Annotated in this window: 46 protein-coding genes (1 of these 46 running past the window's edge); 24 read left to right on the top strand and 22 right to left on the bottom strand. The window is 66.9% G+C overall.

What is annotated here, in order from left to right:
* Nucleotides 1-1,686 carry the 3' portion of a PAS domain S-box protein gene (locus tag ENSA7_RS06830; protein ID WP_146157423.1) on the top strand. The gene continues 786 nt to the left of window position 1, outside the view, so 1,686 of the gene's 2,472 nt are visible here — the last part of the coding sequence; the start codon falls outside the window, past its left edge; it ends in the stop codon at nucleotides 1,684-1,686.
* 364 nt (nucleotides 1,687-2,050) lie between these two features.
* On the opposite strand, the gene ENSA7_RS06820 is transcribed toward ENSA7_RS06830, so the two are convergent.
* Complete coding sequence (locus ENSA7_RS06820; RefSeq protein ID WP_443655650.1) at nucleotides 2,051-2,923, bottom strand: NAD-dependent protein deacetylase; 873 nt, start codon at nucleotides 2,921-2,923, stop codon at nucleotides 2,051-2,053.
* Nucleotides 2,924-3,120: 197 nt separating this feature from the next.
* On the opposite strand from ENSA7_RS06820, the gene ENSA7_RS06815 reads away from it, so the two are divergent.
* Nucleotides 3,121-3,375 (top strand): hypothetical protein, encoded by a 255-nt coding sequence (locus ENSA7_RS06815; protein WP_106088393.1) that lies wholly within the window; start codon nucleotides 3,121-3,123, stop codon nucleotides 3,373-3,375.
* Here the strand turns inward: ENSA7_RS06815 and ENSA7_RS06810 are convergent.
* Nucleotides 3,354-4,988, bottom strand: coding sequence for a sigma-54-dependent Fis family transcriptional regulator (locus ENSA7_RS06810; protein ID WP_106088420.1), 1,635 nt, complete (start codon nucleotides 4,986-4,988; stop codon nucleotides 3,354-3,356). The genes ENSA7_RS06815 and ENSA7_RS06810 overlap by 22 nt on opposite strands.
* A 166-nt stretch (nucleotides 4,989-5,154) precedes the next feature.
* Between ENSA7_RS06810 and ENSA7_RS06805 the strand changes: the two genes are divergently transcribed.
* The 5 genes from ENSA7_RS06805 to ENSA7_RS06785 all read left to right on the top strand — a co-directional run bounded on the left by ENSA7_RS06805 (nucleotide 5,155) and on the right by ENSA7_RS06785 (nucleotide 9,110).
* Nucleotides 5,155-5,460, top strand: coding sequence for a hypothetical protein (locus ENSA7_RS06805; protein ID WP_106088392.1), 306 nt, complete (start codon nucleotides 5,155-5,157; stop codon nucleotides 5,458-5,460).
* An 85-nt stretch (nucleotides 5,461-5,545) separates the two neighbouring features.
* Nucleotides 5,546-5,704 (top strand): lmo0937 family membrane protein, encoded by a 159-nt coding sequence (locus tag ENSA7_RS06800; RefSeq protein ID WP_106088391.1) that lies wholly within the window; start codon nucleotides 5,546-5,548, stop codon nucleotides 5,702-5,704.
* Nucleotides 5,705-5,890: 186 nt separating this feature from the next.
* A complete protein-coding gene (locus ENSA7_RS06795; RefSeq protein WP_181233331.1) occupies nucleotides 5,891-6,973 on the top strand; it encodes a serine/threonine-protein kinase in 1,083 nt (360 codons plus the stop codon).
* Between the two features lie 77 nt (nucleotides 6,974-7,050).
* Nucleotides 7,051-8,058 (top strand): MXAN_6577-like cysteine-rich protein, encoded by a 1,008-nt coding sequence (locus tag ENSA7_RS44990; protein WP_106088389.1) that lies wholly within the window; start codon nucleotides 7,051-7,053, stop codon nucleotides 8,056-8,058.
* Between the two features lie 59 nt (nucleotides 8,059-8,117).
* On the top strand, nucleotides 8,118-9,110 hold the full coding sequence (locus ENSA7_RS06785) for a PEGA domain-containing protein (protein ID WP_181233329.1): 993 nt from the start codon (nucleotides 8,118-8,120) through the stop codon (nucleotides 9,108-9,110).
* Nucleotides 9,111-9,165: 55 nt separating this feature from the next.
* Here ENSA7_RS06785 and ENSA7_RS06780 read toward each other — a convergent pair whose 3' ends face one another.
* The 4 genes from ENSA7_RS06780 to ENSA7_RS46080 form a co-directional block, all read right to left on the bottom strand.
* The gene (locus ENSA7_RS06780; RefSeq protein ID WP_181233327.1) at nucleotides 9,166-11,241 is read right to left on the bottom strand and encodes a serine/threonine-protein kinase; all 2,076 of its coding nucleotides are present in this window, start codon (nucleotides 11,239-11,241) and stop codon (nucleotides 9,166-9,168) included.
* 315 nt (nucleotides 11,242-11,556) lie between these two features.
* Nucleotides 11,557-12,474: an OmpA family protein gene (locus tag ENSA7_RS06775; protein ID WP_106088386.1), complete on the bottom strand. Its 918-nt coding sequence runs from the start codon at nucleotides 12,472-12,474 to the stop codon at nucleotides 11,557-11,559.
* Nucleotides 12,471-12,872: a DUF4398 domain-containing protein gene (locus tag ENSA7_RS06770; RefSeq protein WP_181233325.1), complete on the bottom strand. Its 402-nt coding sequence runs from the start codon at nucleotides 12,870-12,872 to the stop codon at nucleotides 12,471-12,473. Before ENSA7_RS06770 ends, ENSA7_RS06775 begins: the two co-directional genes overlap by 4 nt.
* Before the next feature lie 124 nt (nucleotides 12,873-12,996).
* On the bottom strand, nucleotides 12,997-13,380 hold the full coding sequence (locus tag ENSA7_RS46080; RefSeq protein ID WP_372237554.1) for a S8 family serine peptidase: 384 nt from the start codon (nucleotides 13,378-13,380) through the stop codon (nucleotides 12,997-12,999).
* Between the two features lie 254 nt (nucleotides 13,381-13,634).
* On the opposite strand from ENSA7_RS46080, the gene ENSA7_RS06760 reads away from it, so the two are divergent.
* A complete protein-coding gene (locus tag ENSA7_RS06760; RefSeq protein ID WP_146157422.1) occupies nucleotides 13,635-14,717 on the top strand; it encodes a hypothetical protein in 1,083 nt (360 codons plus the stop codon).
* A gap of 57 nt (nucleotides 14,718-14,774) precedes the next feature.
* Here ENSA7_RS06760 and ENSA7_RS06755 read toward each other — a convergent pair whose 3' ends face one another.
* Nucleotides 14,775-17,483: a lytic transglycosylase domain-containing protein gene (locus tag ENSA7_RS06755; protein ID WP_106088382.1), complete on the bottom strand. Its 2,709-nt coding sequence runs from the start codon at nucleotides 17,481-17,483 to the stop codon at nucleotides 14,775-14,777.
* Between the two features lie 329 nt (nucleotides 17,484-17,812).
* Here ENSA7_RS06755 and ENSA7_RS06750 point away from each other — a divergent pair, with 329 nt between their 5' ends.
* The 4 genes from ENSA7_RS06750 to ENSA7_RS06735 all read left to right on the top strand — a co-directional run bounded on the left by ENSA7_RS06750 (nucleotide 17,813) and on the right by ENSA7_RS06735 (nucleotide 23,243).
* Complete coding sequence (locus tag ENSA7_RS06750) at nucleotides 17,813-20,227, top strand: 3-hydroxyacyl-CoA dehydrogenase/enoyl-CoA hydratase family protein (RefSeq protein WP_181233323.1); 2,415 nt, start codon at nucleotides 17,813-17,815, stop codon at nucleotides 20,225-20,227.
* A 40-nt stretch (nucleotides 20,228-20,267) separates the two neighbouring features.
* Nucleotides 20,268-21,413 (top strand): acetyl-CoA C-acyltransferase, encoded by a 1,146-nt coding sequence (locus ENSA7_RS06745; protein ID WP_106088419.1) that lies wholly within the window; start codon nucleotides 20,268-20,270, stop codon nucleotides 21,411-21,413.
* Between the two features lie 120 nt (nucleotides 21,414-21,533).
* Entirely contained in the window at nucleotides 21,534-22,055 is a 522-nt protein-coding gene (locus ENSA7_RS06740) for a hypothetical protein (protein ID WP_146157420.1), read from the top strand.
* A gap of 15 nt (nucleotides 22,056-22,070) precedes the next feature.
* Complete coding sequence (locus ENSA7_RS06735) at nucleotides 22,071-23,243, top strand: serine hydrolase domain-containing protein (RefSeq protein ID WP_181233320.1); 1,173 nt, start codon at nucleotides 22,071-22,073, stop codon at nucleotides 23,241-23,243.
* 34 nt (nucleotides 23,244-23,277) lie between these two features.
* Here ENSA7_RS06735 and ENSA7_RS06730 read toward each other — a convergent pair whose 3' ends face one another.
* The gene (locus tag ENSA7_RS06730; protein ID WP_106088378.1) at nucleotides 23,278-24,279 is read right to left on the bottom strand and encodes an Rpn family recombination-promoting nuclease/putative transposase; all 1,002 of its coding nucleotides are present in this window, start codon (nucleotides 24,277-24,279) and stop codon (nucleotides 23,278-23,280) included.
* Between the two features lie 154 nt (nucleotides 24,280-24,433).
* Nucleotides 24,434-25,123 carry a histidine phosphatase family protein gene (locus ENSA7_RS06725; RefSeq protein ID WP_181233319.1) on the bottom strand — a complete coding sequence of 230 codons (690 nt, stop codon included), beginning with the start codon at nucleotides 25,121-25,123 and terminating at the stop codon, nucleotides 24,434-24,436.
* Nucleotides 25,124-25,295: 172 nt separating this feature from the next.
* On the opposite strand from ENSA7_RS06725, the gene ENSA7_RS06720 reads away from it, so the two are divergent.
* On the top strand, nucleotides 25,296-25,772 hold the full coding sequence (locus tag ENSA7_RS06720) for a molecular chaperone DnaJ (RefSeq protein ID WP_106088376.1): 477 nt from the start codon (nucleotides 25,296-25,298) through the stop codon (nucleotides 25,770-25,772).
* 5 nt (nucleotides 25,773-25,777) lie between these two features.
* On the opposite strand, the gene ENSA7_RS06715 is transcribed toward ENSA7_RS06720, so the two are convergent.
* Together ENSA7_RS06715 and ENSA7_RS06710 are read right to left on the bottom strand one after the other, a co-directional pair.
* Nucleotides 25,778-26,890, bottom strand: a complete 1,113-nt coding sequence (locus ENSA7_RS06715; RefSeq protein WP_181233317.1) for a c-type cytochrome — start codon at nucleotides 26,888-26,890, stop codon at nucleotides 25,778-25,780.
* A 1-nt stretch (nucleotide 26,891) separates the two neighbouring features.
* Complete coding sequence (locus ENSA7_RS06710) at nucleotides 26,892-27,683, bottom strand: peroxiredoxin family protein (protein ID WP_106088374.1); 792 nt, start codon at nucleotides 27,681-27,683, stop codon at nucleotides 26,892-26,894.
* A 67-nt stretch (nucleotides 27,684-27,750) separates the two neighbouring features.
* Here ENSA7_RS06710 and ENSA7_RS06705 point away from each other — a divergent pair, with 67 nt between their 5' ends.
* From ENSA7_RS06705 to ENSA7_RS06690, 4 genes are all read left to right on the top strand, one after another.
* Nucleotides 27,751-28,914: a winged helix DNA-binding domain-containing protein gene (locus tag ENSA7_RS06705; RefSeq protein ID WP_106088373.1), complete on the top strand. Its 1,164-nt coding sequence runs from the start codon at nucleotides 27,751-27,753 to the stop codon at nucleotides 28,912-28,914.
* 201 nt (nucleotides 28,915-29,115) lie between these two features.
* Nucleotides 29,116-30,216, top strand: coding sequence for a type IV pilus twitching motility protein PilT (locus tag ENSA7_RS06700; RefSeq protein ID WP_106088418.1), 1,101 nt, complete (start codon nucleotides 29,116-29,118; stop codon nucleotides 30,214-30,216).
* On the top strand, nucleotides 30,216-31,421 hold the full coding sequence (locus ENSA7_RS06695) for a type II secretion system F family protein (RefSeq protein WP_181233315.1): 1,206 nt from the start codon (nucleotides 30,216-30,218) through the stop codon (nucleotides 31,419-31,421). The genes ENSA7_RS06700 and ENSA7_RS06695 overlap by 1 nt, the downstream gene beginning before the upstream one ends.
* A gap of 9 nt (nucleotides 31,422-31,430) precedes the next feature.
* Entirely contained in the window at nucleotides 31,431-33,170 is a 1,740-nt protein-coding gene (locus tag ENSA7_RS06690; protein ID WP_106088371.1) for a two-component system sensor histidine kinase NtrB, read from the top strand.
* Nucleotides 33,171-33,188: 18 nt separating this feature from the next.
* On the opposite strand, the gene ENSA7_RS06685 is transcribed toward ENSA7_RS06690, so the two are convergent.
* The 3 genes from ENSA7_RS06685 to ENSA7_RS06675 all read right to left on the bottom strand — a co-directional run bounded on the left by ENSA7_RS06685 (nucleotide 33,189) and on the right by ENSA7_RS06675 (nucleotide 39,495).
* On the bottom strand, nucleotides 33,189-34,217 hold the full coding sequence (locus tag ENSA7_RS06685) for a hypothetical protein (RefSeq protein WP_106088370.1): 1,029 nt from the start codon (nucleotides 34,215-34,217) through the stop codon (nucleotides 33,189-33,191).
* A gap of 46 nt (nucleotides 34,218-34,263) precedes the next feature.
* Nucleotides 34,264-38,283 (bottom strand): thrombospondin type 3 repeat-containing protein, encoded by a 4,020-nt coding sequence (locus ENSA7_RS06680; RefSeq protein WP_146157419.1) that lies wholly within the window; start codon nucleotides 38,281-38,283, stop codon nucleotides 34,264-34,266.
* 168 nt (nucleotides 38,284-38,451) lie between these two features.
* The gene (locus tag ENSA7_RS06675) at nucleotides 38,452-39,495 is read right to left on the bottom strand and encodes a hypothetical protein (protein ID WP_146157418.1); all 1,044 of its coding nucleotides are present in this window, start codon (nucleotides 39,493-39,495) and stop codon (nucleotides 38,452-38,454) included.
* A 367-nt stretch (nucleotides 39,496-39,862) separates the two neighbouring features.
* Between ENSA7_RS06675 and ENSA7_RS06670 the strand changes: the two genes are divergently transcribed.
* Both ENSA7_RS06670 and ENSA7_RS06665 read left to right on the top strand, forming a co-directional pair.
* Nucleotides 39,863-40,138, top strand: coding sequence for a hypothetical protein (locus ENSA7_RS06670; protein ID WP_106088368.1), 276 nt, complete (start codon nucleotides 39,863-39,865; stop codon nucleotides 40,136-40,138).
* A 95-nt stretch (nucleotides 40,139-40,233) separates the two neighbouring features.
* Nucleotides 40,234-40,500: a hypothetical protein gene (locus ENSA7_RS06665; protein ID WP_106088367.1), complete on the top strand. Its 267-nt coding sequence runs from the start codon at nucleotides 40,234-40,236 to the stop codon at nucleotides 40,498-40,500.
* An 11-nt stretch (nucleotides 40,501-40,511) separates the two neighbouring features.
* On the opposite strand, the gene ENSA7_RS06660 is transcribed toward ENSA7_RS06665, so the two are convergent.
* The 4 genes from ENSA7_RS06660 to ENSA7_RS43285 form a co-directional block, all read right to left on the bottom strand.
* Nucleotides 40,512-40,712 (bottom strand): hypothetical protein, encoded by a 201-nt coding sequence (locus ENSA7_RS06660; RefSeq protein ID WP_146157417.1) that lies wholly within the window; start codon nucleotides 40,710-40,712, stop codon nucleotides 40,512-40,514.
* Between the two features lie 82 nt (nucleotides 40,713-40,794).
* Nucleotides 40,795-42,048, bottom strand: coding sequence for a DUF4215 domain-containing protein (locus ENSA7_RS06655; protein WP_244923728.1), 1,254 nt, complete (start codon nucleotides 42,046-42,048; stop codon nucleotides 40,795-40,797).
* Nucleotides 42,049-42,061: 13 nt separating this feature from the next.
* Entirely contained in the window at nucleotides 42,062-43,291 is a 1,230-nt protein-coding gene (locus tag ENSA7_RS06650; protein WP_181233313.1) for a DUF4215 domain-containing protein, read from the bottom strand.
* 141 nt (nucleotides 43,292-43,432) lie between these two features.
* Complete coding sequence (locus ENSA7_RS43285) at nucleotides 43,433-43,609, bottom strand: hypothetical protein (protein ID WP_181233310.1); 177 nt, start codon at nucleotides 43,607-43,609, stop codon at nucleotides 43,433-43,435.
* 111 nt (nucleotides 43,610-43,720) lie between these two features.
* On the opposite strand from ENSA7_RS43285, the gene ENSA7_RS06635 reads away from it, so the two are divergent.
* The 4 genes from ENSA7_RS06635 to ENSA7_RS06615 all read left to right on the top strand — a co-directional run bounded on the left by ENSA7_RS06635 (nucleotide 43,721) and on the right by ENSA7_RS06615 (nucleotide 50,146).
* On the top strand, nucleotides 43,721-44,881 hold the full coding sequence (locus ENSA7_RS06635; protein ID WP_181233309.1) for a hypothetical protein: 1,161 nt from the start codon (nucleotides 43,721-43,723) through the stop codon (nucleotides 44,879-44,881).
* A 574-nt stretch (nucleotides 44,882-45,455) separates the two neighbouring features.
* Complete coding sequence (locus tag ENSA7_RS06630; RefSeq protein ID WP_106088362.1) at nucleotides 45,456-46,391, top strand: ferritin-like domain-containing protein; 936 nt, start codon at nucleotides 45,456-45,458, stop codon at nucleotides 46,389-46,391.
* Between the two features lie 1,373 nt (nucleotides 46,392-47,764).
* Nucleotides 47,765-49,288 carry a hypothetical protein gene (locus ENSA7_RS06620; RefSeq protein ID WP_106088360.1) on the top strand — a complete coding sequence of 508 codons (1,524 nt, stop codon included), beginning with the start codon at nucleotides 47,765-47,767 and terminating at the stop codon, nucleotides 49,286-49,288.
* Nucleotides 49,289-49,294: 6 nt separating this feature from the next.
* Nucleotides 49,295-50,146 (top strand): hypothetical protein, encoded by an 852-nt coding sequence (locus tag ENSA7_RS06615; RefSeq protein ID WP_146157415.1) that lies wholly within the window; start codon nucleotides 49,295-49,297, stop codon nucleotides 50,144-50,146.
* A 19-nt stretch (nucleotides 50,147-50,165) separates the two neighbouring features.
* On the opposite strand, the gene ENSA7_RS06610 is transcribed toward ENSA7_RS06615, so the two are convergent.
* Nucleotides 50,166-51,116 carry an AEC family transporter gene (locus ENSA7_RS06610; RefSeq protein WP_181233307.1) on the bottom strand — a complete coding sequence of 317 codons (951 nt, stop codon included), beginning with the start codon at nucleotides 51,114-51,116 and terminating at the stop codon, nucleotides 50,166-50,168.
* A 47-nt stretch (nucleotides 51,117-51,163) separates the two neighbouring features.
* On the opposite strand from ENSA7_RS06610, the gene ENSA7_RS06605 reads away from it, so the two are divergent.
* The gene (locus tag ENSA7_RS06605) at nucleotides 51,164-52,636 is read left to right on the top strand and encodes a hypothetical protein (protein WP_106088357.1); all 1,473 of its coding nucleotides are present in this window, start codon (nucleotides 51,164-51,166) and stop codon (nucleotides 52,634-52,636) included.
* A 51-nt stretch (nucleotides 52,637-52,687) separates the two neighbouring features.
* On the opposite strand, the gene tssD is transcribed toward ENSA7_RS06605, so the two are convergent.
* The 3 genes from tssD to tssA form a co-directional block, all read right to left on the bottom strand.
* The gene (tssD, locus tag ENSA7_RS06600) at nucleotides 52,688-53,182 is read right to left on the bottom strand and encodes a type VI secretion system tube protein TssD (protein ID WP_106088356.1); all 495 of its coding nucleotides are present in this window, start codon (nucleotides 53,180-53,182) and stop codon (nucleotides 52,688-52,690) included.
* 99 nt (nucleotides 53,183-53,281) lie between these two features.
* A complete protein-coding gene (locus tag ENSA7_RS06595; protein ID WP_106088355.1) occupies nucleotides 53,282-55,015 on the bottom strand; it encodes a type VI secretion system contractile sheath domain-containing protein in 1,734 nt (577 codons plus the stop codon).
* A 252-nt stretch (nucleotides 55,016-55,267) separates the two neighbouring features.
* On the bottom strand, nucleotides 55,268-57,671 hold a 2,404-nt coding region (gene tssA / locus ENSA7_RS06590; RefSeq protein WP_146157414.1), incomplete at its 5' end, for a type VI secretion system protein TssA.

The raw sequence follows: 57,671 nt of genomic DNA, 5'->3' as shown, positions 1-57,671 counted from the left end.
GCGCCGGAGGACACCGACCTCGACTACGTTCGGGCGATGGCGCGGCTGGCCGGCATCGCCATCTCTCGCAGGCTCGCCGAGGACGCCCTGAGCCAGAGCGAGGCCCGACTCCGCACCGTGATCGAGAACGCCCCAGAGGCGCTGGTCCTGATGGACGTGCACGCCGGGCGCTTCGTCGACGCCAACGAGAACGCCCTGCTGCTGTTCGGGTTGTCCATGGATGAGCTGCGGGCCAGCGACCTCGACGACTTGAGCCCGACCCTCCAACCCAGCGGCCGCCGGTCGGCCGAGGCCCTCGCCGAGCTCGTCGAACTCGCGGTACGCGGCGCAAAGCCGACCGTCGATTGGGTCTATCTGTACCGCAACAGCCGGGAGGTCTCATGCAAGATGCGCCTGGTTCGGCTGCCCTCGTCGGAGGGGCTGATCGTCCGGTTCAGCATCGTGGACCGCACCCAGGAGAACGAACTACAAGCGCAGCTCCGCCAGGCCCAAAAGATGGAGGCGATCGGTCAGCTCGCCGGCGGCGTCGCGCATGACTTCAACAACATCCTCGCGGGCATCATGGGCCACGCCGAGCTCTTGAGGATGTCACTGGAAGCCGACGGCGCCGATCAGCCTCATGATGATCATGAGGATGACGAGGATGACGTCGGCCTGATTGACCAGATCATCCAGGCATCCGAGCGGGCCGCTGACCTCACCAAGCAGCTGCTCGCGTTCTCGCGCAAGGGACGGATTCAATCGATCCCGGTCGATCTCCACGCGCTGATCGCCGAGGTCGTCTTGCTGCTGTCCCGAATTATCGACAAGCGCATCCAGATCACCACGGAGCTGCGCGCCGACGAGGCGACCGTGCTCGGCGATCCCTCGCAGCTGCATCACGCCCTGCTCAACCTCGGCCTCAACGCCCGCGACGCGATGCCCGATGGCGGTCAGATCATCATTCGCACCCGCAATCCGAGTCTGGACGACGTCTACCGCCGGGCCCACGCCCAGCAGGTCACGCCCGGACACCACGTCGAGCTCGAGGTGCTCGACACCGGCGTCGGCATGAGCCCCGAGATCCAACAACGCATCTTCGAGCCCTTCTTCTCGACCAAGGCCCCCGGCAAGGGCACGGGGCTGGGCCTCGCCGGGGTCTACGGCACGGTCCAGAGCCACAGGGGGCAGATCCTCGTCGACAGCGAGCCGGACAAGGGCACCAGCTTCACCATGCGGTTCCCCACGGTGTCACAGAGCGTCGTCCACCAGCCGCTCCCAGACCGCCCGCGGGTGATGGGGCACGGCCACATCCTGATCGTCGATGACGAGGAGATGGTGCTGGTGTTCGCCGCCAAGTTTTTACAGGGGCTCGGCTACGTGATCACCACCTGCTCGGACGGGGCCGCAGCGGTCGCGTTGTTCGAGCGACGCACGCAGGACTTTGATCTGGTCATTCTCGATCTGATCATGCCAAAGCTCAACGGCCTCGACACCTTCATCCGCCTCAAGCAGCTGTGCCCCGACGTGCGCGTGCTCGTGACCTCGGGCTATAGCTGTGACCACACCGTCGAGACAATGCTCCAACAGGGCGCGTTCGGCTTTCTCCCCAAGCCCTTCCTGTTGGAACAACTCGCAGCAGAGGTCGCCCGCGCGTGCGGGACCGCGCCGCCGCCAGCGATGCCCGCGTCGGCGACGGACGGTTGAAGCCGACCAGCTGCGCTCAGCTCGTGGGCGCCCGAGGTAAACGGCGTGGTGATATGAGCCCAAAGCACCGATCCTTTACATCTGTTTCAATGCTTCTCAGACAGCATTGGCTGTTCGTCAGCGCTGCCAGCGGCGGACGTGTTCAATCAGGGCGCGCAGTTTCGGAGCCACCGCCAAGGGCGCTGTTTCGGGCGCTGGCCGCCAGCCGATGCAACCGTCCGAGATCGCCCGGGCTGTGCGGCATGCGGGCCCCGGCTGAGAGCACGGATGTTTCGAAGGCCCAGTTCGGCCGCAAGAACGCGGGTGAAGGCCTCCACGCATGCGGACCGTCCACGGCCCAAAGCTTCTCGGCGACGTTCCCCCCTCAGCTAGGGCCGAGGGCATCCGCGAGTCGAGGCACCAACTCGCCGAGCCGGGCCTCGAGCTTGACGCTGGCGAGTGTGTCGCCGCGGGTTGGACCCGCGGTGACGATCGCTATTGGAATCGCCTGGGCCGCCGCGCGTCGGACAAACCGCAGCCCCGAGAAGACCGCGAGCGAAGATCCGAGGACCAACAAGAGCTCGGCAGCTTCAACCAGGGCATAGGCGCGCTCGACGGTCGCTGCGGGGACCTGCTCACCAAAAAACACGACATTGGGCTTGAGCGCACCTCCACACACGAGGCAATCGGCGACGCGAAAGCTGCCGCGATCCGGTTCGAAATCGGCGTCGCCGTCGGGGGCGAGCCGTGTGGCTTCGGCTCGCTCGAGCCAGCCTGGGTTGAGTGCGAGCAGACGAGCTTGAAGGTCACCGCGGTCTTCGAAGGTCCCACACTCGAGGCAGCGGACGTCCGCGAGCGCGCCGTGTAGCTCGATGACATCGCGGCTGCCCGCGGCATGGTGGAGGCGGTCGACGTTCTGTGTGATCAGCCCATGCAGCAGCCGGCCTTGCTCGAGCTTGGCGAGCGCACGGTGAACCGGATTGGGAGGAGCGCTCGAAAAACGCGGCCAACCGACGACCGCACGCGCCCAGTAGCGAGCCCGCGCGTCAGCGTCAGTGGCATAGGTGTCAAAACGGATCGGATCGCGGGCCCGGGCCCGCGTACCCTCGCCCCGGTAGTCGGGGATGCCCGACTCGGTGCTGCAGCCGGCGCCTGTCAGCGCGACCACTCGCCGCCCTCGAGCCAAAACGAGCAGCCGCTCGAAGGCCGCCGTTTCGGTATCGGGCAGCCGGGGCACGTAGTCGAAGGTCGCCTCCACCTCGCTCAGCTTGGCTCGATCGCAAAAAACCTTCAATCCACTCGCAGGGTCCAACCTCCGCATGCCGCCAGCTGTCCCGCCGCTCCGTACGGGCGCTGCGAGGGGAGTCGTTGGACACGGACGGCGAGCCGGCGGGCAGACTGGTCGTGGACACGTGTTCGTCCCGGGAATGGCCGCCGACGCGCCGACCGCCACGCATGCCCAAGAGCGAGCGTCGGCCCTTCACCCTCGAGCACGCTGGTGGCCTGTGGGTCGGCGGCGTCAAGCACGGCCCGAGCCTCGCGCCCAGCGAGCGCGACTGGGTCTGGTCGCTGACCTGGGCCGACGTCGCCGTCGCGCTCGAGGGGTCGAGCCGCTGCCGCCCTGCGAGGTCCCGTGTTTCGCTGGTGTCGCCGCGCGTCATGTACGACGCGGCTCGACCGGCCGGAGCTCAGCCATCCTTCAGGTTGTAGCGTTTTAGCTTGCGGTAGAGGGTGGCCGTCCCGATCCCGAGCTGCGCCGCCGTGTGTGTCTGATTGCCGCGATTGAGTTGGAGCGCCGACAAGATGTAGTCCTTCTCGATGTCCGCGAGCGGGCGCACCTGCTCCTGCGCAACCAAGGGCAGGGGCAGCACGACTCGCAGCTCTTCGGGCAAGTCCTCGATCTCCACGCGATTACCCTGGGCCAGCGCGGCGGCGCGCTCCATCGCGTTTTGTAGTTCGCGGACGTTGCCTGGCCACGGGTAGCGCAGCAGCTGATCCGCGACGGCCGGGGTCAGGCCTTCGAGCTCGCGCTTCATTCGCATCGCCGCGTCCGCGAGCAGCACCCGAGCGAGGGGCAGGATGTCGTCCCTGCGCTCGCGCAGCGGCGGCACGTGCAGCTCGATGACCTTGAGTCGATAGTAGAGGTCCTGCCGGAACACGCCGCTGGCCACGCTCTCGAGCAGATCCCGGTTGGTGGCCGCGATCACGCGGACATCGAACCTGCGGTTCTTGTTCTCACCGACTCGCCGGATCTCCCGCTCTTGCAGCGCGCGAAGCAGCTTGACCTGCATGGCCGCTGACACCTCGCCGACCTCGTCCAACAACAAGGAGCCGCCTTGAGCCGCCTCGAACAGTCCCGGTCGGTCTTGGCTCGCGCCAGTGAAGGCGCCGCGCGCGTGGCCAAACAGCTCGCTCTCGAGCAGGCTCTCTGCGATCGCTCCACAGTTGATCGCCACGAACGGTCCGGCCGCGCGGGTCGACTCGTCGTGCAACAGCCTAGCCACGCGCTCTTTGCCCGAGCCGCTCTCGCCGGTGATCAAGACCGTAGAGTCGACCTTGGCCACGCGTCGCGCGAGCTCGACGGAGGCCCGCATCGCGGGGCTCTTGGCGATCACCCCAAACGGCTCGTCAACCTCGCGGGCGACCCTCCTGAGCGCGCGCCGGTGCTCGGTCAGCTTATGCTCGGCGTCCTTGAGCGTGGCCATGACCCGATGCAGCGACACATCCAGACACTCTTCGAGGCGACGCGGCTCGAAGAAGGTCAGCTCATCAGCCCGATCGTCGCCCCACTCTTCGCGGGTGCGCGCGAACATGTGGCACGAGGCGTCGCCTTTGCACAGGCAGCGATTCTCGAGCACACAAATGTCCTTGCCGATGCTGCGGCTGAGGTAACCACTGATGAGCCCGCAGATCGTCCAACACACGGAGGTGTCCGCGCGGCCAAAGTGAAGCAGATGCTGCTCCGCCTCATACGACGCCAGGATCATCGCCCCCAGCTTGGAGAGTGGACCCTCGGGCCCTGCCTGAACCCGGAACAGCCCGACGAGCGCGTGGGGTCGGGCCCCCGCGCGGGCCCACTCGGCGCCGTTCTCCCACTCGAATTCGGCGTGAATCGCCTCGGCCATGCGCCATCCGTGGGCAAACCCGAATTGTGTCAGGACCGTGCGCGCCGCGTTGATGCCGAAATTCTCGACCAGATACTTGCGCAAGAGGCCCATCGCGACAGCGTCGAGCAGCAGCGCGCGCTGGCCCGCAAAGCGGATCACTCCCGACTCGGCATCTAACTCGAGCAATTCTCCGTGGTCTAGATCTTCGGCGCGCATCGTCACTCGGTCAATTTGAACGGACTCAAGTACTTCATAGTGATGGAGAGTCGAGGACGAATTTGACGAATATCGAGAATGCCGTTGAAATTCATCACTATTTTCGCATGGGCCCGGTCATGCATAGCTAGTCGGCCGCGGGAACCCGATTCTCGCGCCGATCGTCATGAAAAAAGAAAACACGCGCTCCACGTCCACCGCCGATGTCACCTCCACCCTCGAAGAGAAGGCCCACGAGGCCAGCCGCAAGGCGCAAGAGCTCGCGCATGACGCTGGCCGCCAGGTCAACGAGGCCGCGCATGACGCTGGCCGCCAGATCAACGAGGCCGCCCACGACGCTAGCCGGCGGGCGCACGAGATTGCTCACGACGCCGGTCATCGGGCCAAGGAGGTGATCGAGGACATCACCCATGGGGTCGAGCGGGTTGCAAAGGATGTCCGCCGGAAGGTTGACAAGCTGGGCAAGAGCTGAGCGGCCGGCGCTGCTCACATCACACACTCACCTCCTTCATTTCTCACGTTTCGTGCGGGCCTCGCCCGCGTAAGGAAGAACTCTCATGCTTTGGACAATCGCAGTCATACTCCTCGTGCTCTGGGCGCTCGGAATGGTCTCTTCTTACACGATGGGTGGTTTCATCCACGTCCTGCTGGTCATCGCGGTCATCACCGTGCTCATTCGCGTGATTCAAGGTCGCAAGATCCTCGATAGCAAGTAACCCCTCACAATCGACCAGCTCGGCCGGATTTCCGAACAATTGCCAATGACCACAGCACACAACAACCGAGCATCTTCTGACGCCCTTCGGGCGCTCCCAAAGGTGCGCGCACCGGTCCGTTCGCTCCCGCCGATGCTCTCGATCATTGCCCCCTTGGATGCAAAGCCCGGCGCGCAGACTGACGGCGTGCCGTTGAAGAGCGACCCGCACGCCGAGCGCACGTTGCCCCAACCTGCCGCGGGGGCCAGTGGCCCGACCCACGCGCAGCTGCGTGCGGTCGGGGAGGGCAGGTCGCCCCCGCTGATCCTCGCGGATCGCTACCGGGTCGAGCGGCGACTTGGGCGCGGCGGCATGGCCATGGTCTACGCCGGACGCCTGCTGTCGATCGATCGCACCGTAGCCATCAAGATCCTCAACGAAGATCACCGCTACCGCGACGACAGGCTCGCGCGCTTTGTGGCTGAGGCCCACATGACCTCGCACCTGCGGCACCCCAACATCGTCGATGTGCTCGACTTCGGATCCACGCAGGAGGGCGTCGTGTTCATGGTGATGGAGCTGCTCGAAGGCGAGGATCTGCGCGCGATGGTTCGGCGTGATGGGCCGCTGCCGTGGCCGCGCGTGCAGTCGCTGATGCGGGATATCTGTAGTGGACTGAGCGCGGCTCATCACGCCGGGCTGGTCCACCGCGATCTGAAACCCGCCAACTGTTTTTATGTGGATGACACGGTCAAGCTGCTCGACTTCGGGGTTGCGACCCACTCGAGCGTCAGCGCGGGGGAGCGCATGACCTCGGTCGAGGACGACCCGACACAGACGCTCGACCCTGGCTGGACGGATCAATTCACCGGCGATCGCCGGGTGATCGGCACGCCCGAATACATGTCGCCGGAGCAGGCCCAGGGCCACCCGGTCGACGCTCGGAGCGACATCTACGCGGCCGGAATCTTGCTCGGGGAGCTGTTGACGGGCCGGGTGCCGTTCGAATCCACGTGTGCTACGGGCGTGATCTCGGCGCAGATCTTCGATCCGCCGCCCACCTTGCAGGAGCTCGGTGGTGAGGAATTCGTGGTTGTCGAGGCGATTGAAGCGATCTATGCCCGGGCGTTGTCCAAAGCTCCAGACGATCGCTTTGCGACCATCGAGGCGTTCGCCGCCGCAATTGCAGCGGTCGTACCCGTGACCATGCACCCTCGCTGGTGGCGAAGGCCCGGGGTGATGGCGGCCGCGACGACGCTCGCCGGCCTGCTCGCGGTCATGAGCATATAGCCGTGTGGATCAGCCGGGTTGGGGTCGTTTGATTCCAATGGCTCGCTCTTCGGGGCTGTGGTACATGTCGACATTCGATGACACTCGCTCATAAATTATCGTGGATCGGCGTGGCCTGCGTCATGGCGGCGCTGGGCTGCCGCGAGCTCAACCCCAACTTCAACGCTTCAGCGGACACCGACGAGAGCTGCGATGACCGCAATCAAAGCTTCAGCCACAGCAATTGTGATGGGGCCTGCGTCGACACCGAGCTGAACATCGAACACTGCGGCGGCTGCGCTCAGCCTTGCTTCGACCACGAGGTCTGCAAGGCCGGGGTGTGTCTGGTCGATTGCCCAGGCGACCGGCGCTCGTGCGACGGCAGCTGCGTGGACACTCAAACCAGTCTCCAGCATTGTGGCGCTTGCGGGATCGCGTGCTCACTCGGAGAGTACTGTGTCAACGGAGCCTGCGACTCCGAGTGTCCTGCGCCCAGCCTGGTCTGCGAGCCTGTCTGCGTCGACACAGACAGCTCCGTGGATCACTGCGGCATGTGCAACACCGCCTGCAACGACGATCGCAGCTGCGTCATGGGCACCTGCGATCTGGTGTGTGATCCACCCCAGACCGCGTGCGCGGACGCGTGCGTCGACACCAACACCAACTCGATGCACTGTGGCGGCTGTGACCAGCCATGTGACGGGTTTTGTATGGAGGGCGCTTGCGTTCAGGAGTGCGCGGCCTCGCTGGTGAGCTGCGGCCAATCCTGCGTCGACCTCCAGACGGACCCGTTGCACTGTGGCGGCTGCAATCAATTGTGCAAGGCCAAAGAGCTCTGCGACGCCGGCCAGTGTGAGTGCGAGCCCGACCTCGACAGCTGCGGCGAGGCCTGCGTCGACCTCCGGACCGACAAGGTGAATTGTGGCTCGTGCGGCCACGCCTGCGCGGCGGCCCAGTCGTGCAAGGAGGGCGAGTGCGCGTGCAAGGGCGGCAAGACCGTGTGCGACGACGGCTGCTTCGACACAGACAAAGACGCCAGCCATTGTGGTGACTGCGACACGGCCTGCGCAATGGGCGAGTCGTGCGAACGCGGGGGTTGTGAATGACCGGACGGCTCGGACGGCTCGGACGGCTCGGACGGCTCGGACGGCTCGGACGGCTCGCCGTGAGCACCGCCGTGGGCGTCACGCTCTACATGTCGTCGTCGTCGGCAAGGGCCGGTGAGCCTGTCATCGTCGCGCCAGCGGTGATTCAAGGCGATCTCAACAAAGCGATCGCGCGCCAGCTCGAGGCGCGCCTGCGCGAGGTCGTACAAACCAGCGACCTCGAGATCATCGAGATCTCCGCCGCGTTCGCGCGCCGTGCCGCCGCCTGTGCTGACGACACATGCCGGGCCACCTTGATCGCCCAGACCAGCGCGAGGTTTCTGCTCGTCAGCGAGATCACCCTCGACAACGAAGACTACCACCTGCGCCTGACCCTCTATGCGGCGACCGGTGCCCTCACGGCGCGGATCGAGGACACGTGTGAGCTGTGTGGTCTCACCGAGGCGACCGGCCTCATGGGTGACCTCGGCGCTCGTATCGGTCGCAAGGTCGACGTGGCCACGCGCGCGGCGTTCTTCGAGATTCGCAGCCAACCGCCGGGCGCGAAGATCCTGATTGATGACAAGCTGGTCGGGATCTCACCGCTCGAATTGCCGATCGAGATCGGCATCCACGAGCTGCGCGTCGAGTTCGACGAATACATCGATATCGAGCGCGAGCTCGAGGTCGCGGCCGGGGAGTCGGCGGTGCTCGACTTCGAGTTGCAGCGGCTCCCGCCCAAGGCTGCGCTCGACCGCACCAAGCTGTATGTGGGCCTGGGGTGGGGTGCGCTCGCGGCTGGGGTCGGCGCGGTCGCTGGTGGCGCGGCCGTGATCACGCTGGACGGGCGACCGATCACCAGCGACTGCTCGGGTGCCAACGTCGACGTCGACGGGAACTGCCGATGGCGCCACGCGACCCTCGAGGGCGGGATCGGCCTCACGCTCGGAGGCGTCGTGATGATCGGAGCCGGTGTCGCGCTACTGGTCATGGCCGCCAAGGGTCAGCGAGCGAACTCGTCGAAGACCACGCGCCTCATGCCCGCCCCCGGCGGCATCGCGTGGTGGTTTTAGCAGCGCATGAAGCGACCAGACACGTCAGCGGCTGGACTTCAAACGGGTGGGCGCTCTAGCCGCCGCTGCGCTGATCGATTCGCGCGATGCGCCCCGCTGCTTTGCTGCTGCCGAGCGCTTTGGCGGTCTCGTACTGCTCGAGCGCCTGCTCATAGCGGAGCAACTTCGTATAGGTATCGCCAAGCGCAATTCGAAGCGTGGCGTCGCGACGCGATCGACGCACCGCCATTTCATAGTAGGTCGCGGCGTTGGCGTGGTTGGCTCGTTGAAAGTAGACGTGGCCGAGTCCGGCGAGCGCGTCGACGCGGCCGGCCTCGATGCGCAACGCTTTGTGATACAGCTTCTCGGCAACTTCTAGCCGGGCGCCCTCGCGCGCGGCGTCGGCCTTGGCGATGACCTTGTCGGCCGCGCGCTTACCCACCGTTGCCTGGCGTTGCGAGCTCGGGTCCTCATCGTCGTCAATGGCGATCTCACTTGGCGCGCTGACGGTGGGCGCTCCCGCGCCGTTGCGTGAGCCAGCGACGTTCGGCAACCGCAGACCAAACTCGTTCTCGATCAGCGCGTCGAGTTGGGCGGTCGTGCTCGCGGGACGCTGGTCGCTGCGCAGGAGCTTGAACTGCTCGAGCTTGTCCCGCTTGTCAGCCAAGTTCGGCTCGACCAAGGCCAGCAGCGGCTCGACGGCGATCAGCTCCGGCACGGTGAAGTCCCCAGTGCCAGCCTTGCGGTGCAGCACGAGCAGCTCGCCGGGCGAGATCGCGGCGCGGCTGCGAGCCGGCTCGATCAGCGGGGCGAACAACATCGCTTGCACGTAGAAGTCGAGGGCAAACGGCTCGCCGCCCGCCTTGTCCCAGGTCTCGTCGCCGAGCCGAACGAGCGTCGAGGCCAGCTCGAGACGGAGTTCACGCGCGGCGCGGAGGGCCTCCTCGCTATCGAGGCTCTCGAGCTCGATCAAGATCCTGTACGCGGTGTCGGCCCGAGGGTCGACGACAGGTGGATACACGTAGTAGGCCAGCGCGGCTGCCTCATGGGCGCGGTCGACCAGGTCGTCGGTCTGCGCAGATGCGGCCCCGCGCGACGAGCCAAGCACCGGTTCGGCCCTCAACATCGGCCAGGCGATCATGCCACCGGCGACGACACCAAACGCGAGCAAGACCGGCACCCACCAGCCCGATACGCCGCGCCTGGACGTGCGCGACGGCATCTGGGAGAGCAGCTTCGCGTGTCGCTCCGGCTCGATCGCAGGCAGCGCGAGGTCATCCCAGGTCGTGCGCAGCTGGCCGCCGATCTGCGCCTCGCACAAGGCGACCTCGAGCTCTTTCATGGAGGCGTAGCGGTCCGCCGGATCTTTGGCCAGGCACCGTCGGACAACCTCGATCAGCGCGTCCGGGACGCTCGCGTCGGTGGTGATCAGCGCGGGCACCGGGTCGTAGGCGTGCATCTGAAGCACGCGCTGGAGGTTGCGGTCGACGAAGGGCGGCACACCAACCAGCATCTCGTACATCACACAGCCGACCGAGTAGATGTCGTAGCGACCATCGATCGCGCCGTCCGCCATGCCCTCGGGGGGCATGTAGTAGGGCGTGCCCGCGTGCCGCAACGAACGCTCGCCCAAGATCGAGACGATGCCAAAGTCGACGAGCTTCACGGTATCCCGACGCCCGCCGATGTCGCCAACCATGATGTTCTCGGGCTTGACGTCGCGGTGGACGAGGCCGGCGTCGTGGGCAGCCTGCAGCCCCTTGCAGACCTGACGAAACAGGCCGATCAGTCGGCTCGGGGACAGGCAGCCCTCGTCGATGAGGATCTCGTGGAGGCTGCGCCCGGGGACGAACTCCATGGCCATCATCAAGCGGCCATCGTCGAGCACCGCGAAGTCGAACACGTCTGCTATGTTCGGAGACCCGATCTTGGCGCTCGCGCTGGCCTCGCTGCGGAAGTCCGCGATCGCAGCAGGATCCTCGGCCAGCGAGCTAGCGATGATCTTGATCGCGGCGCGTCGGTCGATCTCGACGTGGCGCGCCTCGTAGACCACGCCCATGTTGCCCTCGCCGAGCCACTGGGTGATGCGCCAGCTGGTGCCCGGAATTATCTGGCCCGGCATCAGCCGCAGCGGTCGTTGGTCGAGCGCCACGCTTGGGCACTGAGTCTCCAGAATATCCGAAATGCCCGGCTCGGTTGATCCCATATCCAGCGTGTGCAGCCCGATACCCCCTGAAACGGGCGGGTCCCGACGCCTCGACTGATGGGTGCCCGACGTAGCCAGGCGCAAAATTCGAGGGAGCAATTTTGTCATAGCAATTCAGACGCCGAATTGAAGATCAGAGCCCCCTCCCAGGGGGCCACACCTACCCCCCTGCCAACAATAGACCCCGAGGAGCGAAGCGACCAGACGCGCCAGCGGCTGCAGTCGGCGAAGTCCGAGGTCCATGTGGGGGTCATTGTCGAGCTAGCCGTTCGCTGGGCTCGACACGACGATCTCGACGCGACGATTGTTGGCCCGACCTTCGGCGCTGCCGTTGTCTGAGACCGTGCGGGTCTCGCCGTAGCCCTGCGCCGTGATCCGGTCGGCGGCGATGTCGTGCTGGACCAAGTAGTCGCGCACCGCGTTGGCCCGGTTGACGGACAGGGTCTGATTGGTCGCGGGCTTGCCTTGGGAGTCGGTGTGGCCCTCGACGACGAAGGTGGCCGCAGGGTCACCAGCGAGCAGCGCGTTGGCGACCTGGCTGAGCTTGGCCTGCGCGCCAGGCAGCAGCTCGTAGCGGTTGCTCGAGAACAAGACGCTGCCGCTCAAGGTGATCACGGTCCCGCGCGCGTCCTGCTTGACGGACGCGACTCGGGCCAGGTCGTCCCTCGCCTTTGCGGCGCGAGCCTCGGCCTCGAGCCGCAGTTGTTTCTCCGCCGCGAGCGCTTTGTTCTTCGCCACGCCCGCGGTCTTCTCGTCGTCCAACGCGTGATTGGCAGCATCCAACGCGCTGTTGGCATCCGTGAGCTCGGACTTGGTCTTGACTGCGTCCGCGTCCTCGAGCTCCTCTTCGCGCCACTGCGAGGTCTCGATGCTCTGGTCGTACATGATCGTCCGAGCCCCCGACTCCGCGCGCTCGGCCTTGCGCATGGCGATATAAGCCTGGTCGCGGACCAGCATCGGATCTTCTCGGTCTTTGAATGAGCGCTCCGCTAGCTCCATGGCGACCTGGGCGACGTGCAGCTCGGCGGGCGTGTACTTCTTCGACGGGCCTTCGGCTGCGCGATCATAGACGTCGCGCGCGTCGACGAGCTCGCTCGGCGGCGTATGTGCGCACGCCAGCAGCAGCACGACGGATCCAGACAGGAGGGTGAGGTGGGTGAATGGGCTCGGCGTGTTCATGGGGTCACCTCGGCTTCAGTTGCGTCGACACGCGATTTGGCGGCCTGGGCTGCGGTTCGCGCTGCGTCTTCGCGGACCAGCGCGATCGCCAGATCTGCGTCCTCGCTAGCGCGTCGCGCCTTGTAGTGGGCCTTCTCGTGCTCGCCTTCGGCCATCAGCGCTTGCGCGCGCTCGATCGCCTCGTGGGCGAGCTGAAGCTTCAGCGCGGCTTGAGGCACATCGGCGGCGCCGAGCTCCTCCGCACCGCGGACCGAAGCCAACGCGCTGGCCACATCGGCGGTCGGCTCTGGGAACGAGGCACACGCGGACACGAGCGCCAGACCAAGCAGCGACAGCGCCACGGGTCCGCGCACGCCAAGTCGGCGGCGAACGCCCGGGCGTTGGCTTGCTGGAGACACAATCAGGGAGTCGCAGATGGGTTGGCTTTGAATCATGGTGTTGCAAGGGGCTCTTGTGTCGCCCGTTGTCGAGCTCCATACGCAGGTTTGGGTCCACGATCCAAAAGACTGTCAAATCATATAGTTAGCCGGCAGAGCCGAGGTCCGGGCTCGCTGGCCTCATCAAGATGAATGACTGAGCTACATCATTTCGACCGAGTCCGGGTGCCATCGTGGTCCACCTCGAGCTCGTCGGCGCCAAGCATGTCGTCGCAGTTGTCATCTGCGCGATTGCTCCTGCTCCGACCATCGTTACATCGTGGCCAGGCGCGAGCACATCTGGCTCGATGCGGCCGTCGGCGGTGGGGCCCCGCGAAGAGAAGCCCGCGAGCCGCCCGCTGAGGTTCACGACGCCCAGCATGATCGCACCTGCCGCGTCGGCCGGGGCCCCGAGCGTGCTCGGCTCGGGCCCTGAGCCCCACACCGGGTGATCGTCACCACGCGATTGGCCGCGACACGAGACCCACAGCGGTCCAGCCCCACAAAACTGGCGAGTGAGCAGCCGCCGCGCGCTCGACCACGGTCGCCGAGGCTGGGTCGCGGCCCGGCTCGAAGATGGCGTCCCCGCTGCGGGCGAACTGCAGGACGCGAAAGCTAAATTGCATGGTCTACACGTCCACGGCCGCAGTCACCTGTAGAGACTGCTACCTCACCACTAGAGGGGTCTTCATGCGCATCGAAACCGCTTCGATTCTCAACCGGCCATGCACTACGATCCGAGCCGTGACCACTTCATCTTTTCTTCGAAGCGCGGCCTTGCGCCGAACCTTGCCCATGCTCGTGGCCCTCGGGTTGTTCGCTTGCAAGTCCGAGATTCCAGCGGAAGACGGCGAAACCGAGACCGGCGACGGCGACGGCGATCCCGGCGACGGTGACGGTGATCTGGAGACCGGCGACGGCGACGGCGATCCCGGTGATGGTGACGGCGATCCCGGCCCGGTGTGCGGCGACGGTGTCATCGATGACGGCGAAGAGTGTGACGGGGCCGCGCTCGGTGATCAGACCTGCGAAGACCTCGGCTGGTTCGGCGGCGAGCTGAGCTGCGGCGACGACTGCTCGTACGACGACTCGGCCTGTCAGATGACGGCGGTCTGCGGCGACGGCATGGCCCAGGGCGACGAGCTGTGCGATGGCGACGACTTCGCGGGCGAGGTGTGTGAGAACCTCGGCGACTTCATTGGTGGCAACCTGGCCTGCAGCGAGACCTGCGACAGCATCGGCACGCTCGGCTGTCTGTCGCCCGGCGAAGGTGGTGCATGCACCATGGACGACGAGTGTCCGATCGAGGCGCCCAGCTGCTTCGCAATGACCTGCTGGAACGGCAGCGAGACCGATCCATGTGAATTCAACTCAGACTGCGGTGAGCTGGCGCCCTCGTGCGTGCTCGGTGCCTGCTACGACGGCAGCGAGGACGACCCGTGCGAATTCAACGCGCAGTGCTCCCAGGACGCGCCGTTCTGCGCCGCCGGCACCTGCCACGACGGCAGCGCGGGTGACCCGTGCGACTTCAATGCCGAGTGCGCCGACGCCCCGTATTGCGTGAATGAGATCTGCTCCGAGGGCAACGAAGGTGACTTCTGCACCGGCAATGGCGACTGCTCTGTCAACGCGCCCAATTGTGTGCTCGACACCTGCTATGACGGCAGCGAAGGCGACGCGTGCGAGTTCAACGGTGACTGCAGCCCCGAAGCCCCGTATTGCTCGGACCTGACCAACGCCTGCCAGACGGGCGAGGCCGGCTCGCCGTGCCTGGTCAACATGGACTGCGTCAACAGCTGCGACATCCCGAACGAAGTCTGCCTATAGACGCTGGCGCTTCCAGCTGACAGCTCGCACTGACGAGGCGCACGAAGGTGTGTCTCGTCAGTAGTCGATGTTCAGCTCGAACTCGGGATCTACCAGGTTGGTCCAGCTCGGCAGCTCCCCTGCGTACATCAGCCGATACGCGGCATGCACCTCCATCACCCGCCGCGCATACCGGGACGACTCTTGAAACGGGATCTCCTCGAGGAACTCGTCGAGCTCGACCCCGCGCGGCGCCTGGCTCTTGGCCGCCAGCCAGCGCGCGACGTTGCTGGGCCCGCCGTTGTAGCTGGCGTACGCCATCGCGGCCTGGCCGTGGAATTTCTTCAGCAGCTCGCTGATGTAGTAGGTGGCCAGCCGACTGTTGTCCTCGATCGAGAACAAGATGTCGGGATCGAAGCGCGCCCCCACCTCGAGCTCGCCGAGATCCTGAACCAGCTGCCGCCCCGTCCACGGCATGATCTGCAGGGCACCCCGCGCACCCACGTACGAGACCACGTGCCGACGAAAGCGCGACTCCGTGTACATCAAGGCCCATAAATGATGCGGGTCGATCTCGCGGTCCCACGCGTTGCGCTCGATCGGCTCCCGGTAGGCCCGCAGGTGCCAGCGCGCGCAGTAGGGGTTCTCGTCGTAGTTGGCCAGCTTGCCGAACCGATAGGGCTCCTGCATCGCCCAGGTCAGCCGCGTGAAGTCCTGGGCCAGCCGCTCGCGGTAGTCAGCGTCGCGCAGGGCCTTGCGCGCGGCCTTGCTTGGACTGGCGACAGGGTGGCGCCACTCGGGCGCCCACGCGAGCCCAGCGACGAGCGCCTCGGTCCGGGTCCCCGGCATGTCGGAGCCCGAGTAGACGCTCTGGGCATTGATGAATTCGTCGGCGGCCACGCGGACCTCGCGGCTGGCCTCTTCAGCCCAGCCGGCCGCGAACAGCTGCTCCGCGCGGATCAATGAGCTGTACGACTCACCGTGATCGGCCGCCATCTGCGTGAGCAGAGCCAGGGTGTCGGCGCGGCCGAACCAGTGTGGCGCGGCGTCCTGCTCCCAGTCGAGCGGGCTGACCTGCGGCGGCGGGCCTGGATCTTCGCCAGCGTCGATCAGCCGCTGCCGGGCCATCAAGCCGTAGTAGAGCGGGTGACCGCCAATCACCCCATTGGCCTGCAGCCGCTCGTACGCGACCTCGACCAGCCCCCGCAGCCGCGCGACCCCTTGCGCGCGCAGATCTTTGTTGTCGCTGCGCAGCTCGAGCTTGCCCAAGAAGTAGGTGATGGTCCGCTCTTGCCCGCCCGTGCGGCCGGTGTCGAGCATCTCGGTGAACGCCTGGATCGCCTGGGCGTCGTCGCCAAGCCGCATCGGCAGCCACGCGTGCAACCACCGGCGCTCGCTGCCGTGGCCCTTGAACCGGGTCTCGAACTCTGTGAGCAGCTCGTTGGCCTTGGCGTACTTACCGGCGTTGACGGCCAGATCGATCGCGTTCCACAGCGCCGTCGACCCAAGCGCGCCCTTGTTGCCGTCGTACACGCCGACCCACAGCGCGATCAGTTCGTCGTAGCGCCCCGCTCGCTCGAGGCAGCGCGCCAGATCGTTGCGCGTGGTCAGGCTGGGGACGTCTGCGTAGAGCTCGGTGAGCACGTCGGCGCAGCGGCTGAACTCGCGGGCCTTGTAGTAGGTCCAGCCGAGTGAGTGGCCGGCCTCGCGGTGGCGGTGCTTGGGTTGCTCGGGGTCGTTCCAGACGGCCTCGAGCAGCTGCTGGGATCGCTCGATCCGCCGGAGCACCCGGGCGGCCTGGCCGGCGGCCAGCTGCTCTTCGGTGGTGAGCGGCGCCGCGGTGATCTTGTCATGTTCGGCGGCGAGACGCTCGAGCTCGGACCAAGCACGGGTCGCCTCGGGCTCGCCCGCGCGATCGATGGCGACCCGCCGCAGGGCCGCGGCCGACTCCTTGACCAGACCCGCGCGCTGCTTGGCCAGGGCCCGCTGCAGCATCCAGTCGCCGACATCGGCGTGGTTGGGGAAGCTGGTGATCAGCCGCTCGAGCGCCTTGTCGGCCTGCTTGGCCGCGGTCTTGGTCGCGCGCGGCGTGTCCCCGGCGATCGCGATCATCGCCTCGCCCTGAGCCACGCGCATCGCCGCTTGCATGCGGTCGGGCTTGAACGCCTTGAGCTTGCCGAGCTCGCTGACGGCCTTGCGCAGCTGGATGTCGGCGGCCGCGGGGTTGAGGTCACCCTTGGTCGCCCACGCGGTCCGGGCCCGGGCGAGCTCGTAGCCAACGATGTCGCGGGGCAGCAGCTCGCCGAACTGCTTGCTGGCCGCGAGCGGCTCGAGCGAGAGCACGGCCAGCTCCCACTGCTGGGTCTGCATGTACGCACGGCCGGCGATCGCCCCGGCCAAGAACCACTCGCGCGACTCGGGCTCGAGCGCCGCCTCACCAGGGAGCGTGTCGAGCTTGCCGACCGAAGCGAGCTGATCGAGCGCGGCCTGAGCCTGCCCGCGCGCGAGCAGCTGCGCGGCCCCATCGACCCCGGGAAGCAAGGGCTGCTCGGGCGGCGCCCACGGGGGCGGCCGCTCGGGCTCGGACGGCGCGGTGGTCTGCGCGACGCTTGCGACCTCGACGTCGACATCGGCCTCGACGTCTTCCTCGGAGTTGAGCGGAGCCGCGTCCACGACCTTGGAGGTCACGCAGCCCTCGGCGCTCCCGAACGCCAACCCGATCGTCAGGGCTGCCAGTCCAGCGCTGAGCGTGGCGTAGGTCCGACGTATGGTCGTGCGCGAGTCCAAGGGTGGTCCAATCGTAGCAACTCACTCGGGCGTGGCCATTTAGCTGCCAAGTTCGGGGTCCGACGCCGCCGGTGGCAGGCGTGCGCTCGGTTGCGCACGACGGGTGCGCGATGGGCCATTGCGGCTACGCGTCACGGTCTGCGTCCATTCGAGCCCCGGGTCCGACCTGACATGCGCATTACTCGCACAGCGGGGTCCCGTGCCGCCACCTGCAAACGCTGAGCATGCACGGCATTTTGGTTCGGACGGTCGCCGGAGCTGTCGGCGCCGCGGTAAATTCTGGCCCGGCTCTGTAGCCAAGCTTCGCGGCGGCGATTATCGTCCGCGGCGTGACGCTCAATCGACCTCCTCACCAGCTCGTGGCGACAGTGCTGGGTGCCGGGACGATGGGGGCAGGGATCGCTGCTCACCTGGCGAACGCCGGCATCCGCACCTACCTGCTCGACATCGTTCCAAGGGGGGTCGACGCCGACGCCCCCAAGGCCGCCCGTAACAAGCTCGCTCTCGGGGCGCTCAAGGCTCTGCCCAAGGCCAAGCCGCCTGCGCTCATGCACAAGGACTTCGTGGCCCGGATCACCCCCGGGAACTTCGAGGACGATCTCGCCAAGGCCGTGGGCCAGAGCGACATCGTGATCGAAGCGATCGTGGAGCGCCTGGACATCAAGCAGAGCGTGTTCAAGCAGGTCGCGGCCGCAGCCCAGGATCACACGATCCTGGCCACCAACACGTCGGGGATCCCGATCGGTGACATCGCGGAGGCGCTGCCCGAGGGGGCCCGCGAGCGGCTGCTGGGCCTGCACTTCTTCAACCCGCCCCGCTGGATGCACCTGCTCGAGGTGATCCCGTCCAAGTACACCGCGCAGCGCTACGTCGACGACGTCGCCCGGTTCTCGGACCGCGTGCTGGGCAAGGGCGTCGTGCTGTGCCGCGACACGCCCAACTTCATCGGCAACCGGATCGGCATCGGCGAGATGCTGCTGACCTTCGCGGCCACCGCGGAGGGCAAGTACACGATCGAGGAGGTCGACGCGCTCAACAGCAAGCCGATCGGCCGGCCCAAGACCGGCAGCTACCGGCTGGGCGACATGGTCGGGCTCGACGTCGCCGGCCACGTGATCCGCAACCTGCGTGACGCGCTGAGCGGGGAGCCGGCCGCCGACAACTACGATCCGCTCTACGACAAGATGCAGATCAGCCCGGCGCTGCAAACCTTGCTCGACAACAATTGGTTGGGCGACAAGTCCGGTCAGGGCTTCTACAAGAAGTCCAAGGACGAGCAGGGCAACCGGGTGATCCTGTCGTTCGACCTGCAGACCCGCGAGTACCGTCCGCGGATCGAGCCGGAGTTCCCCGAGCTCAAGGGTGTGCGCGGCTCGGCCAGCGCCATGGTCCACAAGGCCATGCGCCTCGAGGGTCGGGCCGGCGAGTTCTATCGCAAGGTCTACCTGCCGCTGTTCAACTACTCGGCCACGCTGACGGGCAAGATCTGCGACACGCCCAAGCAGATCGACGACGCCATGAAGTGGGGCTACGGCTGGGGCATGGGCCCGTTCGAGCTCATGGACGCCGCGGGGCCGGCGTGGTGCGCCGCGCAGATGCGCGAGATGGGCATCGAGCCGGCGCCCGAGATCACCAAGCTGCTCGCGCAGGGTGACGACGCGACCTGGTACAAGGGCCGGCCCGGCAACCAGCAGGTGTTTGACGGCGCGGCCTACGTCGACGTGCCGACCCCTGCCGGGATGCTGATCCTCGACGCGCACAAGCCCGACGGCGAGATCCACAGCAACAGCTCGGCCGCGCTGATCGACATCGGCGACGGGATCGCGCTGCTCGAGTTCCGCAGCAAGGCCAACGTGCTCGACGAGGGCGTCGTCAAGCTCATGGCCGAGGCGCCCGAGCTGCTGAGCGAGCGTGGGTTCGTCGGGCTGGTGATCGGCTCGCAAGACGACCACTTCTGTCGCGGGGCCAACCTGCTGCAGATCGGCATGGCCGCGATGCAAAAGAAGTGGGACGAGCTCGATCTGGCCGTCAACACCTTGCAGCAGACGCTCATGAACCTGCGGCACGGGGCGCTGCCGGTCGTGGTCGCGCCCTATGGTCAGACCCTCGGCGGCGGCTGCGAGGTCTCGCTCCACGCGGATCACATCCAGGCGAGCGCCGACCTGTTCATGGGGCTGGTCGAGATCGCGGTCGGGGTGCTCCCGGCTGGCGGCGGCATGAAAGAGATTGCCCGTCGGGCCTCGGCGCACGCCGACCAGCTCAAACCCGGCGAGGTGTTCGACTGGGTCCGGCGCGGGTTCGAGGCCGCGGCGACTGGCAACGTCTCGATGTCCGCGTTCGAAGCCCGCGGGACCGGCTGGCTGCGCCCGAGCGACGGGATCACGTTCCACAAGATGCGCGTCGTCGCCGACGCCAAGCAGGCCGCGCTGGCGCTCGCCGCTGGCAATTACGTGCCCCCCGATCGCAACGAGCCGATCCACGTCATGGGCGCGCCGGGTGGCGCCAACCTCATGCTGGGCATCCACGAGTTCGGCTGGGGCGGGTTCGCCTCGGAGCACGATCAACTGATCGGCAGCAAGATGATCCACGTGCTGTCCGGCGGCATGAAGCCCACCGCAGGCACCGTCACCGCCCAGCAACTGCTGGATCTCGAGCGCGAGGCGTTCCTGTCGCTGTGCGGCACCCAAAAGACCCTCGAGCGCATCCAGTACATGCTCGACAAGCGCAAGCCGCTGCGTAACTGAGCGCGAGACTGACCTGAAAGGAACCAAGCAAATGGCACAAATCCGAGAAGCAGTCATCGTCGCCAGCAAGCGCTCTGCGGTCGGCAAGTCCGGGCGCGGGAGCCTGCGCAACACTCGGCCCGACGACATCGGCGCCGACGTCCTGCGCGCCACCATGGCCAGCGTCAACGGGCTCGAGCCCAGCATGATCGAGGACATCGCGATTGGCTGTGCGATGCCCGAGGCCGAGCAGGGCCTCAACGTCGGCCGCATGATCGGGATCGGGGCCGGGTGCCCCGATCAGACCGCGGCGCTCACCGTCAACCGGTTCTGCAGCTCGGGGCTGCAGACGATCGCCATGATCGCCGAGCGGATCATGGTCGGGGCGCTCGACGCGGGCGTCGGCGGTGGGATCGAGTCGATGTCCATGGTCCCGATGGGCGGCAACAAGCCGCGCGTGAGCCCCAAGATGGTCGCCGAGCGGCCCGAGGTGTACGTCTCGATGGGCGTCACCGCCGAGAACGTCGCGCGCAAATTTGGGATCAGCCGCGCCGACCAGGACGCGTTCGCGCTGCAGAGCCACCAGCGCGCGATCGCGGCGATCACCGAGGGTCGGTTCAAGGACGAGATCGTCCCGGTGACCACGATCGAAGGGACCACCTTCGACACCGACGAGGGCCCGCGCGCCGACACCAGCCCGGCCGCGCTCGCCAGCTTGCGGCCAGTGTTTCACGTCAAGGGCACCGTCACCGCCGGCAACTCCTCGCAGACCAGCGACGGCGTGGCGATGACCGTGGTCATGTCGGCCGACAAGGCCAAGCAGATCGGCGCCAAGCCGCTGGCGCGCTTCGTTGGGTTCGCCGTGGCCGGGGTCGCGCCCGAGCTCATGGGCATCGGCCCGGTCGAGGCGATCCCCAGGGTGTTGAAGCAGTGCGGGCTGAGCAAGAACGACATCGACCTGTTCGAGCTCAACGAGGCGTTCGCCGCCCAGTCGCTCGCGGTCCTGCGCGAGCTCGACCTCGACCCGGCCAAGGTCAACGTCAACGGCGGGGCGATCGCGCTTGGGCATCCGCTCGGGTGCACGGGCGCGAAGCTGACGGCGACCTTGCTGTCGGAGCTGCGTCGGCGGAAGGGTCGCTACGGGATGGTGACCATGTGCATCGGCGGCGGAATGGGCGCAGCCGGGATCTTCGAGGCGCTGTACTAGCGCGCTGACGCCCTCGCCGCGCACGTCCGAGAGCAAGCAGCGGACGTGCATGGCTGGCACCCGCGTTCACGCACGCGAGCGCGGATGATCGAAGGGGGGATTGGATGGCACGATCAGGCCATGCGATCCCCCCGCTTCGCTTTGGTTTGCGCCCTGACAACCCTGACCGCCTGCGGCGACTCGACCACGACTGACGAGGGCGGCGCTGCGCACATTGGCGTCGTCAGCGAGATCGAGGGGATGCCCCAGATCACGATCGACGACGAAGTCGGGACCGACGTGCGGGTATTCATGCACATGGACCACATGGGTGGCCCGGACGCGCAGACCTTCGAGGTCGTGTCGGCCAGCCTGCAGCTCGACCTCGAGCACTACGCCGACATCGAACTCGCGATCCCGGCTGATCACACCCAGTTCACGGAGCTCCTCGATGGCGATGAATTCGACTTCGAGCTGCGCGGGCACATCGCCGACAACGGCGACGACTGGGGCCTGTGCGCGAGCGGAGGCGTCGAGGACACCGACGGCCTGCGCGTGACCCTGAGCGTGCTGATGCGGGTCACTCCCGGCGCCAATGATGGTGAGGACGAGTTCGAGTTCGAGTCGCTCGCGGTCGAGCTCAACTGCAGCTTCACGGGCTAGTGTGTATTGTTGGTCGTGCGCAGGAGCATCGCCGCGCTGATCCTGATCACGGCCTGCCAGTCGCAAGCCGACGAGCGGCGCGACGTGGGTCGGTCGAGTGCTGGCGAGCGGAGCTCTCCGAAGCCGGAGGTCGACCCCGATCCCGACGCGACTCGCAAGCGCGCGTGCATCGACGCAGCGCTGGTCGGCGTCGAGCCGCGATTTCATACACTGGTCCGATCCCTGTGCGCCGAGTCGGTCGAGCGCGACATCCCCGGGCTCGCGCTGGCAGTCGTCGAGCCCGGCGCCGCGCCGTTCGAGCTACAGCTGGGGGTGCGCTGCGCTGGCGAGCCGACCACGATCGACGCGACCACCCAGTTTCGGTTTGGCTCGGTGTCGAAGACCGTGACCGCTGCGCTGACGCTGGGGCTCGTCGAGGAAGGCCGCGTGTCGCTCACGAGCAGCGCTGACGCGCCCGGCGTGCCGGATCCAACCCTCGCCGCGCTCCTGTCTCACCGCAGCGGGCTCGGTGAGATCGAGCCTGCCCAGCTCGTGTCGCTCGACGGCGCGTGGTTGGCAGCGCTGGCCCGCAGTGAAGCCGCTGGGGCGCCGGGCGAGTACCACTACAGCAACGCTGGCTATGCGGTGATCGGCGCGATGCTGACCACAGCGACCGAGCAGGACTACCGGACGTTGGTCGGCGAGCGCGTCGCGGCGCCGCTGGGGCTGGCAAGCTTTCGCGTGGACGCAAAGCAGGCCAGCGCGGCGGCGTGTGGTCATCTCGAGCACGATCCGGATCGCCATCCGATCCGCGTCGCCGAGGATCTCGAGTTCATGCCAGGTGATCCCAGCTGGATGGACCCTGCAGGAGGTGTGCTGGGCTCGGCGACCGACCTCGCACAATTCGGGCTCGCGCTCGGAGGCAGCCAGCTCCCCGGGACCGCGGCGATGCTCGAGCGCGGCGGGCCGTTGCCTCCAGCCCACACGCGTTCGCCGAGCCAACATCGAGACGAGCGCTACGGCTACGGCCTGCGCTCATGGACGCTCGCGGATGGGACCACGGCCTACGGACACAGCGGCAACAACGGCGCGTTCGCTTCGGAGTTGATGTTCGTACCGGGACGGCGGGCGATCGTCTTGCTGGCGAACTGCGGAGCGAAGCTCCCCGCCAGCGTCGCTGCGGCCGAGCACCTGCTCGCAGCGCGGTAAGCTCTTGGGTTGGGCTTGAACGCGGGCGGGGGCGTCAGTCGCTAAAGACCGCGTCGATCGTGTCGGCGGTCAGGATTCGCTCGATGTACCGCTCGAGCTGCTCGTCGGTCGCCGCCTCGATCAGCGCCGCGTACTCCGGCGGCATCCCACCGAACTTGAGGCTCGAGAGCTTCCCGAGCACCCCTACCCGACCCTCTTGCCGACCTTCTCGCCGACCTTCTTCCCGGCCCTTCTCCAGACCGGTCTCCAGTCCTTTTTGGTGTAGCTCTTCTGCGATTGTCATGGCGACTTCCTCGGCGGCGGGGATCTGCTCCCGGATCTTGGCACGAAAGTTCTCGAACGTCACGTTCCCGCTGACCAACGCGATGTAGCGCAGACACTGCGCGACCGCCTCCATCCCGTTGGTCGCCTGCATCACCGAGGTCAACGCCGCCGCCCACTGGTCGAAGCTTCGCAGCAGCTCTTCACCGTCCCGGCCATCTCGAAGCAGCCACAGCGCCACCCGAGGGAACGCCGACTGCGCCCAATCACGCAGGTCTTCGTCCGTGCGGGTGGAGAGGTCCTCGATCAACAACGAAAAGCTGGGGATCAGCCGGGCAACCCCCGGCACGCTTGCCGGGTGCGGATCAAACAGCTCCCCGAATGTCGTCGCCGCGGTCCAGCCCCCCGGTGCGTGGCTGATGACGACCGGGATGATCAACGGCAGCGGCCCGCCCTTCTTCTTCTTGATGTGCCGCTCGCAGGCCAGCCCGAGGTAGGTGAGCATCCGCAGCGGCATATACGGGTGGTTGGTGCTCTGATGCTCGAGCAGCAGGTACAGCAGCACCGGCTTGCCCCCCAGCGTGGCCGAGAACACCAGGTCGCTGTGACGATCGCCCAGCTGTGTGCCGATGAACGTGCCTGCCTCTCGCTTTAGCGTCTCCCAGGCGATCAGGTCGCGCAGCTCCGGGGGAAGGATCGCGTAGAACAGGGCCGCAGCGTGCTCGGGGAGCTCGAAGGCGGACTTGAACAGGGCGTCGTGGGGTCGTGTTGTCATGGCCGGCAGAACCTAGCAGCGCGGCTCGAGACGACTCGTGCGTGGCGTCGCTCGCGGTCGATCAAACTGCCCGTCAGCGGCCTCGTGTGGCACTTTTAATTCGTGCTCGACGAGCCCGCCCGCGCCCCGTGGCCCAGATCCGGGCCATCTGTTTTCAGCCCTCGCGGGGAAAACCAGGAAACACGGTGCCCAGATCCTCCGAGCCCACCACCAGCCTCACGGCGCAGTTGTGCGGGTTGGGCTCGGCCTCGAACCACTCCGGGGAGCGGTGCAGCCACATCATCAGGAACGCGCGCAGCGTCACCCCATGGCAAACCACGATCAGGTGCTCGATCCCGTGCCGCTCGGCGTCGCGGTGGAAGGTGCCGAACGCCTGGTGGACACGGGTCGCGACGTCGAAGCGGCTCTCGCCGAGCGGCATGCGGGCCCAAAAGCGCCCCTCGAACGCCTCTTGCTTGGCGTAGTGAGCGTGCTCGGCCGGGAACAGCTCGGCGAGCTCTTCGTCAGGCACACCGTCGAACAGCCCAAACTGTTGCTCGCACAGCAGCATGTGCTCACAGCGATCGGTCACCCAGCCGCCAGCCTCGGCGACGCCGGCTTCAATCCCGTCAGCCGTCTCCCGGGTACGCCGATAGGGACTGACCCACAGCCGGACATGCGGCTGGGCGCCCTGGAACGGACCGTCACGCAGCTGCACCAGCGCCTGGCCCAAGTACCGACCGGCGGCGGCAGCCTGCTCGTGCCCGCGGCTCGACAGCGGGATCGCGTGGTCCGCCATCTCGCGGTGCACGTCCTTGTCGACATTTCCGCGCGACTCACCATGCCGCACCAGGTAGATCCGCATGAGAGGGATCGTACTACTTCGATGACCCCCCATCGCCTACTATCGGGTGATGCACCGTCGTCGGCGAGCGCTGCTGTTGATCGTGTTCGCGGTGATCGTGCTGCTCGCGATGTGCGCCGAGCTCTAGCAGGCCCCGCTTGCCGTTGGGCGGGTCGGCGGTAACACTGCGACGGTGGGCGAGCTCGGCAGCGTGTTCGAAGACGACGACGGGGAGCTCCCGCGCGGGCCGGATCTGCGGGTCACCGTGGAGATCCCTCGGGTCGCGCTCGGGGCCACGCTGCGCGCTCCCGTCCCCGCACGCATCGCCGCCGATGGCGAGCTGCTCGAGCGAGTGGTCCTGCACGGAGAAGATCCCGACACGATCGAGCTGCACCTGCCCGAGCAGCTGCCGGAGCGGGCGGTGCTGCGGCTGCGGGGTCAGGGCGCCGCGGTCGACGGCGGGCGCGCGGGCGACCTGTTGGTCGTCGTCGAGCTGGTCGATCGCCCACCTCGAGACGACGAGCGGATCGAGCACCCACCCAAGCAGCTGAGCCGGCGAGCCGACGACGTGCTCGCCGGCACGTCCAGCGACGCGACCGACATCACGTGGTGGTTGCTGATGGGCCTGGTCTTGCTCGGCGGCGGCCTCTTGTTGCTGCTGACCCTGTAGCCACCTCACTCGCCCTGCGCGGTCGGATACCCGCGCTCGACCCACTCGTAGTACCCCTCGTCGAGCACCGCGATCTGCCCAAACCCGGCGGCATCGAGCGCGTCAAACGACTGGCCCGAGACCGCGTGCGGGCAGCCGCAGTAGTTGATGATCCATACGTCCTGCGGCAGCTCGTCGATGACCAACTCCAGGTCGAAAAATGGGATCGACACCGCCCCCGCGAGGTGACCTTCGACAAAGTCCGCGTGCGGCCGAGCGTCCAGCAAGATCATCTTGGCGCCAGCATCGAGCGCGGCCTTGACCGCGTCGACGCCGATGTAGCGCCCATCGACGAGCGTGAACTCGGGATCGGGCCCGTCGGGGTTGATCACCGCATCCGACACGTCAGGGACGAAAGGCGGCAGCGGCTCGGTGTCGGGCTCGCGCTCCCAGCTGCGGATCAGCATGATCACGTCGTCGATCTGCGCAGGCGTGAGGTCGTCCATGTCGCCGTCGGCGTAGCTGCCCATCGGGGTACCGGGGCGCCCCCTCACGATCGACTCGCGCAGGTATCCGTCGCTGGCCATGGTCAAGAACCACGGGTTCTCGAGGGTCATGTAGGTCCCGCCCCGGCCCTGCTCGCCGTGGCACTCGTCGCAGCCATACACGCCGTAGTAGGTCTCGCCCCGGATCACCGACGAGGCCGGGTCGATCTCGTAGTCGTCGACGTCCGCGTCGGGGACGGTCTGCCACGACTTGATGTACGCGACGAGGTGATCGATCTGCGCATCGGACAGCGGCCCGGCCTTGACCTGCCCCCACGCCGACATGGACGTCCCGGGTCGCCCGTAGCGAATCGCCGCGGCCAAGAACGCCTCGTCGGCCAGGCGCAAGAATTCTTGGTTGCTGAGCGCGTTGGCGTTGTCCGCCGCGTAGCCCTGCCCCTCGTCACCGTGGCAAAACCCGCAGTACTGCTCGTACAGCACGGCACCTTGGGCCTCGGGGCTGAGCTCACCGGTCTCGGACTCGGACTCGGCCCCGGCCTCGGTCGACGTCGCCGACTCGCCTGCCGACTCGCCTGCCGAAGCTGGCACGCAGGCGCCCAAGCACACCAACCACCCGAGCAGCCCGCGCCGCATGTCAGCCCTCCAGCGCAGCGATGACGGCGCCATACACGGTATCCCAGCCACTTTGCGTGGTCAGATCAATGCTGGGGTTGGCGTCCGCATAGCTGAAGTAGCTGTGCAGGACCCCGTTGGCGTCATAGATATAGATGTCGTCCGTGCCCAGGCCGATCTCGTTCATCAAGCCCCACGCGTTGGCCTCCGCGGTGTCCTGCACGAGCGGGAACGAGGCCCGATCGATGAACTCCTGCTGGGAGTCGGCGTAGCCATCTTGGTTGAGCGCCACGAACCACACGTCGTGGCCCTCGAGCGTCAGCTGGGTCAGCATCTCCTCGAGCTTCTCCAGCGTGCCCTGACAGATGTTGCAGGTCGAGCGCATCAAGGTGAACAGGGTCACCCGGCCCTTGAAGGTCTCGAGGCTGTAGGTCTGACCAAAGTTGCAGCTCTGCGGCTGGAAGTCTTCGAGCTCGAAGTAGGCCCAGGTCGAGCCCGGGCTCATCGGCGTGTCGGGCTGGGTCGCGTTGGGTGGGATCGCCTGGGTCCCCTTGGGCCCGGTGCAGTTGGGATCGCCGTCGCCGTCGCCGTCGCCGTCGCCGTCACCATCACCATCACCATCACCGCCCGAGTCGCCATCGCCGTCCCCGGTTGGATCACCGTCTCCGTCGCCGGTTGGATCACCATCGCCGTCTCCGACGGAGTCGCCATCGCCGTCCCCGCTGGTCTCTGCGTCCGCGTCATCGACCTCGCTGCTAGGGCACGCGAGCAACAGGGGGACACACATCAAGACAGCACGCAGAGGATTGTTCATGGCAGGCTCCGAGCCGCGAGAATAGCACCCCCCAGACGGGGCTCCAGGCGGGTGTATCGTGCCGCGGATGGCCGAAGTGACCATGAGTCAACGCGCGCTCAATCGGGCCTTGCTCGCCCGTCAGCTATTGTTGCGCCGCGAACCCACCACGGCCCTGCGTGCCACGTCGGCGCTGGTCGGCCTGCAGGCTCAGGTCGCGCAGCCGCCCTTCATTGGGCTGTGGACGCGGCTCGAGTCGTTCACGCCCGAGCAGCTTCGCAGCCAGCTGCGCGCGCGCAAGCTCGTGCGCGTGACCATGATGCGCTCGACCTTGCACCTGATGCGCGCCACCGACTACGTGGCGCTGCGCCCAGGGATCCAGCCCGCGCTCGAGTCGGCCATGCGCTCGGCGCTGCGCAAGCGGCTCGATGGCGTCGAGCTCGATCCGATCGTCGCGGCCGCGCGCGAGTGCCTCAGCGGCGCACCCATGACCTTCGCGCGGTTGCGGGAGCAGCTCGCCGCTCGGTTCCCCGAGGCCGACCCACGCATGATGGGCTACGCGGTGCGCAACCTGATCCCGCTGGTCCAGGTGCCCGACGACAGCCCGTGGGGGTTCCCCGCGAGCGCCGACTCTTGCCTGGCCAGCGAGTGGCTGGGCGCCGAGCCGTCCGCCGAGCCAGGTCTAAGCCCAGATCCCAACCCAGATCCCAATTCAGATCCCAACCCTGATCCCAACCCTGATCCCAGTACGCTGGTCCGCCGCTACCTCGCCGCGTTCGGCCCCGCGACGCCCGCCGACGCCCAGGTCTGGTCCGGGCTCTCGGGCCTGCGCGCGGTGTTCGACCAGCTGCGACCCAAGCTTCGCCGTGTTCGCGACGAGCGGGGCCGCGAGCTGTTCGATCTGCCCCGGGCGCCCCGACCCGACCCCGATGTCGACGCGCCCGCGCGCTTGATCCCCGCGTTCGACAACCTGGTCTTGTCGCACGCCGACCGGACCCGGATCATCGCCGACGAGCACCGCAAGGCGATCGTCAGCAAGAACCTACAGGTCAGCGCGACCTTCCTGATCGACGGCTTCGTCGCCGGCACCTGGAAGCTCGAGCGCAGCAAGCAGGCCGCGACCGTGGCCCTGTCGGCGTTCATCGAGCTCGACAAGCGCCAGCGCGCGGCCCTGACCGACGAGGCCGAGGCCCTGCTGCGCTTCGCCGAGCCCGACGCCCCACGCCACGCAGTCAAGTTCTCCGCCCGCTGAGCGCGTGACAGACCCGCCCGGGTTGGCCAACGCTCCTGCTCACGCGTGCACCCGAGGTCGGCGGCTGCCCTGCGTGGCGCCAATTCGCGCAGCCGGGAACGCCGCTGCAGCCTGCGTGGGTCGGCCAGCACCGACAACGACAACTAGTTGGCCAAAGCGCTCCACCCTCGGTACCCTGGAAACCGAATCGCCTCGATGTCGATCCCCAACCTTCATCAGCTCCTCAAGGCCATGCTCGATCAGGGGGCGACGGATCTCCACGTCACCACCGCGTCACCGCCGATGCTGCGCCTCGACGGGCGCCTGGTCCCGCTGCGCACGCCGCCGTTTAGCCCCGACGACTGCAAGTCGCTGTGCTACTCGATCCTCTCCGACAAGCAAAAGCACCGGTTCGAGGAGGAGCAAGAGCTCGATCTCTCGTTCGGCGTCAAGGGTCTGGCCAGGTTCCGCGCCAACCTCTACATGCAAAAGAGCGCGGTCGCAGGGGCGTTTCGGCTGATCCCCTACCAGATCCGTACCTTCGGCGAGCTCAAGCTCCCGGTGATCATCAAGGAGCTGGCTGAGAAGCCGCGCGGCATGGTCCTGGTCACCGGTCCGACCGGCTCGGGCAAGAGCACCACGCTCGCGGCGATGCTCGACCTGATCAACCGCGAGCGGCGCGAGCACATCATCACGCTCGAAGATCCGATCGAGTACATCCACCAGCATCAGAAGTGCCTGGTCAACCAGCGTGAGATCGGGTCCGACTCGGTCAGCTTCACGCGCGCGCTCAAGTCGATCCTTCGCCAAGATCCCGACGTGGTCCTGATCGGCGAGATGCGTGACCCCGAGACGATCGGGGCCGCGCTGACCGTGGCCGAGACCGGTCACTTGACCTTCGGCACGCTGCACACCAACAGCGCGCTGCAGACCATCAACCGCATCATCGACGTGTTCCCTCCCCACCAGCAGAGCCAGATCCGCGCGCAGCTGAGCTTTGTGCTCGAGGGCGTGGTCTGTCAGGCGCTGCTGCCCAAGAAGGGCGGCGGTCGGGTGCTGTCGGTCGAGGTCATGATCCCAACCCCCGCGATCCGCAACCTGATCCGCGAAGACAAGGTCCACCAGATCTACTCGCAGATGCAGGTTGGCCAGGGTGAGCACGGCATGCAGACCTTCAACCAATCGCTCGCCGAGCTCGTGCTCACGGATCAACTCGAGCGCGAAGAAGCCATGGCACGCTCGAGTCAGCCGGCAGAGCTCGACTCCATGCTCAAGGCGGGCAAGGGCCTGTCGCACATCCAACGAAAAGACCGGGGATACTGATGGCAGCGTGGATTTGGGAAGCATCGACACGCGCGGGCGAGCACCGCTCGGGCACCATGGAAGCCGACAACGAGGGCTCGGTCCGTGAGCGCCTGTCCGCGCAGGGCATGGTCATCAACAGCGTCAAGAAGAAGCCGGTCGCGCTCAAGCTGCCCACGCTCGGCTCGGGGGTCTCGCTCAAGGATCTCGTCGTCTTCACCCGCACCTTCTCGACCATGGTCGACGCCGGCCTTCCGCTCGTGCAGTGCCTGGACATGCTCTCGTCCCAGGCCGAGAACAAGCACTTCGGCGGGATCTTGGCCAAGGTCAAGGCCGACGTGGAGTCGGGCAAGTCGCTGAGCGAGTCGATGGCCAAGCACCCCAAGGTGTTCGACCAGCTGTTCTCGAACCTGGTCGCCGCGGGCGAGGCCGGCGGCATCTTGGACCTGATCTTTCGCCGGATGGCGACCTACCTCGAGAAGTCGGCCAAGCTCGCTCGGCAGGTCCGCGGCGCGCTGGTCTACCCGACCGCGATCGTCATCGTCGGCGTCGGCGTCATGATCATCATGATGACCTTCGTGCTGCCCACCTTCGAGACCATGTTCAAGGATCTCGGGGCCGGCTCGCTGCCGGGTCCAACCCGGGTGGTGCTGGGCATCAGCCACTTCATCACCGGCAACGCGCTGATCCTGATCCCGCTGGTCGTCGCCGCCGGGTTTGGCATCTCGGCGTTCAAGCGGACCGAGCAGGGCCGGTACATGTGGGACAGCATGCTGCTCAAGCTGCCGATCTTCGGCAACGTGGTGCGCAAGGGCGCCGTCGCCCGGTTCACGCGAACCCTGGGCACGCTGCTCGCCTCGGGCGTGCCGATCCTCGACGCGATGGACATCGTCGCGCGCACGGCCGGCAACGCCGTGATCCAAAAGGGCATCCTCTACGCCCGCGAGAAGGTGTCCGAGGGCAAGGACATCGCCTCGCCGCTGCTCGAGACCGGCATCTTCCCGCCCATGGTCGTGCAGATGATCGGCGTGGGTGAGCAGACCGGCGCCATGGACGACATGCTGCAGAAGATCGCCGACTTCTACGAAGAAGAGGTCGACGCTGCCGTGGCCGCGATGTCGGCCATGCTCGAGCCGCTGATCCTGGTGTTCCTCGGCGTCGGCGTCGGCGGCATGCTGATCGCCATGTACCTGCCGATCTTCGACGTCGCAGGCGGCATCAAGTAGCTGAGCGCCATGGCGAACGACAGCGAGAGCTCGAGCGTGGCCATGCTCAGCGCCGAGCTGCAGGTCAACCTGAGCACGGATCTCGACGAAGGAAGCGGGTCTGCGCGGCGTCGGCCGGACACTGGGCTCGAGGCCATGCGCCTGCGGATCAGCTACTTCATGCTGTTCCGGCTGGTCCTGCTCGCGCTGTTCACCCTGGTCTTGACCTACACGACCTGGCTCGTCGAAGAGCACGCGATCGGACCCGCCGAGTGGCTGGGCTGGACCGCAGTCGCGACTGGCTACGTCGTCACCCTGGTGTTCGCGTGGAAGCTCCGGCCGCAGCCAGCGGTCAGGGCCTCGAGCAAGAGACTGCGCGCGATCAGCTGGACACAGTCGGCGTTCGACATCGTGTTCGCGATGATCGGGGTGGGCCTGACCGGTGGCGTCGACTCGGACCTCGCGTTCTTGTTTCTCATCGCCGTGCTCGGGGCCGCCACGATGGGCGATCGCCGGCAGATCCTCACGGTCGCGACGGTGTGCGGGCTGCTCTACGTGGGCCTGAGCATGGCGCAGTTTGTCGGTGTGCTGAGCGGCCTCAAGGGTTCCGGGGTCGACGCGGCGATCGAGCCCGCGCAGCTGTGGGTCGCGCTGCTGCGCAACGCCGGGGCGATCGCGATCGTGGCGATCTTGTCGGGCTACCTCAACACCCAGCTACTGTCCTCGGTCTCGCAGCTCGGCAGCCTGCGCACCCTCAACGAGAACATCGTCCGCTCGCTCAGCTCGGGCCTGCTGACCGTCGATCAGGCCGGCGTCGTGCTTTTCGCCAATCCCACCGCCGCGAACTTGCTCGGCCGCACTGGTGACATCGTGGGCAGCGACTGCGAGGTGCTGCTCCCGGGTGTCCGCGCCCACCTCGACGACTCGGGCGGGGTCCGCAATCGCTTCGAGCTCACCGTCAACCGGGCCGACGACAACCGCCGCGTCAACCTCGGTCTGGCCTGCAGCACCCTGCTCGACGCCGAGGGCCTGTTCCTCGGCCACATCGTCAACTTTCAAGACGTCACGGATCTGCGCGAGATGGAGCGCGTGCTGCGACGCAACGAGCGGCTGACCGCGCTCGGGACCCTGGCGGCCTCGGTCGCCCACGAGGTTCGCAACCCGCTGGCCGCGATCTCGGGCTGCGCCGAGCTGCTCGAAGATGACGTGGGCGAGGAAGATCAGCGGCTGATCCGGGTGATCCGCAGCGAGTCGGCCCGGCTCGCCGACATCGTGTCCGAGCTGCTCGACTACACCCGCCCGCGCGAGCTGGTCCGCTCGAAGGTCGAGCTGGGCCGCGCGCTCGTCGAGCTCGCCGACAGCTTCCGGGCCGACCCGACCAACGCCAGCATCGAGCTGATCGTCAGCGTCCCCAAGCAGCCCGTGCCCGTCGATCTCGACATCTCGCAGCTGACCCAGGTGCTGTGGAACCTGGTCCGCAACGGCGCCCAGGCGATGGACGGCGAGGGTCGGCTCGAGCTCGAGCTCGAGGGGCTCGACGACGATGTACTCCTGCGCGTGCGCGACTTTGGCAGCGGGATCGAGGCCGCCGCGCTCGGCAAGATCTTCGAGCCGTTCTACTCGACCAAGAGCGGCGGGACCGGGATCGGCCTGGCGCTGGTCCACCGGATCGTCGAAGAGCACGGTGGGGTGATTGCGGTGGAGTCCAAGCTTGGCAAGGGGACGTCGTTCACGGTCAAGCTGCCGAAGCGGGCGCCCACCCAGAGCTGAGCGCCCCGATCTCGGATTTCAGGCTTCTTCCCACCCCAGCGTGCTCAACGAGGCGTCGACCAGCGCGCCCATGGTCTGGCAGCGATCGAAGCGCCGATCCCCGTACGCGTCGATCAACCCAGCCCGCAGCTCGGCGACGTTGTCCTCGGGCGCGAGCTCGTCGAAGCGCATGACATCCAACAGTTGCCGCAGCCGCTCCGCCTCGCTGGTCGCCCGGTGGCGGATCAAGCTGCGCTCTTCTTGCTGATATTGCCGGGTCGTGGCCTGCTCCATGCACCGCATGCCCAGCTTGATGATTGGGTTGTTCTCCACGTAGTAGTTGGGCTGATACACGCGAATGTTGCCCTCGTAGCTCTGCTGGTCGAAGTCGATCGCGCGCAGGCGGTAGCTGGTCTCGTCAAAGTCAGGCGTGATGTCGACGACGAAGTTGCCCGCGTGCATGTCGCCGAGCAGCCGAATGAAGCAGCGCTCACAGAATTTGACGAACTCCTTGGCGAGCCGGACCTCGTCGAGGTGCTTGTCCTCGAGGTGATCGCGCATGAACACGTCCCCCGGGATCCCCGCGATGTGCGACTCGACCAGGGTGTCGTCGTGGGTCATGAACTCCAGGCGGTTGGGCGAGAGGATGTGCTCGAGCTCCAGCCCGTACACCCGCGAGGCGTCGGCCCGCTTGACGTAGAAATAGTCGAAGTTCTCGTTGAGCGTGTTGAGGATCCGGACCCGAAATGGCTGGGTGTTGCCGTACGAGCACACGTCGACGCGATCGGTGACGAGGTGCTGCATCAGCGAGAGATCGCCGGTCACCCGCAGCGTCGCGTAGGTGTCGACGAGGGCCCGGTGGATCCGCTTGCGCTCGCTCGCGGGGTACAGCACCGACTCCCACAGCGTGTCGCGGTTGCGCTTGTCGTACACGGGGATCGTGTCGCCGTAGTAGGTCAGGTCCTCGTAGCGGATCGGCAGCCGCAGCTCGCGGCCGTGCCCCACCAGGTAGCGCCGCAGCGCGTCGGACACCCGGTAGGGCTGCTTCTTGCGCGAGATCATCGGCACGCGGCGAGGATCTCACGAGCGACGCGCGGGTCCAACCGCGGACCCGTCACCCGGTCTCGCCAGCCGTCTCGCCGCCGGTCTCGGTCTCCTCGACGCCGTCTAGCTCGTCCTGGAGGGCACAGACCGCGTCGGCCGAGTACTCACCTGAACAATAGTGACCAACGTTCGGCCACAGCTTGCCGAATTTGTCGGTGAGCGGCTGGTTGAAGGGATCAAACGCGAACTCGCACAGGTCACACGCGTCGCCGAGACCGTCGAAGTCCTGATCCCACTGCGGCAAGAAGCACATCTTGCTCCACAGCTGATCCTCGTCCGGGTAGTCGAACGTCGTCAGCCAGCGATTCCCCAGGTCGGGGTCGCAGCTGGGATCGTTGCCGTCGCACAGCCCGGCGCTGGCGAGCGCGGCTTCACAACCGCTCGGGAGCGTGACCACGCCCGGCAACAAGGTCACGACCGCAGGCAGCTTCCGGCACTTGCTGCCGTCGGGCATGTCCTCGTCGAGCGCTGCCTCGTTGGCGCAGTCGACCGTGATCGGGAAGCCATCGGGATCGCACAGACCCTCACAGCCCCACGAGCCGTCGGGGCGCTGCTCGTACCAGCCATCGCCCGGATACGTGGTCACACAGCACTGCCCTTGGACCGCGACCTCCATGAACGCGAGCGGCCGAGGGTTGTTGCGGAGGTCGCAGCCGTCGCCGGGCTCGCACAGGGACCCGACGAAGTCGCCATCTTCGTCGTCAGCTTGCAGCCCGCTGTCCGTGAGCTGCAGCGGATTGGACTTCGCGGGGCACGAGTCGCAGATGTCACCTGCCCCGTCGCCATCGAGGTCCACGTGGTCGCAGTATCGCAGCCCGTTGAGCGCGGGCGTGGCCGCGCACGCCGAGTGCTCGCGCGGACAGTCGTCGTCGGTCGTGCAGACGCTGCGCTGCGCGAGGTCCTGCTCGACCGGCTGGCGCGGGCACGAGTCGTCGAAGTTGTTGATGCCGTCTTGATCGAAGTCGTCGGTCGCGAGGAACCCGACCGGACCCGCGGCGTTGTCGAGATCCACGAACGGCATGTGGGTGTCGGGGTCCACACACGCGTCCCCGATCATGTTCGAGTCGACATCACCCTGGCACATGCTCGGGCTCTGAAACGGGACCGGCACGCCCACGCGGTGCGGGTTGGACTCGTCAAAGCCGCCGCAGTTGGCTTGGGTCACGCAGTTGTCGCAGACATCGCCAATCCCGTCGTGATCAAAGTCGAGCTGATGCGGGATGTTGCGCACCCACAGGTGCACGTCATCGGGCAGCGCCGCGTCAAAGTTGTACTTGTCGGGCCTCTGCCTGCAGGTGTCGCAGTCGTTGCCGACCCCGTCGCCGTCCGAGTCGGCGGTGTTGAGCCCGCTCGGCGTCAGCGGACACAGATCCACCACGTCCCCGAACCCATCAAAGTCTTGGTCACGCTGGTCCGGGTTGGGATGATCGGGGGCGTTGTCGCACGACAGCTGCACGTCGTCGCGATCTGGATCTTCCTTGCACTTGGGCGCGTCGATCGTGAAGTCGTAGTAGAAGTCCGTGTAGCCTTGACCGCCCGTGGTGATCAGCGGCATCCCGCACACGTCCTTGAACGCGCGCTCGTAGGCGGCTAGGTCCGCGGGGTCGTCGAGGTCGAGGTCCTCGAAGCGCTCGACCTGCTCGAGACCGGGGAGCTTCATGCGATAGCGACCCGTGTAGGCCCGACCAAACGCGTCGCCCGCCTGCGGGTCGTCCTCGCTGTAGTTGGACAGCTGGCGGCCAAACCGCACCGAGTCGATGACCACGCGGATCAGGCCTTCGCGCTGCAGGGCAACATCCACGCTGAGACACGGCGGGTGATCGACGGTGACGTCCTCTCGCTCGTCCGCGCACTCGCTCCCGCCCGCGACCACATGATCTTCTTTCCAGCACTCGGGCTGCAAGCTGGTCTCGCAAGACTCGCCGTACGCATCCTCCCCAGAGATCTGACTGAGCTGGACCAGCTGCAGCTTGGCGAGGTTGTTGGGGTCGAGGTCGTACTTGTTGGACACGCTCAGCTCGAATTCATCGCAGGCGCCAACGCGCAGATTGTCGGTCGGAAACCCGGTTCCAGGAACAACGTGAAACTCGGGGGTCTGGAACGCATAGGTCGCCCCCGCTGGCAGCTGGTTGCCAACCCGGTCGACCACGCGCTCGCCCTCACTCGCAAATACCACGCGGTACTCCGAGCCCGAGCACATCCCGCGATCGAAGTTCTCGTAGGTCTCAAACTCCGAGTTGTCGTGCATTCGCCAGCCGTCTTGCATGCTGCGGCCGTCCAGCGGCTGGGGGTGAGCCGGCAGCTCCGCGCATGACTCGACCAACGACCGGGGTTGATTGCCGCGATCAGCCGGCAGGTACTGCACGCCCTTGAGCGCGGGGTCATAAAACACGCCGCCGGTCCTGCTGACGAAGCGCGTCACGTAGTCCCCGTCGTTGCTCGAGCCATCGTGGCGCTGCAGCTGCCCCCACGGCGGCGTGCACCAGCTCTCAATCTGCTTGGCGCAGGCCGGGTGCTGCCCCGCCGGATCACCGCAGAAGCAGTCGCGGGTCTCGTCGGGCAGGGAGCGGTCACGATCGAAGCGCGGGATCGGGACCACGTTGGGCTGAAACAGTGGATCGCAGCCCGCCCCATCCTGGTCTGCGCCAAGCGCCGTCTGGCAGCACTCACTGGCGGCGAGCTGACCGTCGGGGTACTCGCCGACGTCACAGCGCGCGAGTCGGTTCCCGGCCGCCCAGCTGGCGCAGGTTGGCGGCACGTTGGGATCGGCGCTGGGTTGGCAGGCCTGAAACCCCGTCGTGGCGACAAAACAGGCGCCCGCGCCCTTGTCCTTGAAGCGGCGGTCGGTGCAGTAGGCGCCGCCCGTGTTGGCGCCGTCGTCCTTGCACGTCACAAACCACTGGGCCTTGCAATGCAGATCGGCGCAACCCTCGGTGTCGGAATCACAGGTGACGCCCGCAGCAGTACGACCCATACAGACCGCCCCCGAATTCCCGCCAAGCTGCGCGTCACAGTCGGCGCTGGTCTGACACGCGGGGCCATCCGGCTCGACCCCAGGCGGGCGATCGTCCGGATGTGTCTCGCGTACTTTGTCGTAGAGTGGCAGCCGGAATGTGTCAATTGTACCGTCCCAGCTGTAGCTGTAGCGGTTGGTCTCGGCCTCGCGGTCGACCTGGGTGATGAACCCAGCGCAGTCCTCATAGACGTTGCCGCCGGGGTCACAGGCGATCGCGTTGGCCGGCCTCAGGCGGGATCCGCTCGAGTCGGCCCCATACTTGGCCACGTTGACCGACAGCTCGTAGTCGCACACGGTGCAGCAGGTGTCCGGCCCCGAGTCCGCTGCCGTGCAGCTCATCGCCCGCCAATCGGTCTCACCGCGGAACGACTTGGTGACCCCGCTGGCCTGCATCTTGAGCGGTAGCTTGCGGCCATCGACCTCGTGGAAGCCCTCACAGATGTCCGGATTGGCGTCGAGGGTGGCGTGATCGTAGTTGATGCCCTGGGTCCGAAGATTGTCGATGCAGCTGAGATTGGTGGCCCTGAGCATGAGATCGGGGGCCTCTTTGGGCTGCGGGAGGTAGTCGCCGTTGAACCGGGTGATCGGGCCTTCGATCTGGGCGAACTGCGTCTTCCAGTCGTAGATCTGGAACAGCCGGGGGTTGGCGGGGTTCTTGCGCACCAGCTCGATCGTGGTGGGGTCGAGCAGGTTGTTGAAGACAAACGCCAGGCCCTGCCACGTCATCAAGGGTGACAGCTTGCACCACTCCTCAGGGCCGCGCGGCGCCGCCATGGCCTCGTCGGTGAGCTCGCACGCGCCAATGTCGTCGATGAAGTACTTGGCTCGAGTGACGCCGTCTGCCAGCACATGAACCCGACGATTGGCATAATTGACGCCGGTCATGCTCTGCAGGACCAGGTTGTCTGGATCACACACGCCACAGTCGCTGTCGCTAATACAGCCGGACAGGCACAGCGTGGTCAGCGTGGTCGCGAGAACCCCAATTCGTGTGTGTCGATCGCCGAAAGACATCTGCGAACTCCCGGGCCACACAGGTCACAGGTCGGCCCCTCGCGCCGGCAACGGGCCACCGTGACGAAGCTTTCAGCTCGATGTCGCGTCGCGACTGAAGACCGATCGGTCCGGCCCCCCGGTGCCAGCGGAGGCTCGACCGACCGGAAGCTCAACGGCGACCGCTCGCTACTCGGGCGGCGTGAAGTTGTCGCAGGCGTCGTCGATGACCGCGATCGCGTCGTTGAAGAAGGTCTCGTAGCTGGGCGCACAGATGTCCCCAACCGAGCCGTTGAAGAACCAGTTGGTCAGCGCGATCAACCGCGAGCAGTTGTCGGCCCCACAGCTGTTGTTTGCGTCGCCGACCAGCGCCAGCACCACGATGTTCTCCTGGATGCCGTTCTTGTAGGCCTGGAACTTCTCAAACCAGTCGACAGGGTCGCCCTCGGACCCACCCATGCAGCCGAAGAACGGAAGGCAGACCTCCTGATCATTCTCGTCGCTGATGATGACCACGACCAGCAGCGCGTCATCGCGGATGAAGCCCTCGTTGCAGGCCCCGGGCGCGTTCATGGCCGGAGACACGGCTTGGTAGCCGGCCTGGGCCTGGATCTCGTCACCCGATCCCGAGATGCCGACCTGGGCGATGCACGAGAACTTGGTGGCCAGGTCCGGCTCGGTCTCGTCGAGGTAGCGCGCGCCCGAGGAGAACGGCTGGCAGTTGGCGTTGCTCGACGCGTCACCACCTGTACTGGTGACCAGCGCGCCCAAGCTGTTACAGCCGGCCCCGTTGCTGCTGTAGGCGTCGGTCGTGACCACGCCAATGTGGTAGCTCTCCGCCTGGCTGAGCTCGGCCTGAATGCCCGCGACAAAGCCCCCGAACGAGGCGACCAAGCTGGCCTGCTCGTCCTCCATGCTGCCGGAATTGTCGATCACGAACAGCAGATCGACCTTCTGGCACTCGCCCATCGGGCCGCCGTCGTCGGCCGAGCCGCTGCCACCCCCGGTGTTGCCGAGGTCCAGCTTGTCGCCGCCGTCGTCCAGGCTGTCGCTGCTGGACTCTTGCCCGTCGCCGTCGCTCTCGCCATCGCCCTCGCCCAAGGTCACGCCGCTGACCCCATCGCCGGTCGGGGCCTGCTGCATGTCGTTGCCGCCGCAGCCCAGCCCCCAACACAGCGGTAGGCACAGCGACGCGAGCAAGGTGAACCGGGTGTGAGTACTAAAATCAGGCATGCGCAACCTCTGCACAGAGTGCCAGAGATCGAGCTGAACCCGATACCCCCGGCAGTTTGTGCCAACTCACCAGTGGGGTCGCGCGGGCTTCTGACCCGCTCACGCGCGCCTCTGTTTGCCCGAGCGCGTGGTGGAGAGGCTCTCCGTCGTCATCGAGTGGGGTCACGTCGCGGCGCTCGGTGATCACGTCGCCCCACGACGGCCACTGGGCGGTGCTCGGGGCCTGCTCGACCTCGTTGACCACGGCTGCCACCAGCACGGCGCGAGTGGCTCCCGGGTCTGGCGGGTCAGAACGACTCGGACGAGTTCAATTTTCTGCGCGCCTGGATGTTTTGCGTCAGCGAAGATCCCTCGCTAGCAATTCACGATGGTCACCACGGCGATCCTCTCAGCCGTTCTGGCGACCTCGGAACCCCAACAGCCGGGGCTCTCGCCGCCGACTCCCTTGGCGATCGCCCATGTGGAACGAACCGAACTGGTCGATGCAGTGCAGATCACGGCCCACGATGCCAATCGTGCCATCATCGGTACCATTGTGTTCTGGGTCGAGCCGGACGGCGCGATCAGCGTCATCTCTGACTACCCAGATGGATTCGCGCAATCCACCATCTCGCTCGATGGGACCTGTTTTCACAGACCCTGAGTCGACGCTGGAGTCGGAGATCTACGCGGCGCGGGCCGAGGACACGCAGCGTGCGTGTGTCTCCCGTTGACAATCAAGGAGTTCGAGGATCTCAAATGTCCAGGGTACTAGAACAGGCGATGCCAAAGTCAGTTTTACTGCTCGCAGCGCTAGTGGCGATCACGGGCGCGTACATGGGGACAGTGGCGATTCTCCAAGGCGGGTGGATCTCGGCACCGCTCCTCTTCATGGCCACGACAATATGCCTTTTCGAGTGGCACCAGCTCCGCGGGAGGTCATCCGACGCTGCCGAGGTCGCAGACCAAATGCTGATGCAGGTGCTCGCGTGGATGATCATACTCATGACCATGAGGTACAACTAGGAACGACGGGATCACTCGACAAATAGGTGCTCATAGACCTGAATATCGCCGGTCTCCCATGGCCGATACTCGTTGCAGAGGTCGATGCGGTCCCCCAGCGTCGGGTGGCTGGCTCGCCAGATCACGTAGAACCAGCCCGGTCGCGGGTTGCCCAGGTTCGACTGCTGTAGCTTCTCGCCACAACCGGTGGTCAGGCTCAACGCGATCAGCATGTGCCAGGAGTCGTGGCCAGTGGTCCGCGCGCAGCGTAGCCGTGGTCGAGGCGTGGTGGTCTCCATGGCCGCTACTCGAGAGTCAGGGCGTGCAGGTGATCGACGTGATCTCGGTGCTGTTGCAGGCGTGGTAGTCGAGCTGCTGATTGTACCAAGGCCCGTCCTGCCAGTCGCACCAGTGCCAGATGTTGTTCTCGTCGTAGCTGGTGCACCCAAACAGTCCACCCTTGGGCGCGGCGCAGTCTCGCGGCCCGTACGCCACGTTCCCGGCGTAGCCGGAGAAGCCCAGCTGCTGACACCAGGTCGCGTACTGGTTGCTGCCGTGCTGCCTGGGGATCCCGCCGGTCACGTTGCCGTAGCGGATCTCGGGGTTGATGCAGGTGTTGCCGCCGTTTTGGACTGACTCGCAGCGGGTGAACTGCTCCATGGTCCCGACCTGCGGACACCAATCCACGGAGAAGCTGCCGCCGCACTGCGACTCGCAGGTGTTGCTGCACCCGTCATTGTCGATGTTGTTGCCGTCGTCGCAGTCCTCGACGTCCTCTTGCGCGAAGCCGTCACCACAATAGGCGGGCTCGCAGCTGGACGGGCACGCGTCGGTGTCCTCGAGGTTGCCGTCGTCGCAGGTCTCGGTGCCGTCTTGGATGTGTCCGTCCCCGCAAAACGCCTCCACGCAGGTGATCGGGATGCAGGCGTCGGTGTCGAGCTCGTTGCCGTCGTCACACTGCTCGACGCCAGCTTGCACGTAGCCGTCACCACAGAACGCGAATTGACAGGCCGGGCAGGTGTCGGAGGTGTCGGCGTTGCCGTCGTCGCACTGCTCGCCCGCCTGAATGACCCCGTCACCGCATGTACCAGGCGTGCACTCGCTGGTGCACCCGTCGGTCTCGTCGTCGTTGCCGTCGTCGCACTCTTCGACGCCGTCTTGCACGTAGCCGTCGCCACAGGTGGCCAGCACACAGTCGCCAACGCACGCATCCGTGTTCTGCGGGTTGCCGTCGTCGCACTCCTCGAAGCCCTCGTACACGAAGCCGTCGCCGCACGCCGCGATGAAGCAGTTGGGCGTGCACTGGCCGCTCGCGGAGTTGCCCTCGCCCAGATCACACTGCTCATCTGGGTCGACGACGCCATCGCCACAGTTGGGCCCCGCGGTGGTCGTGCCCGTGTCGCCGGTCTCGGCGTCGCCATCACCGTCGCCGTCGCCGTCTCCGTCGCCCGGCATCGCCGTGGTGAAGCTCGCGAAGCCGCCGTCATCGACGCTGCCGCTCGAGCACGACAGCATGAACAGCGAGAGAACACAGACCGGTCCGGCGAGCGCGCGTGAAGTCGAAGTCATGCGCCCGAAGATATCACGGCGTGCACGTGATCGAGGTGATCTCCATGCCGTCGCAGTCATGCCAGTCGAGCACCTCGTTGTGCCAATCGCCGTCCTGCCAGTCGCACCAATGCCAGACGTTCTCGTCGTAGGAGTTGCAGCCGAACAACCCACCCTTGGGGGCTGCACAGTCGCGCGCCCCAAAGGCCACGTTCCCGGCGTAGCCTGAGAACCCCAGCTGCTGGCACCACAAGGCGTAGTTGTTCCCGCCGTGCTGACGCGGGATCCCCCCCTCGAGGTCGCCGTACCTGATCTCGGGGTTGAGGCAGGTGGCGCCGCCGTTGATGACCGACTCACAGCGCGTGTATTGCTCCATGGTTCCGACCTGCAGGCACCAGCTCTGCGTGAAGCTGCCGCCGCACTCCGAGGTGCAGTCGTTGGTGCAGCCGTCGTCATCGATGAGGTTGCCGTCGTCGCAGTCCTCCACGTCGGCCAGCGCGTAGCCGTCGCCGCAGTAGGCCGGCTCGCAGCTGCCTGGGCACTCGTCATCGTCGTCGAGGTTGCCGTCGTCGCACAGCTCCATGCCGACCCACAAGATCCCGTCGCCGCACGACGCCGCCTGGCAGGCGTTGGTGCAGGCGTCGTCGTTGATCATGTTGCCGTCCTCGCAGGTCTCCTCACCCTCCCAGATCACGCCGTCACCACAGACCGCGGCGCTGCAGTCGTTCTTGCATTCGTCGACGTCGACCTGGTTGCCGTCGTCGCACTCTTCTTGGCCCTCCCACAGAATTCCGTCGCCGCACTCGTTGAGCAAGCACGCGCCCACGCAGCCGTCGTTGTCGAGGTTGTTTCCGTCGTCGCACTCCTCCGACAACATGTTGTGGTAGCCGTCGCCGCACATCGCGTAGGTGCAGTCGCTGTCGCAGAACATGGTCTCGTTGCCGACGTCGCACTCTTCGCCTGGATCGACGACCCCGTCACCACAGTAGGGGCCGGGATCTCCGTCCCCGTCGCCGTCCCCGTCGCCATCGCCATCGCCATCACCGTCTCCGTCCCCATCACCGTCCCCATCTCCAGTCCCGGGGTCTCCATCTCCGTCCCCGTCTCCATCTCCGTCCCCGTCTCCGTCTCCATCTCCGTCACCGCTCGAGGTCTCCTGGAACGACGTAAAGCCGACCTCGTCGCCGTGGTTGGCCGTACAAGCCGACACGGCGAGGAGTGAGAGGACACAAGCTGGCTGAACGAGCACGCGTGACAAGGTCATCAGGCGCGCAGGATATCACCTCACCCCACCTCGCGAACGATCAGGATCCCCACCGATGAAGCACGAGATCTCAAAAGGCGTGCGACCCCGAGGATCACACCCGCCCGTACAGATCAGCAGGCCCCAGGCCAGCTTGGCGATTCACAGCACGTTGCCGCTGCGATACCAGCGCATCGCCTGCTCGCTGGGCTCGGGAACGACCACGGCGCCGCGCTCGTCGAACTCGATGGCCTCGGCTTGCTCGGCGTCCGTGTCTGTCGTGGGCGGCGCCGCGAGGGCCGGGGCCGCGAAGGCCAGCAAGCCGAGCAGCATGGCCACGAGGACGAGCGCAGCGCGCCATCTGGGTCGGCGACCATGTGACGACTCTGGGCCGACCCGCGCGAGCGCATCAACCGGGAATCGAGCGCCCCCCTTGCGCGTGCGATGCCCATGCGACGACGACGAGAAGGTCTGGAGCTGGCGGTTGGTGTGGGGCTGCTGCTCGGACCGCTGATGTTCGCGCTGACGCTGCCGCGTCCGGGCGAGGTGGCGGCGACCTGCGACGCCGAGCCAGCGGCCGAGCCCACGCCGGAGGTGATCGTCGTCGAGGTCTGCGAGCGCGAGCCGGCGCCGGAGCCGACGCCAGCGCCGGAGCCAGCGCCGGAGCCAGAGCCCGTGCTCGACGGGGCGCTCCCGTTCGTGTTCGTGAACGCGAACGGCCTGGTTTTCAGCACCGAGGCCGCGCCCGAGTGGGGCACAGGCAGGTTCCACGAGCCGCCCGGCGACGCGACCTTCCGGGTCGGCAAGCGGGCCAAGCTGTCCCAGCTCCCGGCGACGTTGCTGGCCCAGCGGGGGCGCAGCTTCGACCTCTACGGGCCCAACGGCAAGGTCTGCAGCGCCCGCGTGGGTGAGCTCCGCGTGATCAGTCAGTACGACGGCTGGAGCCTCGACGAGGTCATGGGCGAGGACATCTGGGAGCGCTACGAGGACCCCGAAGACATCCCCAAGCGAATGTGGCGCGACGCGCTGTGGGCCCGCGAGGGCCACTGGCTGGTGGCAGAGATCGAGTCCGACCACAGCTGCGAGGGCGCGCTGTGGGCCCGCGACGCGGCGCTGCCCGCCCCGATGATCCTCCGACCGACCCAGCGCGAGACCAGCGAGGGCACCGCTCGGATCGCCACGTTCGAGCGCTCGGACGAGCTGGCGCAGACCCGGGCCGAGTACACGGCCTGGTACGACGCGCTCCCGCCCGAGGCTCGAGAATACGAGCAAACCTGGCAGACAATGGCCAACCAAGCCCCCGCGAGCGTCACGTCCTGGGTCGACGGCGCCAACCACGTGCGCCTCGTCGAGCTCGACTTTGGCAGCGACACCGAGAGCTGCGGCGATGGCTTCGCCGCGCGGATCACCTCGCTCGATCTCGTCGACGGCGACAGCTTCATCGACACCGGGCGATACACCGACGTCACCGCGATCTTCGACGCCGACCTCGACGGGAAGCTCGAGTATCTGTACGTGGAGGCGTGGGACAGCGGCATGATGCTGACCAGCGAGTCCGAGGCGCTCGATCTCAGCCTGATGATCGACCGCGACTTCGTGTGCCCCTGCTGAGCGCGACTGCTCATCACCATCCCCAACGCCCGCACAATGGTGCGGATGCGGCGTAGCAGGCCCCCTGCCAACAATATTTGGACTCACACTGAATATGGGCCTCACACGGACTCTCGTCCGGCAAGTCGGCGGCGCAGGTGTTGGTCCAGTCGTCGCACCATCCCACGGCACACGGCTCGGGTCCTGCACAGCTCTCACTCAGGGCCGGATTGACTCGGCACCCCCGGGTCCTCACCACAACCGGTACTGAGGATCAACGCGATCAGCACGTGCCAGGAGTCGTGGCCAGTGGTCCGAACGCAGCGTAGCCGTGGTCGAGCACCCACTCGATTGTAGACGAGGTTGACCTGGGCCCCAAGTGGCCAGCTCGAGCTGAACTTCGCCGCGTGACCGACCCAACTCTGATCAGGCCGTGATGGTCGAGCCGTGCGGTTTGGGGGCGACATCGCGCCGGCTTGAGGCGACATCGCGTCGCTGGCAGCGCATCATGAAAACGAACGAGCGCATCTGCCTTCCCAGGTGGACCAGATGCATCCGCGTTCACTGCGCCCTACTTGCGTGTACAATTGCAGTCATGGATGTTCGCCACGCGTTGTTCGCCGTCCTGGCCACGGTCTCGCTGACGAGCTGCAATACCGAGCCGTGCACCGGAGGTGGAGAGGACTTCGACCTCGAGGAAACGCTCACCCCCGAACAGGTCAATGAGCTCGTCGAAGACTACGGCGCCGACTGTGAGGTCGCCTGCCGCGAAGCCTATGCTCGGAACACCAGCTGGGAGCCCACGAGCGTCGACAGCTGTGACCTCCACGTGCCATCCGATCCTACCCAAGACGGACAGGTGACATGCAGCGGAGTGGGGGCGGTGATCGAGTGCACCGAGGGTCGTCGCCCGCTCGGCCACGTCGAGGCCAGCGACGATGGTCACACCAGCCCGCTCGGGCGCAGCCTCGCGGCCATGGCCTACCTCGAGGCCGCCTCCGTCGACGCCTTCGAGCAGCTCGCCGATGCACTCGTCAGCTGGGGAGCGCCGAAGGAGCTAGTCGAGCGCTGTCACGACGCGGCCGCTGACGAACGCCATCACGCTCGCTGGTTCGCGGCTCTCGCTGCGGCGCACGGCGGTCGCGTGCCAACGCCGACACGCGAGCACGATGTGCCCACCCGTCTCGAGCTCGCCGAACACAACGCCCGGGAGGGCTGCGTGTTCGAGACTTTCGCCGCGCTCATTGCCGGCGTTCGGGCCCGCCGAGCCCCGGATCTGCGCTTGCGTCGGGTGTTCGCGCGGGTCGCCGCCGACGAGGCCCGCCATGCGCAGCTGGCCTGGGATCTCGACGAGTGGTTCCAAGGCGAACTCGATGCGGGGGCGGTCGCGCGAGTCGACGCCGCGCGCGACGAGGCACTCGCGCAGCTTCCCGCTCGCGCTCGCGGTGTCGCGCAGTTGCCCGCGGCATTCGGCGCGCTCGACGATGCTGTGCGCTTAGCCGAGGAGTTCGGCGCTCGTCTGACGGGCTAGCGCTCTTGATCAGTCGCCGTCGTCAGCACAGCTCGGGCAGCTCAGCCGGCGGCACCAGCACCTCGAGATGCGGGGCGCGGGGCGGAGAAGACCTCCCAATCACCACCTTCGACTTCAGCTTCCTGACGTCGGGCAGCAAATCCATCATCGTTCATCCAGGACTGAACGTGGTCGGATACTACCATGCGCGAATGATCATTCGCGTACACGAAATCGACATTGAAGGCACCGGCTCGCGAAACATCAAGGTTAGCGCATACGGTGCCCTCCCGAGCAAAGACGACTCTCGAGAGTTTATCCTCAGCACTAGCACACTAGAAGTGACGATTGACAAAAACACGACTGCAGGCCTCTCAAGTGCTGGTTCGCCCACGCATGACACCGACACTGATCTATTCCCCTTTCTAAAGATGGTGGTGACGGGCACCTACAACACTTCTGTGGGTCGCATGTTTGCCGTGCTTAGTGGCGAACTCTTACTGCGAGAGGCATAAACGCCTCGGTCGGACTTGCCTCTGAACCTGGAAAGGTCCAGCCACGCTGGAAATCTTCGTGCGACCAACCGCGCAAGATGCGCGGCCAGACTCATAACTACTTCGGCGGTCTCGGAGGGGTTTCCGGATAAATCAGACCCCTTCGATCCCTCGAGTGTCTGGACCGCTGAGCAACTCGGCACCGAGGCCGACCCGGTCAGCGTTGGTATCGGTCCAGATTACATACCTTCACCCAAACGTATCGTGGCAGGTTCGGAAGACCCGTTGTTCGTCCACAGGTCGGGCTACGGTTGGAGGCGGCACGGCACCGAGGGCACGGCCGACTGCCTTCACTACGAAGCAGGCAGGCTATTGACAGCCACGGGCGAGGTCATCCAAGTCGACCAGCAGGGGGATGAGGTCACACTCTCAAGCCTGTGGAGGACTGGGGCGCTGGGGTTTGATCCGTGGTTCGATACCGTCGGCATCGGGGGAAGCGATGGGGTGGCGGTCCAACTCCGTTACCACGCGGCCGGCCACTCCACGTGGCGTGGCGTGGCGTGTTGCGAGATTGTAGCGACGTTCTCAGGCCTGCGCGTCTTCGCCCACGCCGGGGTGCTCGTGCAGCTACCAGACTAGATCTCGCGCAGGTCAAGCGGGATGGCTCCGCTCCACCACCGGGTCTCTGGCCCCGCAGGTGCGGATCTGAGGGATAGTGCGCCGCCGAACAGGCCCTGCGGGCTTTTGCTCCGGCTTGCTGCTCGTTGTTGGGAGGTGCAGAGCGCTGCTGGCCTCTCCCGGCAATTCAGATCGGCGAGCGGGGGCTCGACGCGGCCGCCAACTTTGGCGAGACTGCCGCCGACGGCGCCCCCACCTCGCGAACGATCAGGATCCCCACCGATGAAGCACAAGATCTCCCTCCTCGCCCTCGCCGGCTGCTGCGCTGGCCTCACCCTCGTCGCCAGCACCAGCTGCAAGATGCAGCAGACCGTGGGTCTGCGCGAGTCGGGTCAGTCCCGGCTGATGGACGAGTCGTTCGCCGGCCAAAAGGCGTGCGACCCCGAGGATCACACCCGCCCGTTCATCATCGAGTGGGACGCGACGGACATGTCGAGCTTCGAGTCGCTGACCGCGAGCGACATCGTGTTGGTCAAGTACGAGGGCTGCAAGCTGCGGGTGCTCGACGAGTGCCGCAACGACAGCATCCGTGGGTCGCAGGGCGCGTACAAACCAACCGAGTGGACCTCGGGCTCGCTCGAGACCCTCGACATCCACAACGAGGGTGAGCTGTACGCCAAGCTGCCGCTCGGCCAGGCCAGCCTCGGCGGCCGGGTCTCGGGCGGCGAGCGCTTCCACATGGAGTACTACGTGGCCGGCACCACCTACGCGTCGCGCGACGCGGTGTACCGCGACGACCTCGCCAGCAACCCCGGCTGCGACGACGCGACTCACTTTGTCTATGGTTTCAACCTTGGCGCGTTCGCGCTGGGCTCGGCCAACGAGATCAACTCCGAGGTCGGCGGCAGCGTGTATGGCTTTGGTGCGGGCGGCAAGCACAGCAAGGGCCGCACCGCAGAGAAGAAGGGTGGCGATCTCGGGGTCTGCCAGGCCGCCGACGCGACCGAGGTCCAGGGCTGCAAGACGCCGATCCGCCTGAACCTGCGAAAGATCCGCGACGGGGCCAACCCCGAGGTCGAGGCCATGAGCGCGCCCGACGACAGCGACTCGCTCAGCGCCGCGGGGGTCATCAACGCCAAGCTCGAGATGAGCGGTGAAGCCCGCGCTCGGTTCGAGGCCGCCCAGCAAAAGCTGGTGGCGGGCGACGGCAAGGGCTGCCTCAAGGAGCTCGACGCCCACGACAAGCTCGACCCCGACCACAAGACCTCCGATCCCAAGGGTGGCCTGGGCCTGGTCCGGGCCCAGTGCGTCATGATGTCGGGCAAGTGCGACGCCGGGAAGGTGCTCGCGCGCAAGTCGCTCGAGGCCACGGCCACCATGCAGATGGGCCCCGAGCAGCTCGACAAGGTGGTCGAGGCCTACGGGACCCAGTGGTGCCAGGGCGACTCGATGAGCGACCGCGACCAGCTGCTGCAAGCGCTCAACCAACTCCAGTCCGCGGCCTTCACGACCCGCAAGGACGTCGAGTTCTGCGAAGTGCAGTACGCCAAGATCAAGAAGCTGGCTCCCAAGGTCAAGGCCAAGGACAGCGACGACACGCAGATCCTCAACATCGAGGGCTCGCTGTTCACGACCGTGCCGCTCTGCTACGAGCGCGCGGGCTCGTGTGAGAAGGCCTGGAAGGTGTTCCCCGAGGTCCTGCCCCAGCGGACCAAGGACGGGTTCGCCAACATGGAGGAAGAGGCGCGGACCAAGGCGACCCGCAGCACCTTCGAATCATTGGTCCGCAACTGCGTCGGCAAGTGAGTGAGCATGCAGCGGATCATTGGTGTTGGCTGTGCGGTGGTTGGGCTCGCCCTGGGCGTGTCGCTGGCCGCGTGTGATCGTCCAGCGGGGTCCCGCGCCGCGGCCGACTGTCCGGTCTGCGACTGCGCTGACTCCGGCTCTCCGCAGCCGCAGCCCCAGGTCGCTGGCCCGACCCCCGAGGCCGATCCGCAAGACCCCAGCTCGGGGCCAGCCAACCCCAGCGCGTCAAACGATCTGTCCGAGCTGGTCGCCGCGGCCAATCGCAAGATGATGCACGGCGACGGGCCCGGCTGCCTCGCGGATCTCGACCGCGTCAAGGCCCTGGATCCCAAGTACGAGGTCCACCTGGTGATGACGCGGGCCCAGTGCGAGATGCTGATCGGTCAGTGCCAAGCTGGCAAGGCGCGCGTGAAGCAGTGGTACGAGCGGGAGGCCGCGTTCACCCCCGAGCTGGCCGCGCGCACGGCCGAGAGCATCGCCTCCATGCGCTGCCGTGGCGGCGACGCGACCGACCGCGATCGTCTGTTGGTCGCGCTGCAGGACCTCACTGATGGCGCGTACATGAACAAGCGCGACTCGGCGTTCTGCCGCGATCGCGTTGCGATCATCGTCGACCTCGGGCCCAAGGTCCCGCCGCGTGACGTCGAGGACACGCAGATCACCGGTGGCCAGCAGGCGCTGTTCTACACCAGCGCGATGTGCTTCGCGCGGGCGGGGGACTGCAAGCAGGCATATTCGTCATTCCGTCAGTTCTTCCCCAGCGAGGGGCTCGACGCGATCGCGGACCCGAAGCTGCGCGAGAGCACGGTTCGGGACGCGTTCGACTCGACGATCGTGCTCTGCCAGCCGAACCCCTGACACGTCCCGCACGAGTCTTTCACAGCTGCGCCAGCAGCATGGGCGCCAGCACCGGGAAGCTGAGCATGAACAAGATCGTGCTCCCGACGATCCCCCGCACGATCGCCTCGCGCCCGATCCCATACTCCTCGGCCAGCGCGAAGGTGGTGATCGCCGTGGGCATGCTGGCCTGAATCAGCACGACCTTCCCGGCCTCGAGGCTGATCGCGTTCAGCTGTCGACACGCGAGCACGCAGCCGAGCGCCAGCGCTGGCAGCAGCACCAGCTTCGCGGCGATCATGGCGGCGTCGGTCCAGCGCAGCCGCAGCAGCTCGCGGCGCTGCGCGTGCAAGTACAGCCCGATCATGAACAGCGCGACTGGGCTGGCGGCGGCTCCGATCCACTGCATGGGCCCGATGACCGGCGCGAGCCAGGACCCGGGCGCGGCGCGAGCGAGCAACGCGAGGATCGGCGCCCACACCAGCGGCTGCCGAAGCGCCCGCGCCAGCGGACCGGACAGCGGCCGCGCCCGCGTCTGCGTGCTCGCCCGCGGCCCCCAGCGCAGCAGCAGCCAGGTCCCGAGCGGGATCGTCACCACGATGTGCAGGGCCGCCGACAGCGACGCCAGCCCGACCACCTGCGGCCCGAGCAAGGCCGCGCACGCGGGGATCCCCAGGTACGCGATGTTGCCCAGGCCCGCGCCCAGCCCCATGGCCGCGCGGGCGTGGGGCTCGACCCGCCTGGTGGTCGCGCCGATCAGCAGCAACAGCGCCAAGGTCGGCACGATCGAGGCCGCCACGAACCCGGCCAGCTCGCGCACGGCGAGCTCGGCCGTGTACACGTTGGCGAAGATCAGGGCCGGGAACGCCAGGTACAGGCAGAACCGATTGAGCGCCGCGATCGCCTGATCGGTCCGCTCGAACAGCTTCGCCAGCCCAAACACAAACCCCGCCGCCAGCGCGAGGAGCAAGGGCGAAGCGGCCGCGAGCACGGTCAGCAACCTACCAGAGCGCCCCACAACCAGCTAAAACCACCGCCGTGCGCGAGCGAACCAGGCTGCTCGACCGCAAATATCTCGCCCCGCTCGCCGCGTTCCTGATCGCGCTGGTCGGGCTGTGCTTCTTGGCGGGGCCCAAGCGCCTGGCCAAGCCCAGCCACGACAACCACTACGTGCACCTGGCCAGCTCGTGGCTCGACGGGCAGCTCAGCCACGAGGGCAAGCCGGCCGGCTACTGCACGCCCGAGCTGCGCCGCGCCAAGCAGTGCAAGCACCACAGCTACGACGACTGGGCCCGGGTCTGGACCCTCGAGCTGCGCGACGGCTCGCAGGTCCGCGGGTTTCCGTGCAAGACCAGCGAGTGTCTGGCGCTCAAGCGCACGGGCACCGAGGCGTGGTTGCTGCTCGGTGTCGACCACGAGCTGCGCGAGCTGTCGCGCCGCGACATCGTGTCGCGCGAGGAGACCTGGTACGTCAGCTTTCCGCCCGGACCTGCGCTGGCGATGCTCCCGGTCGTGGCGGTCCGCGGGCTCGCAACCCGCGACGTGCTGCTGACGTGCATCTTCGCGGCGCTGATCCCCGTGGTCCTGCTGCGACTGTTCGACCGCGAGCGCGGGACCCCAGACGGCTGGGGGCCGGGTCGCGGGCGCGAGCACCTGTGGGCGATCGCGGCCTGGACCTTCGCTAGCCCGGCGGCCTTCGTGGGCGCGCACGGGCGGGTGTGGTTCACGGCGCAGATCTGCGGGGCGCTGTGTCTGTGTCTGTACATCTCGATGAGCTGGAATTGTCGCCGGCCCGCGCTGGCTGGGTTGTTCCTGGCGCTCGCGGTCTCGTGCCGTCCGCACCTGGCGTTCGCGCTGCCGCTGTTCGTGGGTGAGTGGTGGCGCGAGACCAGCGGCCGCGAGCGGGTGGTGGCGGCGCTGCGCTTCGCGACGCCGCTCGCGTTGATCGGCGCGGCGCTCATGGCCCACAACTATGCGCGCTTCGAAGACCCCGTCGAGTTCGGCCACCGATTCCTCGACATTCGCTGGCAGCAGCGCATGCAGGAGGTCGGGATGTTCTCGACCGAGTACTTCGGCCGCAACGTCCGCTGCCTGTTCTCGCTGATGCCCGTGTGGCGCGACGGACCGTGGGACGGGCTCGGTCCCCGCGTGTCGATTCACGGCTCGAGCTTGCTGCTGGGCGCGCCCTGGGTGCTGGCGCTGGGTCTCGCGCGCGAGCGCTGCCCACAGCGCTGGGGGTTGCTGCTCAGCGCGCTCGCGGTCGCCCTGCCCTCGCTGCTCTACCAAAACAGCGGGCAGCTGCAGTTCTCGTATCGATTCGCCGTCGACTGGCTACCGCTGGTGTTGGTGGCGATCGTGTTTGGCGGCGGCGCCAAGCGACCGTGGTTTCCGCTGCTGGTCGTGCTGGGTGCGGCGTGGGAGCTCTACGGCGCATGGTGGTTCGGTCGCCGCCCAGGTCAGCTATTCGTCACGGATCCGATGGGCTGGCCATTCGAGGATGAACTTAAATAAAAGAGGCCACCCGAAGGTGACCCCTTTGCGTTCGTTGGTGGGCGGCCGCGCTCAGCCGGCGTCGCCCTTGTCCCACGAGTCTTCGTGCGTCGCGCCGCCATCTTCGAAGGTCCAAATGATCGTGTGGAACACGAACGTGACCTCCTCGGTGGGTGGATCTCCTCCTGCCGCGGGGTCGATGACGTTCGGCGAGACACGCTTGATGCCGCCGAGGCGCCCCTTCTGGAACTCCACGGTGAAGAAGTGCTCGGTCTCGCCGGTGTCTTCGTTGGGCCGGAAGAACTTGAAGATCCCGTCGACCTTCTCGTTGTTGCACAGCGCCTTGGCGAGCAGCGGGGACGACTTGTCGATCCGCTTCAAGATGCGGATCGGCTCGTAGGTCCGACGCCCAGTTGCCAGGCCGGAGCCCTTCTCGCGCGCCGTTCGAACGGAGTCCTCGAAATAGAGGCACTCGATCGAGTCCGCACGACCGAGGCTCGTCTGGGTGGACTGGCCTTGGATATCGCTGCCGTTTGACTTCAGGTAGAGGTGTACTGTCTCAGCCATTTTCGGTTCCTATTCGCTACTTCCCGGTTTCGGTCGTCGTCTCCCGATGCGCGGAGACGTTAGGTCTGCAATGTGTATGATGTCAAGCTCAAGTGTCGCTCAATCGACGAGCGCCACCCCGAGGGGGAGGTCGAAACCGACCTCGAAGGGAACCCCGGCGAGTCGCGGATGCACGTTCGCCACCAATCGGATGGCTGGTGTCCCACCCTCGTCGACGATGCCCGCGTGAAGCTCCGCGCCCCCGCCGTTTTGGCCGCTGATACCTGGAAACAAAAACACCGTCGCGGCGTCTTTGAACAGCTTCACGACCTGTTCGCGGGTTTGGCCGGCCGGGACTTGATCGCACACCCAACGGGCGAAGCGCACCAGCCGCCCGGTCAGGATTTGTGCCGGTAGTGGGACAGCGTCTTTCGATCCTCGGACCGTCGGCACGTTCGAGAGCGCGATCATGTCCGTATTCCGACCGCTGCCGAGGCCAATCACACCCACATCGGCAAGCTCGCCCTGAGCGCGGATCGAAAAGAACGCGGCGGTGGGGATCGCCGATCCAGCCTCACGGCCGGTCTCGACCTCGCGCAGACCGGGCGACTTGAGTGACCCATCCTTGCCCGTGATGCGGGCAAACCCACCAGTGTGACGGTAGCTGGCCGCGATCATCGCCGCGACCGCGAACACCGAGCTGCCGAGCACGGTCCGTCGCGCTGCGCCTGCGCCCTCGCTTGCGACCACCACGTCGTTGGTCGTGACGCTGAGCCAGCGCGAGACCTCGTCGGCGCGCAGCTCCGCCCACCCCTCGACCATGGCCGCGGCCGGATCGGGCTTGGCGTCGCGCAGCGCCTGCATGACCTGCTCGGGATCTTCGACGCCGAACACTGCCGGCCCGACACCGACGACGATCGGTGCGTACATGTCTTCTGCGGCCGAGGCCAGCTCGGCCAGGCGCGCGGGATCTTCGATGCGATCGAAGCAGAAGAACGCATCAGGCCGATTCATCGGCTCGTCGTCGAGGCACTCGCGCAGCGCGGCCTCGATGCCGTCGGGCGCGACGTCGACGATCTCCACGAGCATCGCCGCGCGCTTGGGGGCCTGCTTGACGATCAGCTGGAGACCCCGCCACAGCGCCTCGGGCTGGGTGACCTTGGGGTCGGTGAGGATCGCCGAGACCGCGCCGTAGACCGCGGTCTCGACCAGCTCGCGCGCGCGCCGATTGGCGGGCTGGGGCTTGCCGCCGCTGGTGCTGGGCTTCTTGCCGCGGACCGCCGCGATGAACGAGTCGACGGCGCGCTTGGTGTCGACCTGCTTGGTCTCGTGCTGCTCGAGCAGCTCGCCCACCAGCGCCTGGTTGGCGCTGTCACTTTGAACTTCAGTCTGCCCCGCGCTCTGATTGAGCGACGCGGGCTCGGCTTGATCCTGGGCCTGTGACTCCGCGCCAGCGAACGCGCTGCGGAGCTCGGCCGCGAGCGGACCTTCACCGATGAGCTCGACGACCTTGGCGATCGCGGCCTCGTCGGACGGGCGCCGCGACGACGGACCGCCGAGATCATCGGCCAGCTTGCGCAGCGGCTCGAGCACGGGCACCGAGGCGAGCACGTGCTTCATGCTGTACTGCTTGAGCTGCTCGAAGCGGAGCTCGACCTGATGCGCGCCAGCCGAGCCGAGCGCCGGTCCGATGTCGACCTTCGCGCTCAGCTTCGCGTCGCGGAAGGCCTCGGCGAAGCTGTCTGTGTCGAGCGCAAAGCGGCGCCCGCTCGGGGTGCCGTCGCTGCCAATGGACAGCGAGCCCAGCAGCAGCCAGTGGACATGGGATGACTCGCGAGCGTCGGAGCTGGTCATGAGAAGAGTTGGGCGAGATTTGAAACGGTGGCGCGGTCCCAGGTCAGTGGGCGTTCATCGGAAGTTCATCCACCGCTACGCAGTCGTCGAGCGCCGCACGCAGCGTAGCGAAAAAGTCGCCGACACTCCACTTGGAAATGCCCGGCTGCGCGCTGAAACAGCCCACGGCGTCCGGTTCCGAGGGGTCACGGGGGCTCGTCGGTGAAGATGGGGCGATCGCCCACCCACGCCGTGGTCACGAGCTGAACCCGATCACTCCTTGAGGCTGGCCGCGGTGGCGGGATCGATCCGACACAGCCGCTCGAACGCCGGATCGATGCTCAGCGGCGGCTTGGCCTTGGCGGCGTCGGCTTGGGCGCGACACAGGCCCTGCAGACAGCGAGCCGCGAGCTCGGGCTCCCACTGATCGATGCCCAGCGCCTCGGCCTCGCGGGCCAGCCCCGAGTACACGCCCAAGGCCACACGCGCGGCACCAGCCGAGGCCATCTCGGCCAGGGCCATCCGCACCAGGAATCGGTTGCGGGCGGTGCCGGCCTCGTCGATCGCCTTTTGCATGTCCGCTGCGGCCTCGGCAAACTTGCCGCCCGCCGCGGTCTTCTTGGCCTCGCTGATCCGCTCTTGGATCGCCTCGGGCAGACCACCCGGTCCACCACCACCACCGCCGCCGCCGCTGTCCGCGAGGACCTCGTCGTTGATCCACGCGCGCGCCTCGGGACCGCACAGCGGGGTGCCGTCGCGAAAGCCCAACGCCAACAGCGTGGGCATCCGACTGATCAATGAGCGAACGCCGTCGACCACCGCCTCCTGGGCCTCGGCGTGTCCGAGCCCGGCGAGCGCCTGGGCGGATCGCTGATGTAGATCGATGCTGAACCGGAACCGCTTGAGCGAGCCCTCGCACTCCTCGACGATCGCGGCCCACTTGGCGTTGGCGCGCATCAGGTCGAGGCGCTTGATCACGTCGGGCGGCGGCGGCGGGAGCTTGAGGTTGCCGTCGGGCCCGGACGGCGGCGGGTTGCTGATGTGCAGGAACAACGCGATCCGCATGATCCTGTACGGCAGCGGATCGGCGAGGTTGGCCTCGCGCAGCTTGGCGGCCGCGGACACGAAGTCATCGCCGACCTTGCGCAGGTAGTCGACGATCTGATCGGCGCTGGCGGGCGCGGCCTGGGCTGCAGGAGCCGAGATCGCGGCGCCCGAGCTCGCGGCTGGAGCAGGCGCGGCGGCGGGCGGCGGCGCGGCGGCCTGGGTCTGAACCACGGGCTTGGGCTCGGGCTTCGGCTCCGGCTTCGGCTCCGGCTTCGGCACCGACATCTCGAGCCGCGAGATCGCGTCGCGCAAGCCTCGGGTCCCGGGCGCGTGGGTCTCGAACTTCTGTCCGATGACCGAGACCATGTGCTTGTAGGCCAGCCCGAGCAGCGCGATGTCGCCGGCCTCCTTGGCCTCGGGCTTGTACTCGACGATCTCGCGCTCGAGCTGGTCGAACAGCCAGCTGAGCGCGTTGGCGCGGCGCTTTTCCTTTTTCTTGGGCGGCTGCATGCCATCCCAGAACTGCTCACACAGCTCGGACAGCAGCGCCATGCCCTGGACCAACCCCTTGAACCCGCCCTGCACGTGGAGCGCCCGGGCCAGGTACGCGGCGATCAGCAGGTCCTTGTTCTTCTCGACAAGGATCGTCGTCGCGTCGCGCTTGACCGCGTCCCAGTCGACCTCGCCGCCGGTCACCGACTCGAGCTTGCCGACCTCGTTGCGGGTGCTCTCGTGCGCGGGCTCGTAGCGCGCGTCTTCGCCGACGGGGTTGCTGCCTGGGATCGGGGCGGTCCACTTGGCCGCGAGCGCGGGGGCGTCGAAGCTGGGGCGCTCGGGCTCGGGCGCGGGCGCGGGCGCGGGTGTGGCCTCTGGCGTCGCGGCCGGGCTCGCCGGGCTCGCGCTCGACTGGCTGGAGCTTGGCTGGCTCGCACTCGCTGGGGCCGCGGCTGGCTTCGGCTCCGGCTTGGGCTCGGGCGGCGGCTCGGGGGCCGACATCTTCGCCCGCGCCAGCGCGTCGCGCAGGCCTCGGGTGCCCGGCGCGTGGTCTTGATACTTGTCGCTGATCACCGCAAACAGGTGCTTGGCGACCCGGTCGAGCTCGTGCAGCGCCTTGGCGTCCTTCGCAGTCGGCTGCAGCTCCGCGAGCGCGCGCTCGACTGGATCGAACAGCCAGGTGACCGCGTTGGCTCGGCGCTTCTCCTTTTTCTTGGGCGGCTGCATGCCGTCCCAGAAGCTCTCGGACATCTCGGCGAGCAAGGCGAAGCCCGTGACGAGTCCGTCGAGTCCATCGAGCTCGTACAGCGCTCGCGCGAGGTACGAGGCAAGCGTCAGATCTTTGGTCTTCTCGCGCAGCAGCTTGTCGCAGCCCTGCTTGACCAGCATCCAGTCGGGCGGCCCCGAGGTCACCGACTCGAGCTTCTCGACCTCGACGCGGACCGCCGAGTGCTCGAGGTCGTAGCGGGTGTCCTCGCCAGCGGGTGCAGCAGCCGAGATCGGCGTGAGCCACTTGCCGGCCCGGGTCGCCCACTCGCTCTTGGGTTGCTCGGCGGGTGGTGGAGGCGGTGGGGGCTCGGCAGCGGCCGGCTTGGGTGGCGGCGGCGGTGGTGGCTCAGCGACGGCCGGCTTGGGT

Origin of the sequence: Enhygromyxa salina, from assembly GCF_002994635.1 — a bacterium.
GTDB lineage: Bacteria > Myxococcota_A > Polyangia > Nannocystales > Nannocystaceae > Plesiocystis > Plesiocystis salina_B.
This window is presented reverse-complemented; position numbering and strand designations above follow the sequence as displayed.

Bases quoted from the DNA above. Each gene is read 5' to 3' on its own strand.
- ENSA7_RS06815 (WP_106088393.1), top strand. From the start codon at position 3,121: ATGCCCAAGAGCGAGCGTCGGCCCTTCACCCTCGAGCACGCTGGTGGC.
- ENSA7_RS06810 (WP_106088420.1), bottom strand. From the start codon at position 4,988: ATGCGCGCCGAAGATCTAGACCACGGAGAATTGCTCGAGTTAGATGCC.
- ENSA7_RS06805 (WP_106088392.1), top strand. From the start codon at position 5,155: ATGAAAAAAGAAAACACGCGCTCCACGTCCACCGCCGATGTCACCTCC.
- ENSA7_RS06800 (WP_106088391.1), top strand. From the start codon at position 5,546: ATGCTTTGGACAATCGCAGTCATACTCCTCGTGCTCTGGGCGCTCGGA.
- ENSA7_RS44990 (WP_106088389.1), top strand. From the start codon at position 7,051: ATGACACTCGCTCATAAATTATCGTGGATCGGCGTGGCCTGCGTCATG.
- ENSA7_RS06775 (WP_106088386.1), bottom strand. From the start codon at position 12,474: ATGAACACGCCGAGCCCATTCACCCACCTCACCCTCCTGTCTGGATCC.
- ENSA7_RS06740 (WP_146157420.1), top strand. From the start codon at position 21,534: ATGCGATCCCCCCGCTTCGCTTTGGTTTGCGCCCTGACAACCCTGACC.
- ENSA7_RS06730 (WP_106088378.1), bottom strand. From the start codon at position 24,279: ATGACAACACGACCCCACGACGCCCTGTTCAAGTCCGCCTTCGAGCTC.
- ENSA7_RS06725 (WP_181233319.1), bottom strand. From the start codon at position 25,123: ATGCGGATCTACCTGGTGCGGCATGGTGAGTCGCGCGGAAATGTCGAC.
- ENSA7_RS06715 (WP_181233317.1), bottom strand. From the start codon at position 26,890: ATGCGGCGCGGGCTGCTCGGGTGGTTGGTGTGCTTGGGCGCCTGCGTG.
- ENSA7_RS06710 (WP_106088374.1), bottom strand. From the start codon at position 27,683: ATGAACAATCCTCTGCGTGCTGTCTTGATGTGTGTCCCCCTGTTGCTC.
- ENSA7_RS06705 (WP_106088373.1), top strand. From the start codon at position 27,751: ATGGCCGAAGTGACCATGAGTCAACGCGCGCTCAATCGGGCCTTGCTC.
- ENSA7_RS06695 (WP_181233315.1), top strand. From the start codon at position 30,216: ATGGCAGCGTGGATTTGGGAAGCATCGACACGCGCGGGCGAGCACCGC.
- ENSA7_RS06690 (WP_106088371.1), top strand. From the start codon at position 31,431: ATGGCGAACGACAGCGAGAGCTCGAGCGTGGCCATGCTCAGCGCCGAG.
- ENSA7_RS06680 (WP_146157419.1), bottom strand. From the start codon at position 38,283: ATGTCTTTCGGCGATCGACACACACGAATTGGGGTTCTCGCGACCACG.
- ENSA7_RS06675 (WP_146157418.1), bottom strand. From the start codon at position 39,495: ATGCCTGATTTTAGTACTCACACCCGGTTCACCTTGCTCGCGTCGCTG.
- ENSA7_RS06670 (WP_106088368.1), top strand. From the start codon at position 39,863: ATGGTCACCACGGCGATCCTCTCAGCCGTTCTGGCGACCTCGGAACCC.
- ENSA7_RS06665 (WP_106088367.1), top strand. From the start codon at position 40,234: ATGTCCAGGGTACTAGAACAGGCGATGCCAAAGTCAGTTTTACTGCTC.
- ENSA7_RS06660 (WP_146157417.1), bottom strand. From the start codon at position 40,712: ATGCTGATCGCGTTGAGCCTGACCACCGGTTGTGGCGAGAAGCTACAG.
- ENSA7_RS06655 (WP_244923728.1), bottom strand. From the start codon at position 42,048: ATGACTTCGACTTCACGCGCGCTCGCCGGACCGGTCTGTGTTCTCTCG.
- ENSA7_RS06650 (WP_181233313.1), bottom strand. From the start codon at position 43,291: ATGACCTTGTCACGCGTGCTCGTTCAGCCAGCTTGTGTCCTCTCACTC.
- ENSA7_RS06635 (WP_181233309.1), top strand. From the start codon at position 43,721: ATGCGACGACGACGAGAAGGTCTGGAGCTGGCGGTTGGTGTGGGGCTG.
- ENSA7_RS06630 (WP_106088362.1), top strand. From the start codon at position 45,456: ATGGATGTTCGCCACGCGTTGTTCGCCGTCCTGGCCACGGTCTCGCTG.
- ENSA7_RS06620 (WP_106088360.1), top strand. From the start codon at position 47,765: ATGAAGCACAAGATCTCCCTCCTCGCCCTCGCCGGCTGCTGCGCTGGC.
- ENSA7_RS06615 (WP_146157415.1), top strand. From the start codon at position 49,295: ATGCAGCGGATCATTGGTGTTGGCTGTGCGGTGGTTGGGCTCGCCCTG.
- tssD (WP_106088356.1), bottom strand. From the start codon at position 53,182: ATGGCTGAGACAGTACACCTCTACCTGAAGTCAAACGGCAGCGATATC.
- ENSA7_RS06595 (WP_106088355.1), bottom strand. From the start codon at position 55,015: ATGACCAGCTCCGACGCTCGCGAGTCATCCCATGTCCACTGGCTGCTG.